Annotated in this window: 53 protein-coding genes, 2 tRNA genes and 1 pseudogene (1 of these 56 running past the window's edge); 35 read left to right on the top strand and 21 right to left on the bottom strand. The window is 61.5% G+C overall.

Annotation, left to right across the window (positions count from 1 at the left end; genetic code table 11):
* Positions 1-2,197 carry the 3' portion of an ATP-binding protein gene (locus tag BMW66_RS02165; protein WP_093115003.1) on the top strand. The gene continues 494 nt to the left of window position 1, outside the view, so only the last 2,197 of its 2,691 coding nucleotides appear in the window; its start codon lies off the left edge, out of view; it ends in the stop codon at positions 2,195-2,197.
* Positions 2,198-2,472: 275 nt separating this feature from the next.
* Positions 2,473-3,627, top strand: coding sequence for a flagellar motor switch protein FliM (locus BMW66_RS02160; RefSeq protein ID WP_139196106.1), 1,155 nt, complete (start codon positions 2,473-2,475; stop codon positions 3,625-3,627).
* Here the strand turns inward: BMW66_RS02160 and BMW66_RS02155 are convergent, their stop codons facing one another.
* The 4 genes from BMW66_RS02155 to BMW66_RS02140 all read right to left on the bottom strand — a co-directional run bounded on the left by BMW66_RS02155 (position 3,628) and on the right by BMW66_RS02140 (position 5,860).
* Entirely contained in the window at positions 3,628-4,059 is a 432-nt protein-coding gene (locus BMW66_RS02155) for a protein tyrosine phosphatase family protein (protein ID WP_093115001.1), read from the bottom strand.
* A 10-nt stretch (positions 4,060-4,069) separates the two neighbouring features.
* Complete coding sequence (locus tag BMW66_RS02150; RefSeq protein ID WP_093115000.1) at positions 4,070-4,504, bottom strand: DUF6691 family protein; 435 nt, start codon at positions 4,502-4,504, stop codon at positions 4,070-4,072.
* A complete protein-coding gene (locus tag BMW66_RS02145; protein ID WP_093114999.1) occupies positions 4,504-4,932 on the bottom strand; it encodes a YeeE/YedE family protein in 429 nt (142 codons plus the stop codon). Before BMW66_RS02145 ends, BMW66_RS02150 begins: the two co-directional genes overlap by 1 nt.
* 64 nt (positions 4,933-4,996) lie before the next feature.
* Positions 4,997-5,860, bottom strand: a complete 864-nt coding sequence (locus tag BMW66_RS02140) for an MBL fold metallo-hydrolase (protein ID WP_093114998.1) — start codon at positions 5,858-5,860, stop codon at positions 4,997-4,999.
* Between the two features lie 139 nt (positions 5,861-5,999).
* Between BMW66_RS02140 and BMW66_RS02135 the strand changes: the two genes are divergently transcribed.
* The 3 genes from BMW66_RS02135 (at position 6,000) to BMW66_RS02125 (ending at position 8,800) form a co-directional block, all read left to right on the top strand.
* Complete coding sequence (locus BMW66_RS02135) at positions 6,000-6,326, top strand: TraR/DksA family transcriptional regulator (RefSeq protein WP_093114997.1); 327 nt, start codon at positions 6,000-6,002, stop codon at positions 6,324-6,326.
* Between the two features lie 27 nt (positions 6,327-6,353).
* Positions 6,354-6,575 carry a hypothetical protein gene (locus tag BMW66_RS02130; RefSeq protein WP_093114996.1) on the top strand — a complete coding sequence of 74 codons (222 nt, stop codon included), beginning with the start codon at positions 6,354-6,356 and terminating at the stop codon, positions 6,573-6,575.
* 131 nt (positions 6,576-6,706) lie between these two features.
* Entirely contained in the window at positions 6,707-8,800 is a 2,094-nt protein-coding gene (locus BMW66_RS02125; protein ID WP_093114995.1) for a 3-hydroxyacyl-CoA dehydrogenase NAD-binding domain-containing protein, read from the top strand.
* Positions 8,801-8,841: 41 nt separating this feature from the next.
* Here the strand turns inward: BMW66_RS02125 and BMW66_RS02120 are convergent, their stop codons facing one another.
* A complete protein-coding gene (locus BMW66_RS02120; protein WP_093114994.1) occupies positions 8,842-9,057 on the bottom strand; it encodes a hypothetical protein in 216 nt (71 codons plus the stop codon).
* Between the two features lie 143 nt (positions 9,058-9,200).
* Between BMW66_RS02120 and BMW66_RS02115 the strand changes: the two genes are divergently transcribed.
* A complete protein-coding gene (locus BMW66_RS02115; RefSeq protein WP_093114993.1) occupies positions 9,201-9,461 on the top strand; it encodes a DUF2312 domain-containing protein in 261 nt (86 codons plus the stop codon).
* Between the two features lie 285 nt (positions 9,462-9,746).
* Here the strand turns inward: BMW66_RS02115 and BMW66_RS02110 are convergent, their stop codons facing one another.
* The gene (locus BMW66_RS02110; RefSeq protein ID WP_093114992.1) at positions 9,747-11,405 is read right to left on the bottom strand and encodes an ABC transporter permease; all 1,659 of its coding nucleotides are present in this window, start codon (positions 11,403-11,405) and stop codon (positions 9,747-9,749) included.
* 86 nt (positions 11,406-11,491) lie between these two features.
* On the opposite strand from BMW66_RS02110, the gene BMW66_RS02105 reads away from it, so the two are divergent.
* The 10 genes from BMW66_RS02105 (at position 11,492) to BMW66_RS02060 (ending at position 23,168) form a co-directional block, all read left to right on the top strand.
* Complete coding sequence (locus BMW66_RS02105; protein ID WP_093114991.1) at positions 11,492-12,367, top strand: hypothetical protein; 876 nt, start codon at positions 11,492-11,494, stop codon at positions 12,365-12,367.
* A 135-nt stretch (positions 12,368-12,502) separates the two neighbouring features.
* On the top strand, positions 12,503-13,474 hold the full coding sequence (locus BMW66_RS02100) for an efflux RND transporter periplasmic adaptor subunit (protein ID WP_093115385.1): 972 nt from the start codon (positions 12,503-12,505) through the stop codon (positions 13,472-13,474).
* Positions 13,467-16,682, top strand: a complete 3,216-nt coding sequence (locus tag BMW66_RS02095; RefSeq protein ID WP_093114990.1) for an efflux RND transporter permease subunit — start codon at positions 13,467-13,469, stop codon at positions 16,680-16,682. Before BMW66_RS02100 ends, BMW66_RS02095 begins: the two co-directional genes overlap by 8 nt.
* Before the next feature lie 88 nt (positions 16,683-16,770).
* Positions 16,771-16,846: transfer RNA gene (locus tag BMW66_RS02090), tRNA-Thr, on the top strand.
* A 479-nt stretch (positions 16,847-17,325) separates the two neighbouring features.
* Positions 17,326-18,585, top strand: a complete 1,260-nt coding sequence (locus tag BMW66_RS02085) for an imelysin family protein (protein WP_093114989.1) — start codon at positions 17,326-17,328, stop codon at positions 18,583-18,585.
* 123 nt (positions 18,586-18,708) lie between these two features.
* Positions 18,709-19,002 (top strand): (2Fe-2S)-binding protein, encoded by a 294-nt coding sequence (locus tag BMW66_RS02080; RefSeq protein WP_093114988.1) that lies wholly within the window; start codon positions 18,709-18,711, stop codon positions 19,000-19,002.
* Positions 18,950-19,438, top strand: a complete 489-nt coding sequence (bfr, locus tag BMW66_RS02075; RefSeq protein ID WP_093114987.1) for a bacterioferritin — start codon at positions 18,950-18,952, stop codon at positions 19,436-19,438. Before BMW66_RS02080 ends, bfr begins: the two co-directional genes overlap by 53 nt.
* A gap of 82 nt (positions 19,439-19,520) precedes the next feature.
* Entirely contained in the window at positions 19,521-21,113 is a 1,593-nt protein-coding gene (locus BMW66_RS02070; protein WP_093115383.1) for a di-heme oxidoreductase family protein, read from the top strand.
* Positions 21,113-22,099: an imelysin family protein gene (locus BMW66_RS02065; protein WP_093114986.1), complete on the top strand. Its 987-nt coding sequence runs from the start codon at positions 21,113-21,115 to the stop codon at positions 22,097-22,099. Before BMW66_RS02070 ends, BMW66_RS02065 begins: the two co-directional genes overlap by 1 nt.
* Before the next feature lies 1 nt (position 22,100).
* Entirely contained in the window at positions 22,101-23,168 is a 1,068-nt protein-coding gene (locus BMW66_RS02060; RefSeq protein ID WP_093114985.1) for a DUF1513 domain-containing protein, read from the top strand.
* Positions 23,169-23,373: 205 nt separating this feature from the next.
* Here BMW66_RS02060 and uvrB read toward each other — a convergent pair whose 3' ends face one another.
* A complete protein-coding gene (gene uvrB, locus BMW66_RS02055) occupies positions 23,374-25,572 on the bottom strand; it encodes an excinuclease ABC subunit UvrB (RefSeq protein WP_093114984.1) in 2,199 nt (732 codons plus the stop codon).
* 218 nt (positions 25,573-25,790) lie between these two features.
* Between uvrB and BMW66_RS02050 the strand changes: the two genes are divergently transcribed.
* Entirely contained in the window at positions 25,791-26,102 is a 312-nt protein-coding gene (locus tag BMW66_RS02050) for an ETC complex I subunit (protein WP_093114983.1), read from the top strand.
* Positions 26,103-26,179: 77 nt separating this feature from the next.
* Here the strand turns inward: BMW66_RS02050 and hemC are convergent, their stop codons facing one another.
* Positions 26,180-27,127, bottom strand: a complete 948-nt coding sequence (gene hemC, locus BMW66_RS02045) for a hydroxymethylbilane synthase (RefSeq protein WP_093114982.1) — start codon at positions 27,125-27,127, stop codon at positions 26,180-26,182.
* A 101-nt stretch (positions 27,128-27,228) separates the two neighbouring features.
* Between hemC and hemE the strand changes: the two genes are divergently transcribed.
* A complete protein-coding gene (hemE, locus tag BMW66_RS02040; protein WP_093114981.1) occupies positions 27,229-28,272 on the top strand; it encodes a uroporphyrinogen decarboxylase in 1,044 nt (347 codons plus the stop codon).
* 44 nt (positions 28,273-28,316) lie between these two features.
* Here the strand turns inward: hemE and BMW66_RS02035 are convergent, their stop codons facing one another.
* From BMW66_RS02035 to BMW66_RS02020, 4 genes are read right to left on the bottom strand one after another with little or no spacing between them, the layout of a single operon-like run.
* On the bottom strand, positions 28,317-29,411 hold the full coding sequence (locus BMW66_RS02035; RefSeq protein ID WP_093115381.1) for a CaiB/BaiF CoA transferase family protein: 1,095 nt from the start codon (positions 29,409-29,411) through the stop codon (positions 28,317-28,319).
* Positions 29,412-29,445: 34 nt separating this feature from the next.
* Positions 29,446-30,594 carry an acyl-CoA dehydrogenase family protein gene (locus tag BMW66_RS02030; protein ID WP_093114980.1) on the bottom strand — a complete coding sequence of 383 codons (1,149 nt, stop codon included), beginning with the start codon at positions 30,592-30,594 and terminating at the stop codon, positions 29,446-29,448.
* Between the two features lie 21 nt (positions 30,595-30,615).
* Positions 30,616-31,026: a MaoC/PaaZ C-terminal domain-containing protein gene (locus tag BMW66_RS02025; RefSeq protein ID WP_093114979.1), complete on the bottom strand. Its 411-nt coding sequence runs from the start codon at positions 31,024-31,026 to the stop codon at positions 30,616-30,618.
* Positions 31,023-31,502, bottom strand: a complete 480-nt coding sequence (locus tag BMW66_RS02020) for an FAS1-like dehydratase domain-containing protein (protein ID WP_093114978.1) — start codon at positions 31,500-31,502, stop codon at positions 31,023-31,025. The genes BMW66_RS02025 and BMW66_RS02020 overlap by 4 nt, the downstream gene beginning before the upstream one ends.
* 219 nt (positions 31,503-31,721) lie before the next feature.
* On the opposite strand from BMW66_RS02020, the gene BMW66_RS02015 reads away from it, so the two are divergent.
* Positions 31,722-31,798 (top strand) — tRNA-Met (locus tag BMW66_RS02015).
* Between the two features lie 266 nt (positions 31,799-32,064).
* Here BMW66_RS02015 and BMW66_RS02010 read toward each other — a convergent pair.
* On the bottom strand, positions 32,065-33,060 hold the full coding sequence (locus tag BMW66_RS02010) for an ABC transporter substrate-binding protein (RefSeq protein WP_093114977.1): 996 nt from the start codon (positions 33,058-33,060) through the stop codon (positions 32,065-32,067).
* A gap of 237 nt (positions 33,061-33,297) precedes the next feature.
* On the opposite strand from BMW66_RS02010, the gene BMW66_RS02005 reads away from it, so the two are divergent.
* From BMW66_RS02005 to BMW66_RS01980, 6 genes are read left to right on the top strand one after another with little or no spacing between them, the layout of a single operon-like run.
* Positions 33,298-34,119: an ABC transporter permease gene (locus BMW66_RS02005; RefSeq protein ID WP_093114976.1), complete on the top strand. Its 822-nt coding sequence runs from the start codon at positions 33,298-33,300 to the stop codon at positions 34,117-34,119.
* On the top strand, positions 34,119-35,528 hold the full coding sequence (locus tag BMW66_RS02000; protein ID WP_093114975.1) for an amidase: 1,410 nt from the start codon (positions 34,119-34,121) through the stop codon (positions 35,526-35,528). The genes BMW66_RS02005 and BMW66_RS02000 overlap by 1 nt, the downstream gene beginning before the upstream one ends.
* A 29-nt stretch (positions 35,529-35,557) precedes the next feature.
* Complete coding sequence (locus BMW66_RS01995; RefSeq protein ID WP_217639281.1) at positions 35,558-36,610, top strand: NAD-dependent epimerase/dehydratase family protein; 1,053 nt, start codon at positions 35,558-35,560, stop codon at positions 36,608-36,610.
* Positions 36,597-37,433 carry a GNAT family N-acetyltransferase gene (locus tag BMW66_RS01990; RefSeq protein ID WP_093114974.1) on the top strand — a complete coding sequence of 279 codons (837 nt, stop codon included), beginning with the start codon at positions 36,597-36,599 and terminating at the stop codon, positions 37,431-37,433. Before BMW66_RS01995 ends, BMW66_RS01990 begins: the two co-directional genes overlap by 14 nt.
* A 5-nt stretch (positions 37,434-37,438) precedes the next feature.
* Positions 37,439-38,500 carry a dihydrodipicolinate synthase family protein gene (locus BMW66_RS01985; RefSeq protein ID WP_093114973.1) on the top strand — a complete coding sequence of 354 codons (1,062 nt, stop codon included), beginning with the start codon at positions 37,439-37,441 and terminating at the stop codon, positions 38,498-38,500.
* Complete coding sequence (locus BMW66_RS01980; protein ID WP_093114972.1) at positions 38,497-39,291, top strand: ABC transporter ATP-binding protein; 795 nt, start codon at positions 38,497-38,499, stop codon at positions 39,289-39,291. The genes BMW66_RS01985 and BMW66_RS01980 overlap by 4 nt, the downstream gene beginning before the upstream one ends.
* A 21-nt stretch (positions 39,292-39,312) precedes the next feature.
* Here BMW66_RS01980 and BMW66_RS01975 read toward each other — a convergent pair whose 3' ends face one another.
* Both BMW66_RS01975 and BMW66_RS01970 read right to left on the bottom strand, forming a co-directional pair.
* Positions 39,313-40,020 carry a TetR/AcrR family transcriptional regulator gene (locus BMW66_RS01975; RefSeq protein WP_217639280.1) on the bottom strand — a complete coding sequence of 236 codons (708 nt, stop codon included), beginning with the start codon at positions 40,018-40,020 and terminating at the stop codon, positions 39,313-39,315.
* A gap of 64 nt (positions 40,021-40,084) precedes the next feature.
* On the bottom strand, positions 40,085-40,903 hold the full coding sequence (locus BMW66_RS01970) for a TetR/AcrR family transcriptional regulator (protein WP_093114971.1): 819 nt from the start codon (positions 40,901-40,903) through the stop codon (positions 40,085-40,087).
* Between the two features lie 199 nt (positions 40,904-41,102).
* Here BMW66_RS01970 and BMW66_RS01965 point away from each other — a divergent pair, with 199 nt between their 5' ends.
* From BMW66_RS01965 to BMW66_RS01955, 3 genes are all read left to right on the top strand, one after another.
* Complete coding sequence (locus BMW66_RS01965) at positions 41,103-42,224, top strand: efflux RND transporter periplasmic adaptor subunit (RefSeq protein WP_245729300.1); 1,122 nt, start codon at positions 41,103-41,105, stop codon at positions 42,222-42,224.
* Positions 42,221-45,340 carry an efflux RND transporter permease subunit gene (locus tag BMW66_RS01960; RefSeq protein ID WP_093114969.1) on the top strand — a complete coding sequence of 1,040 codons (3,120 nt, stop codon included), beginning with the start codon at positions 42,221-42,223 and terminating at the stop codon, positions 45,338-45,340. The genes BMW66_RS01965 and BMW66_RS01960 overlap by 4 nt, the downstream gene beginning before the upstream one ends.
* A gap of 593 nt (positions 45,341-45,933) precedes the next feature.
* Positions 45,934-47,376, top strand: a complete 1,443-nt coding sequence (locus tag BMW66_RS01955) for an OmpA family protein (RefSeq protein WP_139196105.1) — start codon at positions 45,934-45,936, stop codon at positions 47,374-47,376.
* A 200-nt stretch (positions 47,377-47,576) separates the two neighbouring features.
* Here BMW66_RS01955 and BMW66_RS01950 read toward each other — a convergent pair whose 3' ends face one another.
* Entirely contained in the window at positions 47,577-47,789 is a 213-nt protein-coding gene (locus BMW66_RS01950) for a DUF3185 family protein (protein ID WP_093114967.1), read from the bottom strand.
* A gap of 210 nt (positions 47,790-47,999) precedes the next feature.
* Positions 48,000-48,677 (bottom strand): DUF1236 domain-containing protein, encoded by a 678-nt coding sequence (locus BMW66_RS01945; protein ID WP_093114966.1) that lies wholly within the window; start codon positions 48,675-48,677, stop codon positions 48,000-48,002.
* 558 nt (positions 48,678-49,235) lie between these two features.
* Between BMW66_RS01945 and BMW66_RS01940 the strand changes: the two genes are divergently transcribed.
* Together BMW66_RS01940 and BMW66_RS01935 are read left to right on the top strand one after the other, a co-directional pair.
* Positions 49,236-49,511: an ElaB/YgaM/YqjD family protein gene (locus BMW66_RS01940; RefSeq protein ID WP_093114965.1), complete on the top strand. Its 276-nt coding sequence runs from the start codon at positions 49,236-49,238 to the stop codon at positions 49,509-49,511.
* A 6-nt stretch (positions 49,512-49,517) separates the two neighbouring features.
* The gene (locus BMW66_RS01935) at positions 49,518-49,904 is read left to right on the top strand and encodes a hypothetical protein (protein WP_093114964.1); all 387 of its coding nucleotides are present in this window, start codon (positions 49,518-49,520) and stop codon (positions 49,902-49,904) included.
* On the opposite strand, the gene BMW66_RS01930 is transcribed toward BMW66_RS01935, so the two are convergent.
* On the bottom strand, positions 49,851-50,981 hold the full coding sequence (locus tag BMW66_RS01930) for an AI-2E family transporter (protein WP_175483139.1): 1,131 nt from the start codon (positions 50,979-50,981) through the stop codon (positions 49,851-49,853). The two genes, BMW66_RS01935 and BMW66_RS01930, sit on opposite strands and share 54 nt — an antisense overlap.
* A 494-nt stretch (positions 50,982-51,475) precedes the next feature.
* On the opposite strand from BMW66_RS01930, the gene BMW66_RS20255 reads away from it, so the two are divergent.
* The gene (locus BMW66_RS20255) at positions 51,476-51,637 is read left to right on the top strand and encodes a hypothetical protein (RefSeq protein WP_175483138.1); all 162 of its coding nucleotides are present in this window, start codon (positions 51,476-51,478) and stop codon (positions 51,635-51,637) included.
* A gap of 24 nt (positions 51,638-51,661) precedes the next feature.
* Entirely contained in the window at positions 51,662-51,862 is a 201-nt protein-coding gene (locus BMW66_RS20830) for a DUF3309 family protein (RefSeq protein ID WP_245729298.1), read from the top strand.
* A gap of 73 nt (positions 51,863-51,935) precedes the next feature.
* Here BMW66_RS20830 and BMW66_RS01920 read toward each other — a convergent pair whose 3' ends face one another.
* The gene (locus BMW66_RS01920; RefSeq protein ID WP_093114962.1) at positions 51,936-52,169 is read right to left on the bottom strand and encodes a hypothetical protein; all 234 of its coding nucleotides are present in this window, start codon (positions 52,167-52,169) and stop codon (positions 51,936-51,938) included.
* Positions 52,170-52,386: 217 nt separating this feature from the next.
* Here BMW66_RS01920 and BMW66_RS01915 point away from each other — a divergent pair, with 217 nt between their 5' ends.
* Complete coding sequence (locus tag BMW66_RS01915; RefSeq protein ID WP_245729296.1) at positions 52,387-53,094, top strand: Crp/Fnr family transcriptional regulator; 708 nt, start codon at positions 52,387-52,389, stop codon at positions 53,092-53,094.
* A gap of 199 nt (positions 53,095-53,293) precedes the next feature.
* On the opposite strand, the gene BMW66_RS01910 is transcribed toward BMW66_RS01915, so the two are convergent.
* Complete coding sequence (locus BMW66_RS01910) at positions 53,294-53,938, bottom strand: YiaD family glycine zipper/OmpA-like lipoprotein (protein WP_093114961.1); 645 nt, start codon at positions 53,936-53,938, stop codon at positions 53,294-53,296.
* 179 nt (positions 53,939-54,117) lie between these two features.
* Between BMW66_RS01910 and BMW66_RS01905 the strand changes: the two are divergent.
* A pseudogene (locus tag BMW66_RS01905) lies at positions 54,118-54,846 on the top strand (ABC transporter permease); the annotation flags it as partial.
* Positions 54,847-54,947: 101 nt separating this feature from the next.
* Positions 54,948-55,967, top strand: coding sequence for an IS110 family RNA-guided transposase (locus BMW66_RS01900; protein WP_093114960.1), 1,020 nt, complete (start codon positions 54,948-54,950; stop codon positions 55,965-55,967).
* On the opposite strand, the gene BMW66_RS20480 is transcribed toward BMW66_RS01900, so the two are convergent.
* On the bottom strand, positions 55,930-56,216 hold a 287-nt coding region (locus BMW66_RS20480), incomplete at its 5' end, for a hypothetical protein (RefSeq protein WP_217639279.1). The genes BMW66_RS01900 and BMW66_RS20480 overlap by 38 nt on opposite strands.

Genomic DNA, 56,216 nt, shown 5'->3' with positions numbered 1-56,216 from the left:
CTGGGTCGCGGTGGGGCTGTCGTTCTTCACCATTCTGTTCGGCACCCGGAACCTCGACGTGAACGAACGTCACCATGGCGTGGTCATGGCCATCGCGGTGGAGGCGGTGGTCAAGCTCTTCGCCCTGCTGGCGGTTGGCGTCTTCGTGGTCTGGGGCGTGGCCGGCGGGATGAGCGAGACCCTGGCCCGGATCGACGCCTCCGAAATCGGCACATGGCAGATGGCGGGCGGTCGCTGGGCGGGTCTGATCTTCCTGTCGGCGGCCGCCTTCCTGTGCCTGCCGCGCATGTTTCAGGTGCTGGTGGTCGAAAACGACAACGAAAGCCACCTGCGCACCGCCTCGTGGGCCTTTCCGGCCTATGTGATGGTCATGAGCCTTTTCGTGGTGCCGATCGCGGTCATGGGGCTGGAGATCCTGCCCGAGGGCGCCAACCCGGACCTTTTCGTGCTCACCCTGCCGCTTGCCACCGGGCAGGAGGCGCTGGCGATGCTGTCCTTTCTCGGCGGTTTTTCCTCGGCCACCTCGATGGTCATCGTCGCGGCCATCGCGCTTTCGACCATGGTGTCGAACCATATCGTCATGCCGATCTGGCTGCGGGCCACGGGCGGCGGTGCGATGGTCTCGGGCGATGTGCGCCACGTGGTGATCCTGTCGCGGCGGGTGTCGATCGCGGGGGTCGTGGGGCTGGGCTATCTCTATTTCCGCTTCTCCGGCGGGGGCACGGCGCTGGCCTCCATCGGGCTGATCGCCTTTGCCGGGGTGTCGCAGTTCCTGCCGGTGCTCATCGGCGGGCTGTTCTGGCGCGGCGCCACGCGGGTGGGCGCCTTCTGCGGGCTGTCTGTGGGCTTTGTGATCTGGGTCTACGCGCTGCTGCTGCCCAGCTTCGGGGCCGGTGTGATCCTTCCCGCCGATCTGATGGCGGAGGGGCCCTTCGGGCTGGGCTGGCTGCGCCCGGAGGCGTTCTTCGGCATCGCGGGGATGGACCCGCTCATCCATGCGATCCTGTGGTCGATCTCGCTCAACACGCTGGCGTTCTTCGTCGGCTCTCTGGTCAGCTTTCCCTCGCCGCTGGAGCGGCTTCAGGGCGCGCAGTTCGTCAACATCTTCGAACACAGCTCCCGCCCGCAAAGCTGGGCCGGGGGCAAGGCGCAGGCCGAGGACCTGATGGTCATGGCGCAGCGCATCATCGGTGCGCGCGAGGCGCAGGCCCTGTTCGAGAGCGAGGCGCGCAAACAGGGCATGAGCGGCGTTCTGCCCGAGCCGAACGCGCGCTTTCTCGATGTGCTGGAGCGGGAACTGGCCGGCTCCGTCGGCACCGCCACGGCGCACGCGATGATCGGGCAGATCACCGGCGGCGCGTCGGTGTCGGTCGAGGATCTGATGGCCGTGGCCAATGAGACCGCGCAGATCATGGAACATTCCAGTCAGCTCGAGGCGAAATCCGAGGAACTCGCCCGCACCGCGCGGCAGTTGCGGCAGGCCAACGAGAAACTGACCCAAATCTCGGTGCAGAAGGACGCCTTTCTCAGCCAGATCAGCCACGAATTGCGCACGCCCATGACCTCCATCCGCGCCTTCTCAGAGATCCTGCGCGAGGACGGGCTGGGCGCGGGCGCGCGCGACAAATACGCCACCATCATCCATGACGAGGCGATCCGTCTGACCCGGCTTCTCGACGATCTGCTGGATCTGAGCGTGCTGGAAAACGGGCAGGTCAGTTTGCGTGAGCAGAGCGCCGATCTGGGAACGGTGCTCGATCACGCGATCGCCACCGCCCTGACCGGGGTCAGCGGGCCGGTCATTCGTATCCGGCGCGACCGGGCGGCGGAGGCGATCAGGCTGCATACCGATCCGGGGCGGCTGGCACAGGTGTTCATCAACCTGATCGGCAACGCACAGAAATACTGCGATGCCGAGGCGCCGGTGCTGACCATAGAGGTGCGGCGCGCCGGGGGCCGCGTGGTGGTGGATTTCATCGACAACGGCAAGGGGATCGCCACCGACGCGCAGGGGATGGTCTTCGAGAAGTTCGCCCGCGTGAGCAGCGCCCACCGCGCCGGCGGCGCCGGGCTGGGCCTTGCGATCTGCCGTGAGATCATGCTGCGGCTGGGCGGTTCGGTCAGCTATCTGCCGGGGCAGGGCGGTGCGGCCTTTCGGGTGGAATTGCCGGCGTCCGGGTCGATGGCGGCGCAATAGGGCCGCGCGCGCATTCGCCCCGCGACGCAACGCGCGCCCTGTTAAAGGGCCCCGATTTCGCAAAATCGGCAAAACGGCACCGACGCGATACCGACAGAATACCGACGTTATACCGAAAGTGGTTTTTTCGGAATTTCAAGCGGTTAACCTGATTCGCCCGCAAGGGGCGGAAACCGGGGAAAACAGCCCTTCCGTCGCGATACGGTAAAGGCAATGGTAACCTTCTTTGTCCTAGTGTGGCCTCAAACCACCCGCAAAAGGCGGTGACAGAGGACATGGGTCAACCACACTCCAATTCAGTGCTCCGGCGCAAGGCCAGCGAAGGGCGACAGGATCATCTCGCGCGCGCCATGACGCCGCGCAAGGCGCTGCGCCTGGCTCTGGCCCGCGCGGCTGACAGCCTTATGGGCCTGGCGATCACGGCGCGTGACGTGGCGCAGGAACGCATGCGGCAGGAGGATCTGATCGGCCTTCTGGACGATGCCGCGCTTCTGATGCTGCTCGACGGGCCGGACGGGCATGGCGGCATGGTGCAGATCGACCGCCCCTTCATGGCCGCGCTGGTGGAGCATCAGACCATTGGCCGGGTGCTGCCCATGCCGGGCGCGGATCGTCGCCCCACCAGGGTGGATGCCGCTCTGGCCGCGCCCCTGATCGACAACATGCTGGAAAGGCTTGGAAAAACCCTTTCCGACGAACGAGAGGCGTTGTGGATCACGGGCTACCGCTTCGGCGCCATGATGGAGGAACGGCGCCTGATCGGCCTTGCGCTGGCGGAGCCTGAATTTCATGTCTTCAGCCTTCACCTGGAGATAGGCGGCGGCGTGAAACAGGGCACGATGCGCATCGCCTTTCCGCACCGCAAGCCCCAACCGCCGGTACAGGACGACACGGCCACACCCGACGCCCCCGGACTGCAAAGCGCCGTCCTGCATGCCCCCGCGACGCTGGAGGCGGTGTTGACGCGGGTGACGCTGCCCCTGTCAGCCTTGCAGGCGCTCAAGCCCGGAGAGACGCTTCCGATCGCTGCCGATGCCCCGCGCAACTGCGCGCTGGAATCGTTGGGCACCCCGCTGGAGACTCCGGCTGTTCTGGGCCAGATGAACGGAATGCGCGCGCTGCGCCTTCAGGGCGGCGGGGGGGCGGCAGCGTCCTTGCCGCCGGAGGCGGCCAGTGCCGAGCCCTCGATACCGGAGTTGCCGGAACTGTCCGATCTTCCCTCCCAGCAGACCGGCGAGACGTCATCTGTCACCGCTCCGGTACCGGGCGCGGAGGGTCTCGAAGATCTGGACGACCTTCCGGATCTATCTGATTTTGATGGGTTTTCCGATCTTCCCGATCTCTCCGGGGCTAGGGCTGCGGGCAATGAAGAAGAGGCCGGACTCGACGATCTGTCGCTTCCGGCCCCGCTTGACGATCTGGAGGTTTGATCAGCCGCGATTGGCGGCTATCTCACTAATTTTAGGTCGTAATTGCCCAAGCTGATACCCAGCTCGCGCCGCCGCGGACAAAAGCTCATCGGCATCCACATCCCCGGCGTTGCCCAAAATCCAGGCCACTGTGCTGCGTGTGCCGCTGGCGCAATAGGCCAGCGCCGGCCCGGAGGAGTCGTCGATCGCCGCACGCTGGCGGGCGACGTTGTCCGGCGTCATCGTCTCGTGGGTCAGCGGAAGCACCTTGAAATCGAGGCCGGCCGCCCTGGCCGCCTGCGCGATCGCCTCGGCCTGAAGGGGAGGCGGGTTTTCCGCATCCGGCCGGTTGCAGATGATCGTGGTGAAGCCCGCCGCCTTGATGGCGGGCACATCCTCGACCGTGATCTGCGGCGAGACCGAAAAGCGGGGCGTGATCTGACGAATATCCATGTCTGGCTCCTTACTCGGCAGGGACAGCCCTGTCCAGTTGCGCGCGCACATGCGGGGCGGCGAACATCCCCACAAGCATGGCCCCGAAGAATACCCAATGCGGCCAGCCGCCATAGGACAGCGAGGCGACAGACGGCCCCGGACACAGCCCGGCAAGCCCCCAGCCGGCGCCAAACAGTGCGGAACCGACGATCAGGTTACGGCCAAGGCGCGGTTCGGGCGGGGGCGGGAAGTCACCGCCCACAACCGGCCTGCGCCCCTTTGTGAACAGCCACGCGATGGCCATCGGGATCATCGCGCCGCCCATCACGAAGGCCAGCGTCGGATCCCAGTTGCCAAAGACATCGAGCCAGCCCTGAACCTTGGCGGTGTCGGTCATCCCCGAAACGAACAGGCCCGCGCCGAAGAACCCCCCGGCGATAAAGGCAAAAATCAACCGTTGCATCAGATCACCCCCAGCATGTGACGGAACAGAACGACGGTCAGGCCACCGGCCAGGATATAGAACACCGTGGCCACAATGCCCCGAAGCGACAGCCGCGACATGCCGCAGACGCCGTGCCCGGAGGTGCAGCCATTTGCGATGCGTGTCCCAATGCCCACCAGAAGACCCGCCGCGACCAGCACAGCGATATTGGTGGAGGCATGGGTTTCAAACGGCCGGTAAATGGGCTTCAGCACAATGGGAAGCAGAAATACCCCCGCCAGAAAGGCGAGCCGTTCATAAGCCGCCGCGCCGCGCGCCGTGCCGTCCACGAGACCGCCAACAATGCCGCTGGCGCCCATGATCCGGCCGTTGGCCAGCAGGTATACCGCCCCCCCGGTGCCGATCAGCAGTCCGCCGACCAGGCCCCAGATCCAGTCCAATTCCATGATGCGTTTCCTTTTCGTCCTTGGCGTCCGCGCACACCTGTTCCCGTGCCCGGATCGTTGTTATTCAGAGCTTGTTGACGGGAACCTTGAGGAACACATCGCCCTTGTCGTCCGCGGGCGGCATCTGACCGGCGCGCATGTTCACCTGAAGCGAGGGGATGATGAGCTTGGGCATGTCAAGTGTCGCGTCACGCTCATTGCGCATCTTCACGAACTCGTCCTTGGACTTGCCCGCGCCGACATGAACGTTCCGGGCCTTCTGTTCGCCCACCGTGGTCTCCCACGCATAATCATCCCGGCCCGGCGCCTTGTAGTCATGACCGACGAAGATCCGGGTTTCATCCGGAAGCGACAAGATCTTCTGCACGGAATCATACATGGTCTCCGAAGAGCCGCCGGGGAAATCACAGCGTGCGGTGCCGAAATCGGGCATGAAGAGCGTGTCACCGACAAAGGCTGCATCGCCGATCACATAGGTCAGGCAGGCCGGGGTATGGCCGGGCGTGTGCAGCACATCTCCGCGCAACTGCCCGATATGAAAGCTGTCGCCCTCGACAAAGAGCTTGTCGAACTGGCTGCCATCGCGCTGAAATTCCGTGCCTTCGTTGAAAACCTTGCCAAAGGTATCCTGCACGATCTTGATCCGATCACCGATGCCGATCTTGCCGCCAATGCGTTCCTGAAGGTAGGGTGCCGCCGAAAGGTGATCTGCGTGGACATGGGTTTCCAGCAGCCATTCCACCGTCAGATCGTTCCCTTGTACATAGGCCACGATGGCATCTGCCGACCGTGTGTCGGTGCGACCCGAGGAATAGTCAAAGTCGAGAACACTGTCGATAATCGCACAGGCGCTGCCCTCGGGATCCTTGACCACGTATGAGATGGTGTTGGTTGCGTCGTCGAAAAAGGCTTTGATCTCCGGTTTCATAGGGAATCCTCCATTTGCTGGCCAACATATATTGTTTTACGCATATGTCGCAAGGGGGAAGTCGGAATTGACCTGAATCATTGTCCCGATCTGCACCGTCATGCCAATGTCACTGAACGATGTCACAGGAGGAACAGACATGAATCTGGATGCGCGCAGGGAGGTATTGCTCAAGCGTTTGTCGGAACTCGACACAAGGCTGCACAGGATCGAGGCAGAACTTGATGAGCCCCATTCGAAGGATTGGGAAGAGCAGGCCGTTGAACGCGAGGATGAAGAAGTGCTCGAACAGCTTGGACAGAGCGGGCAGGCCGAGATCGCGCGCATTCGCGCGGCACTTCAGCGCATTCGTGATGGAAAATATGGCATCTGTACGCGATGCGGCAGCGAAATTTCGCAGGCTCGTTTGGATGTGCTGCCTGCCACGCCAATATGCAAGACATGTGCTGCCGAGCTCTCGGGATAGGCACCTGCGACTGGAGGAGGAAATTCGATGTCCCTGACCGTGCAACAACTCGTTGAAGATGCGACCGCGATTGAAGGCCAACTTGCCGAAGCGACAGGGTCGCAGAAATGGGAGTTGCATCAGCAGCTTCATCGCACCCTTGAGGCCATTAAACTGCGTGGGGGCAAAGTGCCCGCGCGTTTGCACGAGCTTGATCTCGATCTGCTGGAAGAAGCCGTCGAGGACGGTTTCGACAACGTTCCAATCTGAGCGCAAGCGCCAAATTCCCGACCTGTTCTGCCCGCGCCGGGCTTGCGTCCGGTGCGCTTTGTCCTGTTAATACAAGACAATCCGCAAGGGGCCCGCCCAAGGGCGGCCGGCAATGCAAGGAGGCGGGACTGATGGCAGACGTGGTGGCCTACGAGGTGGTGGACGGAGTGGCGGTTCTGACGGTGCAGAACCCGCCGGTGAATGCGCTGTCCACAGCGGTGCGGCGTGGGATCGTCGAAGGACTCGCCCGGGCGGAAGGGGACGAGGAGATCGGCGCGCTGGTGATTATCGGCGACGGGCGGACCTTTCCGGCCGGCGCGGATATTTCCGAGTTCGGAAAACCACCCGCCGATCCATGGCTTCCAGAGGTGTGCAACCGGATTGAGCTGTGTCCCAAGCCTGTCGTGGCAGCACTTCACGGCACGGCCTTGGGCGGCGGTTTTGAAGTAGCTTTGGCAGCGCATTACCGACTGGCAGCGACAAGCGCGCGCATCGGGCTGCCGGAAGTGACGCTCGGTATTCTGCCGGGGGCAGGGGGAACACAGCGCACGCCGCGTATCGTGGGGGCGGAAGTCGCGCTAGATCTGATGCTGAGCGGCAAGCCCATGCCGGTCACGGCCAAGGCGGCGCAGCCGTTCTTTGACAAGTTGATCGACGGCGATCTAAGAACAGAGGCGATTGCCTTTGCCCGCGATCTGATCGAAAGCGGCGCGCCGACCCGGCCCACACGCGAGATGACCGAAGGGTTTTCCGACGGCGCGGCGTATCAGGACGCGATCGCTGCCCGGCGCAAGGCGATTGCCGGTCGTCCAGAAATCGCGCCGGCCGAGATCGTCCGCTGTGTCGAGGCCGCGGCGCTTCTGCCATTCGAGACGGGTCTGGATTTCGAGCGCGCGGCATTTGAGACCTGTGTGACCTCTGACCAGTCCGCCGCGCTGCGCCATGCCTTTTTTGCCGAGCGCCGTGCCGCGAAATTTCCTGAACTGGCCGACGGTCGCCCGCGGGAGATCGAGCACGTGGGTGTCATCGGAGGGGGCACGATGGGCGCGGGAATCGTCGCAGCCTGTCTTGATGCCGGGCTACGGGTTTCGCTGGTGGAGCGTGACAACTCCGCGCTCAAGGCCGGGCTGGAGCGGATCACGGCGATCGAGGATCGCGCATTGGAACGCGGCCGGGTTGACGCGGACACCCATGCCGCGCGTCTGGGACGTCTGAACGGTGCGGCGGACATGGTGTCGCTGGCGGAATGTGATGTTGTGATCGAGGCCGTGATCGAGGATATGGACGTCAAGAAGCAGATCTTTTCACAGCTTGACGCCGTGGTGAAGGAGGGTGCTGTCATGGCGACCAACACCTCCTACCTGGATGTGAACGAGATCGCGACGGCCACGGATGCGCCCGAGGATGTGCTCGGCCTGCATTTCTTTTCCCCGGCCAATATCATGCGTTTGCTGGAAGTTGTTGTGGCGGACAAGACCAGCCCTGACACAGTGGCGACCGGCGTGGCGTTGGCCAAGCGATTGGGGAAGATTCCGGTGCGGTCTGCTGTTTCCGACGGCTTTATCGGCAACCGGGTGTTGTCGGCCTATCGCAATGCGGCGGAACTGATGCTGATGGACGGCGCCACGCCTTATGAGCTCGATGACGCGATGCGCGCGTTCGGCATGGCGCTGGGGCCGTATCAGGTGATGGATCTGGCGGGGCTCGATATTGGCTGGGCACGTCGCAAGCGGTTGGCACCCTCGCGCGATCCGTCGCAGCGCTATCTTGAGTTGGGTGACCGGCTTTGTGAGGCGGGGCACTTCGGGCAGAAAACCGGGCGCGGCTACTATCGTTATAAGGAAGGGTCTCGCAAGGGTACGCCAGATCCGGAGGTACTGGCCCTGCTGGAGAGTGAGCGTAGAGAGAAAGGTGTTGCGCCGCGCAGCTTCACCGTGGCGGAAATTCAGCGCCGCTGCCTTTGCGCGATGGTCAACGAGGGCGCGAAAATCCTGCGAGAAGGGGTGGCTTCGCGGCCTTCCGACATCGACACGGTGATGCTGCACGGCTATGGATTTCCGCGCTGGCGCGGAGGGCCGATGAAGGCTGCCGATCTTGTCGGTCTGCTTCAGATTCGAAGCGATCTGCGGCGTTTCGCCGAGAAGGATACATGGCTATGGGAACCCGATCCGCTCTTTGATGAGTTGATTCGGAAAGGTGAGGATTTCGAGTCGCTCAACGGGTAGTTTCGTATCCGCCATGGCGGGCAGGCCCGCGGGCCTGGCCCCTACCCGATGAAGATGCCGAGAATGACGATCATCAGCCCGATCACTGACAGAAACAGCGCCCCCATATTAAGCGGCATCACCTTCTGCACGGCGGCCCGAAGCTCATCGTCTGATAGTTTGGCGCGGCGTGCCTTCTGCACCTTCAGGATCGACACGATCAGCCCCGCCAACCCGCAAATCGAGATACCCGCGCCCAGCCAGATCATCCATTCCATGTCCGGTTCTCCTGCTCTCTCGAGTAAGAACCGGACCTAGAGGAGGACGCCTGCGGGCGCAAGTCTCATGTGCCACGAAACCCACCTTGCGGGGGCGCAGGGCGCGGGATAGGGTGCGGCCTCGAGCAGAGCCAGAGGATCCCATGAGCGACCAAACCACCGATGCCAACTATCGTGTGACCGCCGATGAACTGCGTCAGTTCATTGAGCGTTTCGAACGACTTGAACAGGAAAAGAAAGACATCGCCGAACAGCAGAAAGAGGTGATGGCCGAGGCCAAGGGACGCGGCTACGACACCAAGGTGATGCGCAAGGTGATCGCGCTGCGCAAACGCGACAAGGATGATATCGCCGAGGAGGAGGCGGTGTTGGAGATGTACAAGGAAGCTCTCGGAATGGCGTAGCTTTCCCATTGATCTCTGCAGGACGAGAGAACTGGCGCTGGCTTGCCCAACGGTTCCTTTTCCAGGCAACGTGCTCAGGCAATGGTGAGTGTCACATCATCAGTGCCAGAAAAGTGTCAGAATGAACGCGCTTTTCTTGGCAGAGGTATCTCTTGGCGCTTCGAGACAATCGAGCCAAGACGCACCATCCGCACATCCGTCGGCCAATGATGATCACTCATCTCCCTGCTCGGATTTTGGAAGTATCGAACACGAGGGGCAGAACGAGATCCCTGGATCCTGATCCTAGCGATTGGCCCGCGCCAAGAGACCCACCGCCACAAGCCCCACAGCCACAATCAAAAGGGCACCGGGGCTCGCATCGCCGAGATTTTCGAGGCTTGCCTGATCATGCACCCGTGTGGCCAGCGTGTCGTAATTGAAGGGCCGAAGAAGCATTGTCGCGGGTAGCTCCTTCACGCAATCAACGAACACCAAAAGCAGTGCGGATCCGATCGAGCCGCGCACCAGCGGGAAATAGACAGATGACAGAACCTGTCCCTTGGTCCGCCCCAGCGACTGCGCGGCCATGCCAAGGCTCGGTGGTACACGACCAAACGCCCCATCCGCCGCCCCCTGTGCGATGGCAAAAAAGCGCACGCAGTAGGCGAGTACCAGCGCAAATGCCGATCCGGTCAGAATAAGCCCGGGGTCCCATCCCGTCAGCAAAAGCACAGTGTCGGCCAGGCTGTGGTCGATCGCCGCAAGCGGAATGAGGATGCCAACCGCCAATACCGCCCCCGGTGCGGCATAGCCGATGGTGGTAAGCGGCATCAGAATGCCCGGTAGAACCCGACCCGACATCCGCACGCCATAGACCAGAAAGACCCCTGCCAGCACCGTGAGCAGTGCCGCGATGCCACCGACGGTAAGTGTATTGGTGAGCGCCCGAATAAGGCCGGGATCACTCCAGCGATTGGCATTCTCCAGCGCGTGCGATGAGATGACCGACACCGGCAGGACAAATCCCAAAAGGATCGGCAGGAGGCAAAGACCCGTCGCCAGCCAGCCCCAGCCCCCGCTTAAGTACACCCGCTCTGGTGGACGTTGGCGGTTCGACATGGAAAAGAACCGTATGCTGCGGCGGCTCGATTTCTCCAACGTCAGAAGAACCACGACAAGCACCAGCACGACCGTAGAAATCTGTGCTGCGCCACCGGCGTTGTTGCTTTCCAGCCAGACCGAGAAGATGCCGGTGGTCAGGGTCTGCACGGCAAAGTAGTCTACTGTCCCGAAATCATTGACCGTCTCCATCATCACAATAGCCGATCCGGCCGCGATCGCCGGGCGCGCCAGTGGGAGGCCAATGCGGAAAAACCGCGCCAACGCGCCCGCACCAAGTGAACGGGCCACATCTTCGCCTTCTGCCGACTGTTCGCGAAAGGCCGCGCGCGTCAACAGATAGACATAAGGATAGAGCGCCGCCGCCAGCACCAGAATCGCCGCCCCCATTGAGCGGATCTCGGGGAACCAGTAGTCCCGTGCGTTCTGCCAGCCGAACATCTGGCGCAGTCCTGTCTGCACCGGGCCGGCATACTCGAGAAAGTCCACCAACGCGTAGGCACCGACATAGGCCGGGATCGCCAGTGGCAGAAGCAGCACCCATTCCAGCCAGCCAGCCCCCGGAAAACGATAGCGCGCCACCAGCCATCCCGCCCCGGTGCCGACACAGGCCGCCAGCGCGCCCACGCTCAGCATCAGCACCAGCGTATTGGACAGATAGCGCGGCAGGGTCGTGGCCAGCAGGTGCGGCCAGATGTTTTCGGTTGGAAACAGGGCGATTGCAAACACCGCGATGATCGGGGCCAGAACGACGACCGCAATTGCCAGGGCACCAATCGACCACGGGCTGATCGCCAAACGCCGTATTGGGCGGGCCGGTTTGATGTTACTGATTGTTTCCATCGGCTCCCTGTTGCCCGAAAGCGGTTTATCTGTCCAGAAAGGAAGATATACTGCCTCGGCAATGCAACGGAAAGTCCCGGAGAACCATGCAGGTCATCCTCCATACTGGCGCCCATTTCACCGATGAAAACCGGCTTCTTCAGAGTCTCGCCCGTGATCGTGAGCGTCTGGGTGAACGTGGTGTTTCAGTGCCGCGCCCATCGAGCTATCGCAGGCAGATCCGCGATCTTCTGAATGAACTTCGAAAGGCGCCTCTGCCCCCTGATACCCGCGAAACGCTTCTGGCTGAGATTAACGAGGTGGAAAACCCCGATCGCTTGGTGCTCTCGAGCGCGGATTTCTTCGGTGTTTCAGGGCTGGCACTGGGCGCCGATCGCTTTTATCCAAAAGCGGCGGGGCGACTTGGCGATCTCTGCACCCTGTTTCACGGCGACGAGGTGGAGCTTTTCATGGCGATCCGTAACCCCGCCACCTTCCTGCCGGCGCTTTATAGCACGAGCAAAAAGATCGACTTTGACGATTTCCTCGGAACCACAGCGCCGATGGCGCTGCAATGGTCGGAGATGATCTCGCGCATTCGCGAAGAGGTGCCCCTGGTGCCGATCACCGTGTGGTGCAATGAGGATACACCGTTGATCTGGGAGCAGATTCTACGTGAGATGGCCGGCGCCGACCCGACGGAGGCGTTCGAGGGCCGCCATGACCTTGTCACCGAAATCATGACCGAAGAGGGGCAGCATCGCTTTGAAGAGTATCTTGCCAGCCACTTCGGTCTGAATGAGGTGCAGAAACGCCGCGTGATCGCCGCGTTCCTCGACAAGTTTGCAAAATCCGATGAGGTGGAAGAGGAACTCGACCTGCCCGGCTGGAGCGAGGAATTCATCGCCGCTCTGACCGAAGCCTATGACGAGGATGTGTTCGAGATCCAGCGTATGCCCGGCGTCACATTGATCACTCCCTGACCCATACGCGCGAGATTTTACAGCAAGCAGGAAAAGCAGGATGTGTCGACAGATTGCGGCAGATCAAAGAGTAAATTTCCGACACAGGCTAGATTTCGGATCGCAATGGTCGAAATCGGATACGGTGGGCTTTTTATGAAATCTTATCTTTGGGTTGTTTTGCTCATCGGGCTGAGTCCCTCACTATCGGCCGAGACAGTACAGGTCGCGCCGATTTCGGTGACGGAATGGAAATCGGTCTACGGAAATGTGGAAACCCGGAATCGGGTTCCAGCACGCGCCCGCATTGGCGGCACCGTCACCAAACTGGACGTGGCAGAGGGTGACACCGTAAGCGCTGGGGCCCGGATCGCGGTGATCGAGGATGTGAAGCTGACCTTCCAGATTGATGCTCTTGATGCGCGTCTGGAATCGCTGGCCGCGCGTCTGGCCACCGCTCGCTCTGATCTGACGCGCGGCGAGCAGCTAATCGAGCGCGGGGTAATCACCAATCGCCGGTTCGAAGAGTTGCAGACCGCTGTCGATGTGCTTGAGGGCGAGATCTCCAGCCTTGAATCCGAACGCTCCGTTGTAGAGCAGCAAATCAAGGAAGGCGATGTACTGGCTCCGGGGGACGGGATCGTTCTGTCGGTGCCGGCATCGCTTGGTTCGGTTTCTGCGCCAGGGGAGGTTATCGCGGAAATCGGCGGAGGCGGCACCTTTCTTCGGCTCGCCTTACCGGAACGCCACGCAAGGAACCTGTCGGAAGGGGACCGGATTGAAATCGAAGGTGCCGAGGGGGCGCGCAATGGCACTCTTGCCAAGGTTTACCCGTTGATCGAAGGGGGGCGTGTGCAGGCGGATGTGGAGGTGGACGGCCTTGATGCACGTTTCATCGGTCGACGCGTGCTTGTTCGGCTGCCGGTCGGCGAACGAAAGGCAATACTGGTGCCCGAGTCGACTCTCTCTCGGAACGGGGGCCTCGACTTCGTGACGGTTCAGTCCGAAGATGATCTTATCCGGCGCGTGGTTGTTCCTGGGGAAACCCTGACGCGGGATGGCGCGAAGTGGCGCGAGATACTGACCGGCCTTGAGCCCGGCGACGTTGTGGTGACGCCAGATGAGTGAGGGACATTCCGCTCCGACCGGCGCACTGGGTGTCGCAGGCCGACTGACGCGCGCCTTCATCGCCTCTCCTCTGACGCCTCTTCTGCTTCTGGCGGCGATTGCTGTCGGGCTGATCGCGCTGTTTCTGCTGCCGCGCGAGGAGGAGCCGCAGATTTCTGTCCCGTTGGTGGACATTCACGTTCAAGCGGATGGATTGAAAGCACGCGATGCGGTCAAACTTGTGACCGAGCCGCTTGAAACCATCGTCAAGGGGATCGATCAGGTCGAACACGTCTATTCCGACACCCGCGACGATCAGGTGATGGTCACCGCGCGCTTCACAGTCGGGGTTGCTTCTGAAACCGCGATCCTTCGGGTGCGTGACAAGATCCTTGCCAATATATACCGGATCCCCGTCGGCATTCCCGAACCGCTGGTTGTGGGGCGTGGAATCAACGATGTTGCCATTGTCGGGCTGACCTTCAGTCCCGCCAGCGAACAGGATGTCGTGACCGCCGCGGATCTCACCCGTATTGCCCGCGAGGTCGAGGTGCGGCTGGCGCGGATTGACAATGTCGGGCTGACCTATGTGATCGGGGCGAAGGATGAGGCGCTTCGCGTGGCGCCTGATCCCGAAAGGCTCGCACTTTATGGGATCACGCTGCAACAACTTGCAGGCAAGGTTCAGGCCGCAAACAGCGCCGCGCCGGCGGGCAAACTGCGTTCCGACGGGGAGCAGATTGGACTTGTGATCGGCCAGACGCTGTCCACTCCCGAGGAGATCGGTAATCTGGAGTTGACGGCGCGTGACGGGCGCACGGTCTATGTGCGCGACGTCGCCGACGTGGCTTTCGTCTCCGGCATGGATGAAAGGCACGTTGCAACGCTGCACCGTGCCGAGGATGGCACGATCGAGCGGCGGCCCGCCGTCACTCTTGCGCTTGCCAAACGGGCGGGCGCCAATGCGGTTCTCGTGGCCGAAGAGATCCTGCATCAGGTGCACCAGATGCAGGGCGGGCTGATCCCGGACAGCGTGGAGGTGGAAATCACCCGCGATTATGGCGAAACGGCCAATGAAAAGGCGAATGAGCTTCTGTTTCACCTTGGTCTCGCCACCGTCTCGATTGTCATTCTCGTGCTTGTCGCGATCGGCTGGCGCGAGGCACTGGTGGTCGCAATCGTCATTCCCGTAACCATTCTGCTTACGCTTTTTGCCGCTTGGGTCATGGGGTATACGCTTAACCGGGTCTCGCTTTTCGCGTTGATCTTTTCCATCGGAATCCTTGTTGATGATGCGATTGTGGTGATCGAAAATATCTCCCGGCATTGGAGTATGAAACGCGAGGATCAAAGTCGCTTCAGCGCCGCGATTACGGCGGTCGCTGAGGTGGGGAACCCGACCATTGTTGCGACGCTGACAGTGGTGGTGGCGTTGCTTCCGATGTTGTTCGTTTCGGGATTGATGGGCCCCTATATGAGTCCGATCCCGGCCAACGCTTCGGCGGCAATGATCTTTTCCTTCTTCGTGGCGGTAATGATCACGCCTTGGCTCATGCTCAAGATCGCTGGTCGCGCGCCGTTGCATCACAGTGAAGGGGATTTTCCCGGTGGCCGGCTCGGGAAGCTCTATGCGCGGGTAGCGCGACCGCTTCTGCAAACCAAGGCGCGCAGCGGGGTATTCCTGTTGGTTGTCGTGGTTCTGTCTTTTGGCTCTCTAGGGCTGCTATACACCAAGCACGTTACGGTAAAGCTCTTGCCTTTCGACAACAAATCGGAGCTTTCCATCGTGATCGATCTGCCCGAAGGGGCAAGCGTCGAGTCGACAGATGCAGTGGCACAGCAAGCCGCGAGGATCGCGATGCAACTGCCGGAGGTGGTCACGGCTCAGACCCATTCGGGCACCGCGTCAGCCTTCAACTTCAACGGGCTTGTACGCCACTACTTCCTTCGCCAGACACCGGAACTGGGCGATGTGCAGCTCAATCTCGAAGCAAAGCACCATCGCGATCGCACGAGTCACGAGATTGCACTGGATCTGCGCGAAAGACTCCAGCAACTTGACCTGCCGGAGCACACGGTGCTCAAGGTTGTAGAGCCGCCGCCAGGACCGCCCGTAATTGCGACCTTGCTGGCCGAGATTTATGGCCCCGATCCGGAAACACGGCGCGCAGTGGCCGCACATGTCCGACGCGCATTCGATGAGGTTCCGTTTATCGTCGATGTGGACGACAGCTACGGGGTGCAGCCGCGCCGGCTCCGGGCCGAACTGCAACCGGCCAATCTCAACTTCTATCACGTTCTGGAAAGCGATGCGCTCGACACGCTGCGACTGCTCAACGGGTCCATGACAGTAGGCTATTCACACCGCGGCGAAGGTCGTCGCCCGATTCCGATCGTCGTGTCCCGTGCCAAGGCCGACCGGGTGATCAACGAGGCTGCGCTTTCAACGCCAGTGCCGGCGGATGCACTGCCCGGCGGGCGCGGTGTCGTGGAACTCGGCGACGTGATCGAGATTTCCGAAGAGCGTGCCTCTTTCCCAATCTTTCGGCACAACGGCCATGATGTCATCATGGTGACAGGGGAGCTTGCCGGCGATTTCGAAGCGCCGCTTTACGGCATGATGGCTGTTGCTGACGGGCTCAAGGCGATGGGTCTGCCAGAGCATCTGTCGCCGGAGATCCGCATGAACGGACAGCCGGACAGCACAGAGCATCCGGTGCTGCTGTGGGACGGAGAATGGGAGGTGACATGGGTCACCTTCCGCGATATGGGAGCAGCCTTCGCGGTTGCACTTCTTGGCATCTACATCCTGGTAGTTGCGCAGTTTGGCAGTTTCCGCTTGCCACTTGTTGTCCTGACGCCGGTCCCGCTCACGTTTCTGGGGATCATGGCCGGGCACTGGATTTTCAACGCGCCGTTCTCCGCCACCTCAATGATCGGGTTCATTGCGCTTGCGGGAATTATCGTGCGCAATTCCATCCTGCTGGTCGATTTCATCCGTCATGCCAATCCCGAGAGGAACGTGACGGTCGAGATCCTCGTCGAGGCAGGGGCGACACGGTTCAAGCCAATTCTTCTGACCGCGATTGCCGCGATGATCGGGGCAGCGGTGATCCTGGTTGATCCGATCTTTCAGGGGCTCGCGATTTCCTTGCTTTTCGGCCTGCTATCGTCAACAGCATTGACGGTGCTGGTCATTCCCGCGATTTACCGGATTGCCAAGACCTGAGATCTTCGGCTGATCCGAGCTCTACCTTGGGGGTGGTTTGTTGAAGGGGGTTGCGGGCTGTCTCGCCTGTTGGTAAATCCCACCTCGCGCCGGTATAGCTCAGCTGGCAGAGCACCTGATTTGTAATCAGGGGGTCCGGGGTTCGATCCCTCGTGCCGGCACCAGTTTCATGATGGGAGGCCCCGATCGGGACCTCCCATTTCTGTTGCCTGGGTCTCGGATTCGATTTGCGTGTCGGCTCTCTGTTTCGCGGATTGAGATCACGGCTGTCGCAGCGCGCGGGCCTGAATCCGGTTCGCCTTCTAGTGGGACCGCTCATCGTCGCTGACTGCGGTCGCACCATGCGCATGTCCCCGTCAAAGTTGTTTATCCATTCAAATGCGGGCAGGATCTGAATTCCATTCGCCACGCATTCTACCCCAAAAGCTCCAAACCGTGAGGCTGATCCAGTCAGTCGCTCGAAGCATAGTTCGCAAAGGTGCTTTGCGGGCGAACAGGCATGAGTCCCATGTTGTGTCAGTGGCGTAGAACAATCCGGGAGCATTGAGTTCGAGAAGCCGACTGAAGAAGTCTGAATTGACTTACCTTACTTATTTAGTCAGAAAAGGGGGGAGTGCTTGAGTCGGAAAGGAGACACACACCCATGATACGTGCATCGACTGCCGCAGTAGCCCTGCTGATTGCGGGTGCGGCGCCTGCCATGGCGGGCAAGACCGAGATCCTGACCAACTATGCCAATATCGCCCGTGCGGGCTATGAGGACAGTCTGATCAAGGCACGTGAACTAAAGGGCGCCGTGGAGGCGCTACTCGCTGACCCCTCGGCAGAGACGCTGGCCACTGCGCGCAGCGTTTGGATCGAGTCGCGGGTGCCTTATCAGCAGACCGAGGTCTACCGCTTCGGAAACCCGATTGTGGATGATTGGGAAGGCAAGGTGAATGCCTGGCCTCTGGACGAAGGTTTAATCGATTACGTGCAGGGGGGCTATGGTGGTGCGACAGATCAGAACCCCTATGCGGCGCTCAATGTGATCGCGACTCCCAGCTTCACGCTCTCGGGAGAAACGATCGACGCGACTGATATCACACCGAGCCTTCTTGAGAATCAGCTGCATGAGGCCGACGCCGTCGAAGCCAACGTCGCCACCGGGTATCATGCCATAGAGTTTTTGCTCTGGGGACAGGACTTGAACGGCACCGATGCTGGTGCCGGCAACCGGCCCTGGACCGATTTTTCCAGCGGCGATGATTGCACAAACGGAAATTGTGATCGGCGGGGGGACTATCTGACGGCTGCGACAAACCTGTTGGTGAGCGACCTTGAGTGGATGACCGCGCAATGGGGTGACGGTGGTGCCGCGCGCAAGGCAGTCCATGCCGACGAGGAAGCCGGAATCGTGGCGATGCTGACCGGCATGGGCTCATTGTCCTATGGCGAGCAGGCAGGAGAGCGCATGAAACTGGGCGTCATGTTGAATGACCCCGAGGAAGAACATGACTGCTTTTCGGACAATACTCACAACAGCCACTTTTATGATGGCCTTGGCATTCGCAATGTTTATGTAGGCGAGTATGTCCGTATCGACGGTCGCGTCGTCAGCGGCGAAAGCCTGTCTTCCCTGGTCGCCGAGGCCAATCCCGAGGTGGATGCGGCGCTACGCAACGATCTCAACCAGACCATGGTCGAGCTTGGACAAATCAAAGCTGCTGCCGAAGCCGGTTTCAGCTACGACATGATGCTGGCTCGTGGCAACAAGGCGGGTGAGACGCTCATTATGGATGCTGTGAATGCGCTGGTCGAACAGACCCGTTCCATAGAGCGGGCGGTCGCAACGCTCGGCGTCGAAAAGGTCGGATTCGAGGGCTCTGACAGCCTCGACAACCCCGATTCGGTCTTTCAGTAGGATCCCGCGCCACTGTTGCACGCCCAAATACCTCTACGCGTGTGCCAAAATCACCGTCCGAAGGCCTCGGTTGCGCGGCCTTCGCCCACCATGACCGCTTGCGGGCGGAACTCGGAGTAAGGGATGCTTGTCTGCCACTGCATGTCTATCAGCGACCGCGATATCCGTGCCGCAATTGACTGGATGCGCGCTGCCGATCCGGACACGATCATAACACCCGGCAAAGTCTACCGTGCCCTCGGCAAGAAGGCCGATTGCGGCGGTTGCCTGCCACTCTTCATGGACACAATGCAGAATTGCGATAGTCTGGAGGTTCCAGTAAATTTGCGCGGCCTGCGTCGCGGGTCCAATAGGGAGGCCAACCATGAAGGGAGACACGAATGTCATCGAGTATCTCAACAAGGCTCTCAGAAGTGAGCTGACTGCCGTTAGCCAGTACTGGTTGCACTACCGGCTGCAAGAGGATTGGGGTTACGGAAGGATCGCTGCCAAGTCGCGCGAGGAAAGCATCGAAGAGATGCACCACGCGGACAAGCTGATTCAGCGAATCATTTTTCTTGAAGGACACCCGAATCTCCAAAAGCTCGACAGCCTGCGTATCGGTGAAACGCTCAAAGAGACACTGGATGCTGATCTCGCCGCCGAGCAGGAGGCCCGCGCCCTCTACAAAGAGGCTCGGGATCACTGCGAAAACGTGGGCGATTACGTTTCGAAGAACCTCTTTGAGGAACTCATAGCCGACGAAGAAGGCCATATCGACTTTCTTGAAACCCAGATCGACCTGCACGAGACGCTGGGCGCCGAGAAGTATGGCCTGCTCAACGCCTCTCCGGCGAACGAGGCCGATGGGTGACACGGTGGCGCAGAGGGCAGGCTGATTTCTGATTGAAAGAGTCGGGCATTCATGGCTACACGCTTCCGTATTGGAGAATGCCATGCGCCAGATATCTGCTATCCCCTTGCGTGTCCTGACCCTCTGCCTGATCGCCCTTCCGGCACTCACAGCGGGGGCAGCCGACACCGGGTCCGGCACCGCGAGGGGCCTTCCCGCCGATCTGACTGCCCCATTCCTTGTCGTTGTTCCCCGCACCTCGGCAGAGGCCGAACGGATCGCCCACGCTACGCGACCTGCCGAGCAGTTCGACGCGCCAGAGCAATTCGAGTCGAATCCGGCCGGCGCTGCGACAGTGCGTGTACGCGACGACGCAGACGCCTTTTCACTCTCTTCGGCCAACATGCCGTTCGAGCGTGAGCTGAACTTCAAGGTTGGCAACGGTCTCTTTCGTAAGCTCTGGGTCTCCTCACCATCCTCGACAAAGGCCTCTGACGGGCTCGGTCCACTCTACAACGCACGTTCCTGCCAGCGCTGTCATCTGAAGGATGGACGAGGACATCCGCCCGAAGGTCCCGAAGACAGCCGCGTGTCAATGTTCCTGCGCCTGTCGGTGCCGGCGGCAGGGACGGAGATGTCCAAAATCGAGGCCATTCTTCTCTCCATCGGGGCCGAAATTCCGCGTACGCGCCCCGATCCCGTCTATGGTGGACAATTGCAGGACTTCGCCGTTTCCGGTCATGCCGCCGAAGGCCGGATGGAAATCTCCTATGAGAATATTGATGTCACGCTGACGGATGGAGAGATCGTCAGACTGCGCAATCCGAGCTATCGCGTTGGGGATCTGGCCTATGGACCGCTGCACGAGGATGTGATGCTAAGCCCGCGGGTTGCGCCGCCAATGATCGGACTTGGCCTGATTGAGGCGATACCGGCTGCCGCTATTCTTGCCAATGCCGACCCTGAAGATGCCGATGGCAATGGCATATCTGGCAAGCCGCAAATCGTCTGGTCATTCGAACATGCTCGCCCGATGCTGGGCCGTTTTGGCTGGAAGGCCGGAGCGCCCTCGATTAGAGAACAATCCGCCAGCGCTTTTGCCGGTGATATCGGGATATCGAATCCGATTTTCGAAGCCCCCGCCGGAGACTGCACCTCCCGGCAGGAGAGGTGCGTATCTGGTCCTCATGGCGATGACGATGCGCGTGGACAAGAGATCGATATCGAAGGCCTCGACCTCGTCACATTCTATAGCCGTAATCTGGGTGTGCCGGCACGGCGTGACATTTCCGATCCAGAGGTGCTACGCGGGAAAGAAACCTTCTACGAGACCGGCTGCACTGCCTGCCACTGGCCGAAATTTGTCACCAACCGACTGGAAGGCCAGCCTGAGCAGAGCTTTCAGTTGATTTGGCCATATACCGATCTCCTCCTTCACGACATGGGACCGGGGCTTGCCGACGACCGGCCCGAAGGTCGCGCGAACGGACGGGAATGGCGGACACCGCCGCTTTGGGGGGTTGGACTGACAGAGCGAGTAAACGGCCACAGTAATTTCCTTCACGACGGGCGGGCGCGATCACTGCTAGAGGCGATCCTGTGGCATGGTGGCGAGGCTGAAGCGGCACGGGATCGCGTGATTTCGATGCCGAAGCCCGAGCGGGACGCGTTGCTCCGCTTTCTGGAGAGTCTGTGATGCGCCAAGCCCTTGCCGTCCTTTCTCTCTGTCTCGCAAGCCCTGCCATAGCCGGAGTCGATGCAGCGCTTGAAGAACACGTCCTGCCCGAGATGGATCGCTTTGCCACTGCCACCGAAGACCTGGCGGGCGTGGCCGAAACCGATTGCCGGGCAGAAGTTTTGCGCCCCGCCTATCACGACGCCTTTGATGCCTGGTTGGGGGTCAGCCATCTGCGCTTCGGCCCAATGGAAGAGGGCGGCCGAGCGCTTGCGATCGCGTTCTGGCCTGATAACCGCGGTATGGTGGGCCGCACTGTGGCCCGGCTGATCACCGACGAAGATCCGGTGGTGCAAAGCGTCCGGGATTTTGCCGAGGTCTCCGTCGCCGGTCGCGGGCTGTATGCGATGGAACGTTTACTCTACGATCCCACTCTCGCGGCATATGGCCACGGCGACTATTCCTGTGCGCTGGCGGTGGCCATGGCGCGGGATCTCGCGCGACTGGGGCGCGGTCTGGCCCGCGATTGGCAGGCGCATGCCCGCTCGATGGAGACCGCTGGCGATCAGGGGAATGTCACCTATATCGGCCCGCGCGAGGCGGCACAGGCGCTATATACCGCACTGGTCTCGGGGCTGAAATTCACCGCCGACCAGCGTCTTGGCCTGCCCCTGGGCACATTTGATCGACCGCGTCCCAACTTGGCGGAGGCGCGACGTTCAGGGCGATCACTGCGCAACGTGATACTGTCGCTTCAGGCACTGGAAGGTCTTGCCACTGCTTTGGCCGATCGGCCGATCCCCGAAACCACCGCGGCCTTCGCCCGGGCGCTGGAGGTTGCGCGCGCACTTGAGGACCCGGTCTTTGCGGGTGTCACGGACCCAACCGGTCGTCTTGAGGTCGAGATACTGCAACAGCGCATCGAAGCATTGGTTGCGCCCGTTACCAACGAGATTGGCGTCCCACTCGGCGTCTCAACCGGGTTCAACGCCACGGACGGAGATTGACATGTCCACGCGGCGAGAGTTTATGACCGCGCTTGCCGCTGCGAGCGCGCTGCCATCGTTGAGCTGGGCCGATGCCGGAAGTCCGGCCTTTCTCGCAGCAGCGCGCGAGCCGGATGGAACCTACGCACTCTTTGGTCTTGATCGGACCGGGGCAGATGTGCTTCGCATCCCGTTGCCTGACCGAGGCCATGCCGCCGCGGCGCATCCACGCATGCCCGAAGCCGTCGCCATTGCCCGTCGCCCCGGCACCTTCGCTATGGTAATCGACTGCGCGACGGGCCGCCTGCTACACCGACTCAACGCACCTGCCGGGCGGCACTTGTATGGGCATGGAGCCTTCATCGAGGAGGGTGCGGTGCTTTGTACAACTGAAAACGATATCGAGACCGGCGAAGGGCGCATCGGGCTCTGGGCGCGAGACGCGGGCTATAGGCGAATAGGCGAAATACCCTCGGGCGGGATCGGGCCGCATGAAATCATCGCGCTGCCCGGTGACGTTCTCGCCGTTGCCAATGGCGGCATCCGGACCCATCCGGACAATGGCCGTGAGAAGCAAAATCTCGATACGATGCACCCCAATCTCAGCTACGTGACGCTTGCGGGAGGGGTGAAGGAGAGCGTCGCGCTTGGTCCCGAACTGCACAAGGCGTCGATCCGGCATCTTGCTGCGGGCGACGGTGTAGTTGCCTTTGCAATGCAGTGGCAGGGTCCGATGCCGGATCCGGCCCCGTTGCTCGGATTTCATCGCTTGGGTGGCGCGCCTGTCCTTTGCGCGGCCGATTTGACCGAACAGATTGCCATGGACGGGTATGCGGGTAGCGTCGCCATTGCCGGCGGGCGGGCCGCGATCACGTCGCCGCGCGGCGGGCGGGTGCATATCTATAGCCTCGAGGGCGATTTTCTTGCCACCCTGCGCCGTCGCGATGTCTGCGGCATTGCCCCCGACGGCGCCAACTTCGTTCTGACGGATGGGATGGGCGGAATCTTCAGCACCATTCGGACGACACTTCGGCTCGAGCGGCGCGCAGAGCGTGCCTGGGATAATCATCTCGTTCGCATTGGCGGGTGACAGCGGAGCCCCTATTCAGCAAGAGGTTGGACGACCGATTTCTTCCCTCCAATCCAAGAGGAAACCAGTGGCGGCATGACCCGGTAACCTAGAGACAGGCGCCATTTTGCGATGAAGCAGGAAGAAGGCGACATGCGGCGCGTGTTGAGTTGGACTGTCCTGAAACGGAGGCGATGCGCTGCATCCGCCTAGCGCAGTTGCTCGTCTACCGTCCCTTCCGCTTCACATTACCGCCCCGCTGTCCCGGCCGGCCCCCGGTGGACCGTCCGCGGCCCTTCACCGCCTCTTCGCTGACCTTTTCCACTGCCTGCTGGCGGGCGAGTGGGTCGTCGGCGATAGCCAGATCGACGGCTTCGAGCCGCTTCACCTCATCGCGCAAGCGGGCGGCCTCCTCGAACTCAAGGTTTTCGGCGGCCTTTCGCATATCGGTTCGCAGCCCGTCCAGAACCGCTTCCAGATTGGCTCCGTGCAGTGGTTTATCCACTTTCGCCGTGACGCGGGACATATCCACATCGCCGCGATAGAGGCCGGCAAGCACATCCTCGACATTCTTCTGAATCGTGGCTGGCGTGACGCCGTGTTTCACATTGTAGGCGATCTGCTTCTCGCGGCGGCGGTCGGTTTCATCGATCGCGCGCTGCATGGAGCCAGTGATGCGATCACCATACATGATGACGCGGCCTTCGGAGTTGCGCGCCGCCCGGCCGATGGTTTGAATAAGGGAGGTTTCCGACCGCAGGAAGCCTTCCTTGTCCGCGTCCAGAATCGCCACCAATCCGCATTCTGGAATGTCGAGCCCCTCACGCAGAAGGTTGATGCCCACCAGAACGTCAAAAGCACCAAGGCGAAGGTCACGAAGGATCTCGATCCGCTCGATGGTGTCGATGTCGGAATGCATATAGCGCACGCGAATACCCTGTTCGTGCAGGTACTCCGTCAGATCCTCGGCCATCCGTTTGGTCAGCGTCGTCACCAATGTGCGGTAGCCCTTTTCCGACACGCGCCGCACTTCGTCGAGAAGGTCATCAACCTGCATTTCGACAGGACGGATTTCCACCTCGGGATCGAGAAGACCCGTAGGGCGAATCACTTGTTCGGTGAAGACGCCGCCGGTCTGTTCCATCTCCCATTTGGCGGGGGTGGCGGAGACGAAAACGGATTGAGGGCGCATGGCATCCCATTCCTCGAACTTCAGCGGGCGGTTGTCCATGCAGGACGGTAGGCGAAAGCCGTGTTCGGCCAGCGTGAACTTGCGCCGGTAGTCGCCTTTGTACATGGCGCCGATTTGCGGCACGGAAACGTGGGATTCATCGGCAAAGACGATGGCATTGTCGGGGATGAACTCAAACAGGGTGGGGGGCGGCTCACCGGGCGCGCGCCCGGTGAGGTAGCGCGAATAATTCTCGATCCCATTGCACACGCCGGTCGCCTCCAACATTTCGATGTCGAAGTTGGTGCGCTGCTCCAACCGTTGCGCCTCCAGCAGCTTGCCTTTTCCCACCAATTGGTCAAGCCGCTGGCGCAGCTCTTTCTTGATGTTGATGATCGCCTGCTGGATTGTCGGTTTGGGCGTAACGTAGTGGCTATTGGCGTATACGCGGATCTGTTCGAAACCACCCGTTTTCTCGCCGGTCAGCGGATCGAATTCGGTAATCGCCTCAAGCTCTTCGCCAAAGAAGCTCAGCCGCCAGGCGCGATCCTCAAGGTGGGCGGGGAAGATTTCAAGGCTGTCACCGCGCACCCGGAATGACCCGCGCTGAAACGCCTGATCGTTGCGGCGGTATTGCTGCGCGACAAGATCGGCCATCACCTGCCGCTGATCATACTCCTGCCCGACCCTCAGATCCTGCGTCATCGCACCGTATGTTTCGACAGAGCCGATGCCGTAGATGCAGGATACCGAGGCGACGATGATCACGTCATCGCGCTCCAGTAGCGCGCGCGTGGCAGAGTGGCGCATCCGGTCGATCTGCTCGTTTATCTGGCTTTCTTTTTCGATATAGGTGTCGGAACGCGGGACATAGGCTTCGGGCTGATAGTAGTCGTAGTAGGAGACGAAGTATTCCACCGCGTTCTCAGGAAAGAAATTCTTGAATTCACCATAAAGTTGTGCGGCGAGTGTCTTGTTGGGGGCAAGGATGATCGCGGGCTTTTGCGTTTTCTCGATCACACTCGCCATGGTGAAGGTCTTGCCGGTACCGGTGGCCCCAAGAAGCACCTGATCACGTTCGCCCTCAAGGATGCCGGTTGACAGTTCCGCGATGGCCGTGGGCTGGTCGCCCGCAGCTTCGAACGTGGTGGCCATCACGAACTTCTTTCCGCCCTCAAGCTTGGGGCGGGATTTCACGTCCGGTGCTGATGCATGCAGTATTGGCGCGCTCCTGTCGGAATCGGCGTAGGGCATCGGAACTCTCCTTGTTCGAAGCTCTTAGTTTGGGACGATATGACTGCGGTGCAACCCCGATTGAGCCACGCAGAGAGAAATTCCTCACGGGTACTGGGTCGGCACGCGTGTTTGGGGGGGGCATGGTTTCGCGGAACAACCGTGCGGTCGTGCGAAATCGGCACTTGCCCGACTGACCCAAATCCCTGATAAGATCCCAGCACCGCAAGGAGATTGTGATGAAGGCGCGTATCTATAGACCGGCCCGCAACGCGATGCAGTCTGGCACCGCAAATACGAAAAACTGGGTGCTTGAGTTCACCCAGTCACGGGGTCGCGATGTTGATCCGCTCATGGGATGGACGAGTTCCGCCGATACTCAGACACAGGTGAGAATGAGTTTCCCTACGAAGGAGGCCGCGTTGGAGTATGCCGAGGAACACGGGATCGAGGCGACGGTGATGATCCCCAAGCCGCGCAAGCCCAATATCCGGCCGCGTGGATATGGAGAGAACTTCGTGCCCGACCGGCGTGTGCCTTGGACGCATTGAGTCGGATACTCTCGTTAGAGGAAATTCCGAATGAGCCACGGTTGTGCGCCGGGGCGTTGTTCGCGGATGAAGCCGTGTTAGTTGTGCCAGTAGAAGAAGTCTGGACCCGCGCGGGCGAGTAGCACGGCTGCCATGGCGCGACCAAGCTCTGCGCCGTCTTCTATCGGGGCGCTCTTGTCTTCGAAATGACGTTCTGATCCATCAGGGCGCAGCACTTCGCCGCGCAGACGCAGCGTGCCACCGTCAAGTTCCGCAAGCCCGGCAATCGGCGTTTCACAAGAGCCGTCCAGCCCGGCGAGAAAGGCGCGCTCGGCCGCGAGGCGTTGCGCGGTGGTGTGGTCGTGTATCGCCTCCAGCAGGGCTGCGGTTGTGCTGTCGCCGGTGCGCCGCTCAATCCCGATGGCGCCCTGTCCGATGGCGGGCAGCATCTCTTCGGGTTCTAGCGCACAGGCGGCGATATGCGCCATCCCGAGGCGGTTGAGACCTGCCATCGCAAGAAAGGTGCAGGCCGCGACATCGTCAGCGAGTTTCTTTAATCGGGTCTGAACATTTCCCCGAAATTCAACCACTTGCAGGTCAGGTCGGGCATTGAGAAGTTGCGAGCGACGACGCAGTGACGAGGTGCCAGCTACCGCACCCTGCGGCATCTCGGTGAGCCGCGCGACGACGGGCGAGACAAAAGCGTCGCGCACATCCTCGCGCGGAAGATAGGTGTCGAGGACGAGGCCGGGGGGCTGCTCAACCGGCATGTCCTTCATCGAGTGAACGGCGATGTCGATTTCACCGGACAGAAGCGCCTCTTCAATTTCCTTGGTGAACAGACCCTTGCCCCCGATTTCCTTGAGCGCACGATCCAGAACGCGATCGCCGGTGGTCTTGATCGCGACAACCTCGAACGCCTCCTGCGGCAGATCGAAGGCGGCGGCGATGCGATCGCGTGTCTCATGCGCCTGCGCAAGGGCCAATGGCGAGCCTCGGGTGCCGATTTTCAAGGGCGAGTCGGGGGTGGGCATGGTGCGTGTCATGGAGGTGGGTGTAGACGTGGCCGGAGGCCGTGACAAGGCACGTCAGGCTTGACATCCTGTCGCGGGCGCTAGACCAAGCCGTGAGGAAATAGGGGGCTTGAATGGCAGAAACGAAAACCATCCTGAAGGCGCTGGCCGGCGAGGTGCAGGAGGTTCCGCCGATCTGGATGATGCGGCAGGCGGGACGGTATCTGCCCGAGTATCGCGCAACCCGCGAGAAGGCAGGCGATTTCCTGTCGCTCTGTTACAATCCGGAACTGGCTGCCGAGGTCACTTTGCAGCCCATCCGACGCTATGGCTTTGACGGCGCGATCCTTTTTGCCGATATCCTGTTGCTGCCGCAGGCGTTGGGCGCCGATCTATGGTTTGTCACGGGCGAGGGGCCGCGCCTTTCGACGATTGAAACACAAGAAGATTTCGAAAAGCTTAAACCCGCGTCTGAGGTTCACGAGATGCTCAACCCTGTGTATCAGACGTTGCGCACTGTGAGCGGTGAATTGCCCGACGAGACAACGCTCATTGGGTTTGCGGGGGCGCCCTGGACGGTGGCGACCTACATGATCGCGGGGCGGGGCACGCCCGATCAGGGGCCAGCGCATGCGCTCAAAGATGAAAACCCGGCGCTGTTTGAAGCCGTGATGGCGCGTCTGACCGAAGGAACGATTGAATACCTGTCAGCGCAGATCGAGGCGGGGGCAGAGGTTGTGAAGCTGTTCGACAGTTGGGCCGGGTCTTTGAGGGGCGACGATTTTGATCGCTATGCCCTTGAACCGGCGAAGAAAATCATTGCAGCCCTCAAGGCGCGGCATCCCAGGGTGCCGGTCATCGCCTTTCCGAGGGGCGCCGGCGCGCGGTTCGAGGGGTTTGCCCGTGCCACCGGCGCCGATTGTGTCGCCGTCGATGACGGGGTAAGCTCGGAATGGGCCGCAGCCCATGTGCAGAAGGAGGGCTGCGTTCAGGGAAATCTCAAGTCTTCCCATATGGTTACGGGCGGTCAGCCCTTGATCGACGAGACGCGGCGCATTGTCGATGCCTTCGCCAAGGGGCCGCATATCTTCAATCTGGGGCATGGAATCACCCCTGATGCGGACCCGGAAAATGTGCAACTGATGATCGACACGGTGCGCGAAAAGCGCGTGCGGTAGAACGTCGGTATTTTGTCGGTATTACGTCGGTGCCGGTATCGACATCAGCGGCCCCGGCCGGGCCGCTGCAATTCTGCCCGAACTTCGTCGGTATGCTCGCCGCGCCGGGGCGCGGGATTGAGAGCGGGGGCCTGCCCATCGAACCGCGGGGCGGGGGAGGGTTGCAGAACACCCTCCGGGCTCTGCCACACACCGCGGAAGGCCATATGGGGCTCCTGTGCGGCCTCTTGCGGTGACCGGACGGCCGCGACGCAGGCGTCGGATCCCTCGAAGAGGTCTGCCCAATGCTCGCGGGGCTGGCCGGCGAAGATATCCGCCAGCCTGCCGGTCAGCGCGGGCCAGAGCCGGGCGTCATGCTGGCGTTGAAAGTCGGGATCGTCGGTCAGGTCCATCTTTTCGAGAAACGCGGCGTAGAATTTGCCCTCCAGCGCCTGCACCGTGATGAAGCCGCCGTCGGCGCATCTGTAGCTGCGCGACCAATGCGGCCCGTCCAGAAGGCTTTGCCCGCGGTCCATCGAGAACTGCCCGGACTGCCGGATCGCCATGAGCAGCGCCATCATATGCGCCGATCCGTCCACGATGGCGGCATCGACCACCGTGCCGTGCCCGGTGGCGCGCGCGTTCAGCAGTCCTGAGAGCAGACCCACCACCAGATAGAGCGCCCCGCCGCCGATATCGCCCAGAAGCGTGGCAGGCGTGATCGGCGGTGTGCCCGGCTCTGACGCATACCAAAGCGCACCGGAGGTGGCGATGTAGTTGAGGTCATGGCCTGCCCGGTCGGCGCGCGGCCCGGTCTGGCCCCAGCCGGTCATGCGGCCGTAGACCAGCGCCGGGTTGCGGGCGTGGCAATCGGCGGGGCCCAGACCGAGCCGTTCCATTACGCCGGGGCGGAAGCCCTCGATCAGCACGTCGGCTCCGTCTATGAGCGCCTGCGCGGTGGCCAGATCGTCCGCATCCTTGAGATCGAGCGTAATGGAGCGTTTGCCGCGATCGAGCAGGCTGGCCTCTGGCGTGACGCGGTCGCCGCCTTGCTTGCGATGAAGGGTGATCACATCGGCCCCGAGATCGGCCAGCATCATGGCGGCGAAGGGGGCAGGGCCCAGCCCCTCCACCTCGATGACGCGCAGTCCCGAGAGCATCGCGGCGGGGGTGTCATTCTCTGCGCTCATGGCGTCAGTCCTTGTCCAGTCCGCGCGCGATCAATTCCTTCATGATCTCGTTGGTGCCGCCGTAGATCTTCTGCACGCGCGCGTCCGCGTAAAGCTCGCAGATCAGGTATTCGCTCATGTAGCCGTAACCGCCATGCAGTTGCAGGCATTCGTCGATGATCTCACATTGCGCCTGGCTGCCCCACCATTTGGCCATCGCGGCCTTCTCCGGGGTCAGGCTGCCTTGTTCAAGCTCTTCCAGGCACTGATCGAGGAAGGCGGCGAGAAGTTCGATCTTCGTGGCGCATTCGGCCAATTGAAAGCGGGTGTTCTGAAAATCCATGATGCGTTGCCCGAACGCCTTGCGCTCTCGCACATAATCGAGCGTCACGTCGAGCGCACATTGCGCCGCGCCGAGCGCGCCATAGCCAAGGATCAGCCGCTCCCATGGAAGCTGCTTCATCAACTGATAGAAGCCCTCGCCTTCCTCGCTGCCAAGAAGATGCGTGCGGGGAATGCGGACATCGTCGAAATTCAGCTCCGCGGTGTCGTTGCGCTTCATCCCGAGTTTGTCGAGGCGGCGGCCGACGCTGAAGCCATCCAGCCCCTCGGTCTCCACGATCAGAAGCGAGACGCCTTTGGAGCGGGATTTCGGATCGGTCTTGGCCACGAGCACCAGAAGATCGGCGCTGCCGCCATTGGTGATGAAGGTCTTGGAGCCGTTGATGAGATATTCGTTGCCATCGGCAATCGCGGTGGTGCGCACCGCTTGCAGATCCGAGCCGGTGCCCGGTTCGGTCATGGCGATGGCGCCGACCATCTCTCCGCTGGCGAGCTTGGGAAGCCAGCGCGATTTCTGTTCATCGGTGCCATAGGCGACAATGTAATGGGTGGCGATATTGTGAACCGAAAAGCCCCAGCCGCTGTCGCCGGCCCGGGCCTGTTCGATGAAGGTCACGGCGTCGAAATGGCGCGACAGGTCAAGCCCGCCGTGGTCTTCGGGGATGGTGGCACCGAGCAGGCCCAGATCCCCCGCCTTTTTCCAGAACGCCCGGGGAATGACCCCGGCGGTGGTCCAGTCCCGGCGGTTGGGTTCGAAATCCTCGGCAAAGAAGCGGGCGACGGTGTCGCGGTAGGCGCGGTGCTCGTCGGTCATCCAAAGATGGTTGGGCATGGGTGGTCCTCCTCCTCGGTGTCAGGCGGCGCAGACGGTGGCCTGCCCCCTGAGCGTGCGTGTTCCGTCTGCCAGTGTAGCGGCGAGCGTGAGGTGCAGCACCGGATTTCCATCAATCTCCAGCCGTTCCGTTACGTCGCCGGTGAGCGTCAGCGTGGCGCCGACCGGGGTGATGGCGGTGAAGCGGGCGCTGAGCGCAAGAAGCCGGTCTTGCCCGGCCCAGCCCGTCACAAGGCGGCCAAGCTGTGCCATCGACAGCATGCCATGGGCAAAGACATCCTGCTGCCCCGCCTGTCTGGCAAAATCGATGTCGATATGGATCGGGTTGTGATCGCCGGAGGCCCCGGCATAGAGCGCGAGCATGGCGCGGGTGATCGGCCCGAATGTCAGGGGCGGAAGGCTGTCGCCCGGCCGGGCGGTTTGCGGGGTCATGGCCGGACCTTTGGCAGGCGGTGGATGAGATCGCGGGTGGCGATGACAAGGGGGCCACGCGCGGGGTGGGTGATCCGCATTTTCAGATGGGCGATTTCCAGCGCGCCGCCCTTCGCGTCGGAAAAGCCTGTCACCTCATGAGTGATCTCGAGCGTGTCCCCGGCATGGATGGTGCCGTGGTAGCAATAGCGTTCGGTTCCGTGCAGCAGGTAGCGCAGATCCGCACCGATCAGATCGAGCAGCCTGGGCAGTCCTCGGCGCGTGGCCTCCGTCGCGGCGGCCGTGTCGAGCACGACCGCATAGGTTGGCGGGGCGCGCAGATCCGGATACCCTGCGGCGCGGGCGGCGGCGGAGTCGAAGTGCACCGGGTCGGTCTCCCCGATGGTTTCGGCAAAGAACCGAAGCGCGCCACGTTCAACCGCAACGGACAGTGGCGCCGTGACATGGCCGGTCGTGGTACGGTCGAATATCCCCATGTCAAACTGCGTGGCGGGGGAGAATAGGGGAGGGACGGGGGCGTGTGATGTTGATATCCTTGCGCTTCGAAGACTGACGCGAAGTATCGGCAGATGGCAGCCGCAGGGCAAGACGGTTTGCGCTCGATTTCGGCCAGTTTGCGCTCTGTTGAAGAAACGGCGCGGACGTGAATTCCTGCTTGACCCCCCCCCGCGACTCCCCTAAGTCCACCTCACCGTGGCGGAGTAGCTCAGGTGGTTAGAGCAGCGGAATCATAATCCGCGTGTCGGGGGTTCAAGTCCCTCCTCCGCTACCACTGTTTTCCCCGATCTGAAAACCTGGGGTCGCGCTGAGGACGCTCAGGCGTTGCCGGAGCATAGCAGGCGCACCATCGGTTTCTGTAGCAGAGACGACGAGCTCCGAGACCAATGTCCTGACGGCATCGCGAACTTTTCGTTCGGGCTTCCGGTTCGGCGCAGCCTTCGATTCCGTGAGGTCCTGAAGCGCGGCTGGGGCTTGTCAGCGCGTCACGCGCTGACAAGAGGGGTAAGATTGCCGCTTCCAGAACTGAATTGCCTTCGATCAGGGTGCCGTCATTTTGATGTCCTGGCTCAGAAACTCGTTGGTGTAGGCCGAACTGGGATCGAAACTGCTTTCGAGGTCGAAATAGGTGTCGACCAATTCGTAGGTGCTCTCGATTCTGTCCTCGGCAAACCAGCCTAGCCCGCTGTTCATCGTGGCCTCGGTCCTCATCAGTTCCATCACGCGGCCCCATTGATCTTCCATCGCGCCACGCTGCAAGCCGCTCGCATTGGATAGAAGTGCGTCGATGCAGGGAGCGGGTTCATCGACGCAGGCACGGTAGGCACGCTGTGTGACCTCGACAAAGGCACCGACAAGTTCCTCGTTTTCCGCAAAGAAATCATTGTTGACGATGAACGAGTTGCCGTAAGGGTTGAGGCCGATCTCGCTCCACCGGAGAAAACCCAGATCGTCGCCGAATTCCTTCACCTTCAGATCGTGCCCATTGTAGAAGTCGCTGATAATATCGACCCGGCCGGCAGCCAGCGTTGGGACCTTGGCGGCGGGGGAGATGTTGACGAATTCCAGACCGTCCTCGGGGATGCCCGCAGCTTTCGCGAAGGCGGGCCACATGACGCGGGCCGCGTCCCCGGACGGATTGCCGAGCGTATGGCCCGCGAAATCCTCGGGGCCCTCAATGCCTGTGGACTTCTTCCAGTAGAATGTGAAGGGCGAGTTGGCATAGAGCGCCATCACTGCCGTCAGCTCGGCCCCCTTGGACTTGGCGAGGAATGCAGTACCAAGCTCCGCGATGCCAAGATCAACGGCGCCAACACCCACATTCTGCGCAGCGAGGCCGGAGCCTTTGCCCGACTGAACGTCCAGGTCGATCCCGGCCTCTTCGTACCAGCCTTGGTCGAGCGCATAGAAAATCGGTGAATGGTCCGCGCCCGGCGTCCAGTTCAGGATCAGGCTGACAGACTCCTGCGCCTGTGCGGCAAAAGGCACGAGCGACAACAGGCAGGCTGCGGTTGCGCGATTGAAAGTTCTTGTCATGATCTGTTCTCCCGTTGCTGCGCTCTATACCAGCCACGCGGGTATAGAGCGCTTATTCAATCAGGTTAGGAGGCGGCCACAGCCCAAGTCAACACTTGTCAACCATATGGTTGGTAATTTTGTTGACGACTGGAAGAGAATCCTGCTTGCTTGCGGAATATCGTGTTGACAGCGCATCTGGATGACCGACATAAATCAACCATATGTTTGATTCTTGATCGGAGGAGATCCGACACGATGAACGATGCAGCCGAGTATCCGCCCAGCCCACAGCGGCGTTTTGTCTTGCCAGAGCAATGGCCGTCCTACGCTTTGGCCTTGCTGGCGCATGTCACTGTGGTTGTGATCTGGTGGGCCGTGACCGCGCTTGAGTTGACACCAGCCTACATCATGCCCTCGCCCGGCGACACGCTCGCCACTCTGGCCGATCCGGGCTATCAATGGCTGAACAATATGGCCGTCACCGCGACCGAGATCTTCGTTGGCTACGGGCTTGCCATCGCTGGCGGCGTGCTGTTCGCGATGTTGTTCACTTGGTTTCGCCTGCTCCGGGCGACGCTCTTCCCGCTTTTCGTGACAATCTCGATGATTCCCAAGGTCGCGCTCGGACCGTTGCTCGTGGTCTGGTTCGGCTATGGCATGGGCACGAACACCTTCTTCGCCTTTATTATCGCCTTCTTTCCGATTCTCATCACCACGTCACGAGGCCTGCGCGAAGTGGAACCGGACCTGTTGGATCTTGTACGCGCGCTGAAGGGCACGCGCTGGCAGGTCTTTCGCAAGATCCAGCTTCCGGGCGCCCTGCCTTATATCTTTTCGGCGATGAAAGTGGGGGCGATCCTGTCTGTCGCCGGCGCCATCGTAGGTGAGTTCGTGGCCTCGAGCAAAGGACTTGGCTACCTGATGATCCAGGTCCAGTCGACCCTGGACACTGCCGCGATGTTCATGTCCGTCCTGCTGTTGAGCCTTCTGGGCGTTTCTCTCTTCGGCTTTGTGCTGTTGCTGGAACGGCTGTTGGTCGTCAAGGATGCGCGGCTTGACGCGGCGGGGCCGGCGTGATGCGCGATCAGCTGATCTACATGTCCGCGAGCGAGATGGTCGCAGCCTTCGCGACGAGGCAGCTCTCTCCTGTGGATGTGGCAAAGGCAGCGCTTGACCGGATCGCCGAGATCCAGCCGACGCTCAACGCCTTTTGCATCATCGACGGCGAGTCCGCGATGTCCGATGCCCGCGCCTCGGAAGAACGCTATGCAAACGGCGCCCCGCTCGGCCCCGTGGACGGGGTGCCGACGACGCTGAAAGACCTTGTCCTGACAAGGGGCTGGCCGACGCGCCGCGGATCGCGAACGATTCCCGAGGAAGGTCCGTGGAACGAAGACGGCCCTGCCACCGCGCGCCTGCGGGAGTCGGGAGCCGTCCTGTTGGGCAAGACCACGACGCCTGAATTCGCCTACAAACCCGTGACCGTCAGCCCGCTTACCGGCACCACGCGCAATCCGTGGAATCCCGCACTCACTCCCGGCGGCTCCAGTGGCGGTGCAGGCGCGGCAACGGCCATGGGCGCCGGGACGCTTGCGCTTGGTACCGATGCCGGAGGGTCGATCCGCATCCCGGCGAGCTTTTGTGGCGTCTTCGGCCTCAAACCATCGGGCGGTCGCGTGCCGATGTATCCACCAACACCGCTTGCCTCCCTCGTGGGGTTCGGGCCGATGACAAGGACGGTAGAGGACGCGGCGCGGATGCTGACGGTGCTCGCCCGTCCCGATATCCGTGATGTGGCGGCCCTGCCATTCGATGAGATCGCCTATCACGAGCGGCTGGATGCCGACCCGAAGTCATGGCGGATCGCCTTCAGCCCGACCATGGGCTATGCGCAGGTGGATGACGAAATCGCCACCCTGGTGGAGGAAGCCACCCGGGACTTCGCCCGGATGGGGGCCCGTGTCGAGACGGTGGACCGCGTCATGGACGATCCCGAGCCATTGATGACCAAACTGCGGCGCGGTTTCACAGCTTATGCTTTCCGCCATATGGGTGAGGATCAGTTCGCGTTGATGGATCCCGAACTCGTGGCCGATATCCGCGAGAGTCGCGGGGCAAGCCTGAACGCTCATCTGGATGCCGAGATGGAGCGGATCGCACTTCTGAAGCAGATGACCTCGTTTCACGAGGACTACGACTTCCTTGTCACGCCCACCCTGACCGTGCCGCCCTTCTCCGTCGATCTGGAGCGGCCCGAGGGCGAGACGCGCTATTCCTGGACCGGGCTTTGCATCCCGTTCAACCTGACCCGCCAGCCCGCGGCGTCCGTTCCCTGCGGTTTCACCCGCGCGGGATTGCCGGTGGGGTTGCAGATCGTCGGACCGCCCCGGGCGGATCTGGAGGTGCTTCAGGCCGCCCGCGCACTCGAACGTGCCCGCCCATGGGCGCAGGCCACGCCGGACCCGCAAAAATGGGTCGCGGCATGAACGACCCGATAATATCGAAGGAGATGACCATGACAGCCGCAATGCGGGAACACCTCCCGGACTCACTGCCCGACCGGATTGAGGATGTCGAAATGCTGGAGGAGTTGCTCTCGCGCCCCGATGCGGCGACGACAAGCGATCTCTCGGCACTTGACGGCGATGTCATGGTACTGGGCGTCTCCGGCAAGGTCGGCCCGACGCTTGCCCGGATGGCGGCGCGTGCCTTGCCGGAGCGCAGGGTGATCGGTGTGGCAAGGTTTTCAGACCCCGAGACGCGCCGCCAGCTCGATGCCTGGGGGGTGGAAACCATCCAGTGCGACCTTATGGACCGCGCGGAGCTCGGAAAACTGCCGCAGGCGAAAAACATCGTGTTCATGGCCGGACACAAGTTTGGCTCTTCCGGCAATCAGGGGCTTACTTGGGCGATGAACACCTATTTGCCCGGGCTGGTGGCCGAGACCTTCACCGCCGCGCGCATTTCCGTCTTTTCCACCGGTTGTGTTTACCCCTTCGTGCCGTTGGAGCAGATTGGCGCCGATGAACGGATGCTTCCCGACCCGCCAGGCGAGTATGCGCAATCCTGCATCGGGCGCGAGCGGATGTTTCAGTATTTCTCGGAACTCCATGGCGCGCCCGGTCGGTTGATCCGGCTCAACTATGCTATCGATATGCGCTACGGTGTGCTCTGCGACATTGCGGACGCGATCCATGCCGGGAAGCCTGTGGACCTGAGCACTGGCCATGTGAACGTAATCTGGCAGGGTGACGCCAATCGTTTCGCGCTGCGCGCGCTAGCGCATGCGACGGTGCCTACGAGTCCACTGAATGTGAGCGGGCCTGAAACGCTTCCGGTTCGCTGGCTGGCCGAAGAACTCGGCCGCCGTATCGGTCGCGAGGTCACCTTCGTGGGCGAGCCGGGGCCAACCGCGTGGCTTAACAATTCGGCCGAGGCGTTCCGACTCTTTGGCTACCCGGAAGTGCCACTGTCCCGCCTGCTCGATTGGGTTGCGGATTGGACGCTGCGCGAAATGCCAAGCCTTGGCAAACCCACCAAGTTCGAGTTCCGCGATGGCCGATATTGAGCCCGCGTCCCTTCTTGGGCCTGACGAGGCCGCTGCCTGCCTGCCGCTGTCGCACGAGCCGGGCTGGAATCAGACGGAGGCAGACTGGACCATGATGCTAAAGTCCGGCCATGCGCTTACGGTGCGCGACGGTGACCGCAGGCCACGCGCCTCTGCTGTCGCGCTCCCGATGGGCGACAAGATCGGATGGATCAGTATGGTTCTTGTCACGGCCGCCCTGCAGCGCCGGGGTATCGCGCAGCGACTGGTGGGAGATTGCATCGACTGGCATGAAGCGCGCTGTCTCGCTCCGCATCTGGACGCCACACCGGCGGGGCAACCGCTCTATCGCAGGATGGGGTTCCAGCCGCTTTGCGGGCTCATGCGCTTGACAGGGGTTGGTGGACTTAGGGCCGAAGAAATCGGTCTGCGCACGGCCAAGACGAGCGATCTCGACTGGATATTGCCTCTTGACCAAATGGTCTTCGGCGGTGATCGCTCTTACGTACTGAACGATCTGCTTGCTCGGCCGGGCGCCGTGGCGCTTGTGCGCGCCGATAGCTCCGGCTTCGTGCTGTCTCGCAAGGGTCTGACCGCCACGCAGATCGGCCCCCTGATCGCGCCGGACACCGACACCGCGCTGGAGCTACTGGTGGCTGCGCTCGGGCGTATCGAAGGCCCCGTGATGGTCGACGCCTTCGACGACCATCCCGCAATCGCAACTCTTCTAAAGGCGCGCGGATTTCGCGAGCAGCGTCCTTTCTTGCGCATGGCGCGCGGCTTGTCTGCGCCTCTGGGCGATCCGGCAAGGCTTTTCGCCGCGGCCGGCCCCGAACTGGGATAACCAAGATGATAAGACACTGGACCGACATTCCTGATTCCGTCCTGAAGCTGCTGCGGCAGGGCACCGTGATTCCGGCGCATCCGCTCGCTTTGGGCATCGATGCGGAACTGGACATGCAACGACAGCGGGCGCTGACGCGCTACTACCTCGATGCCGGTTCCGGTGGGCTTGCGGTTGGAGTGCACACCACACAGTTTGAAATCCGTGAACGTGGCCTCTATGCGCCTGTCCTGTCAGCCTGTGCGGAGGCCGCTGAAGCCTGGACCGATCGGCCGCTCGTACGCATCGCCGGTTTGATCGGGCAGACAGAGCAAGCTGTCCACGAGGCGCAGACAGCCCGGAGCTTGGGATACCACGCCGGACTGTTGAGCCTGGCCGCCTTCCGCGACGCTTCGCTGGACGAAATGATCGAGCATTGCCGCGCCGTGGCCGAGCAAATCCCGCTCTTCGGCTTCTACCTTCAACCCGCAGTCGGGGGCGTGCCGCTACCGTTCGACTTCTGGCGCCGTTTTGCCGAGATCGAAAACGTCATCGGCATCAAGATGGCGCCCTTTGATCGGTACGAGACGCTCAATGTCTTGCGCGGCGTGGCAGCGGCCCGGGCAGAGGACCGGATCACGCTCTATACCGGCAATGATGATCACATCGTGGCCGATCTGGTCACACCCTTCACGATTGTTCGCGATGATGCGGCTATAACGATGCCGATCCGCGGCGGTCTGCTGGGGCACTGGTCAGTCTGGACGAAAACAGCGGTCGATCTGCACGCCCGCTGTCGCGCGGCACAGGATTCGGGCACGATCCCAGGCGAACTTCTGGCGCTTGATGCTGAGGTTACGGATTGCAACGCTGCGCTCTTCGACGTGGCGAACGGGTTCAAGGGGGCAATCGCCGGTTGCCATGAAGTCCTGCGCCGACAAGGGCTTCTGACCCATACCCGCTGTCTGTCACCGCACGAGGCGCTGAGCCCCGGACAGGCGGACGAGATCACGCGGGTCGCGCGAGAACATTCTCATCTTACCGACGACAGTTTTGTCGCCGAGAATCTGGAGCACTGGCTCTCATGACACGAGAACCACTCATCCGCCTCGACGGAGTCCAGAAGATCTATCACACCCGCGAACGTGACATACTTGCTGTGTCGGATGTGACGATGGACGTGGAAGAAGGCGAATTCGTCTCTCTCGTCGGTCCTTCGGGCTGTGGTAAATCCACGATCCTCAAGATTCTGGCCGACCTGATCCCGTCCGACAGCGGCACTGTCCAGATCGGATCGGCCGATGCGCCATTCGATCCCAGCCGCGACATCGGAATGGTATTTCAGCAGGCACTTCTGCTGAAATGGCGGCGCATCATCGACAATGTGCTGCTGCCCGCCGAAATCATCGGCTTGCCGATGAAGGAATCGCGGGAAAGGGCATATGATCTGCTCTCGATGGTCGGGCTCAAAGGGTTCGAGGACCGCTATCCCTACGAGTTGTCAGGCGGGATGCAGCAGCGGGCAGCGATCGCCCGGGCACTGATCCACGATCCCAAGCTGATCCTGATGGACGAACCCTTCGGCGCCTTGGATGCTCTCACGCGGGAGAAGATGAATCTCGAGATCCTCCGCATCTGGGAAGCATCGAACAAGACGATCCTGTTCGTGACCCATTCGATCCAGGAGGCTGTCTTCCTTGGGTCCCACTGCGCCGTGCTGACGGCAGGCCCGGCGCGGATGGCGGACTATTTCAAGGTTGACGTTCCCTATCCCCGAAAGCTTTCCATGAAGGCACAGGACTCCTTCGGAGCCTATACGCAGCGAATCTACTCGTTGCTGGACCTCGAGGACAGCAGCGCGGCGACACCACAAGGTTGAGAGTTCAACCAATTGGTTGATTCAGGATAGGTTGGCCGGGATCGTCCGTAGGCGAATCGCATTCATGACAAAGTCCACGATATGCGCGCGGCGTTCTTCGCGTGCTTCTGGCGCGTCGAAATTCCGGCCAAAGATGCGACTGATCGTGTGGATATTGGCGAAGTAGAAGAACGACATCCCAGCGATTGAAAGATAAAGATGCAGCGGATCCAGACCAATGCGGAAGATGCCTTCCTGCACGCCGCGATCCAGCGTCTCGGCGATGAGTTCGATAATGGGTGTGTTGAGGTCGATCACAGTGTCCGAGGCGTTCAGATGTCGCCCGCCATGTGCATTTTCATCAGCCAGAAGGCGAACGAAATCAGGGTTGTCCGCCAAGTAGTCATAAGAGAACACAATCAGGCGGCGCATTGCCTCCTCGGCCGGGAACGCCTCCAGCCTCAGTTTTGTCTCGCTTTCGCGAATCTCGGTATAGACCTTTTCCAGCACGGCGGAATAGAGTCCGTCCTTGCTGCCGAAGTAATGGTAGACAAGCTGCTTGTTCACTCCTGCGCGTTGCGCGATGGCGTCAATCCGTGCGCCTTTGAGACCGGCTTCGGAAAAGGCGGTCTGTGCGGCTGACAATAACTGCATCCGCGTGGATTCTGTCGTCTCGATGCGGTTTTTTCTCGTTGGAGCCATCGCGCAGATCTCGTCAAACTTCCGGTTGAAAAAGTCGAATTTTTCCATTTAGACGAACGAGACGCATTGGGCAAGGTCGGAGCATACTGGATGGACGCAGTTCAAGGTGTCCTCATCGACGTCGAGGTGACTTGGTTGATCCGACAGTCCGAGTTCGGGGGGCATCCTCCGAGAGGCAGGCTTCCACTGACGCATTCCGTTTCGGGGAAGGATCGGCCTTCACATTGATCAATCCGGTGAGTAGCCGACGAATGTTGGCGGGGTGCGACAGAACCACACTTCCCGGAGATAAACCGAGTAAGCGGTCGCAGGCTGCGCCCTCAACGCGCAATCGCGCGCCAAGCCGCTCAACCGCGCCCTCGAAGTCCCCGCAGGAGGCGCGCGCAACCGCATCTGCCCACACCGGGCCACGTTCCTGGGTCAGTTTGAAGATGATTTCCGCGGTCACGCCCGCATCGACCACATCGAATGCACCATCCGCCACTCCATCCCCGATGAGCGCGAGCAGTTCCGGTACAACCGCGCCCCGGGTTGCGTGGGTCATACGCTGGACCAGCAGGTCGTTGCCGGGGTGTGCCAGGATGTCTATGAGAACACGGATCTCCTCGGCGTTCTCCGCTTGCCACCGCATCGATCCGGCAAGGAAGGCATTCAGACGGGCAACAGCGCCGCCCTCGGCATTGCGCCGCGCCTTGTCTCCCGCGGTCAGCGCCCTTTCGGCTACCCTTTGTGCGAGAGCTGACAGGAGGTCCTCCTTGGCAGAAAAGTGGTGGTAGAATCCTCCCTTGGACAGACCGGCCGCATCAAGAATGTCCGCGACGGAAACATTGTCCCATCCTTGCGCCCTGAACAGGGCTTGCGCCGTATCCAGGATCGCCTCCCGTCGCTTCTCTGGATCGAGTCTCAGCCGTTTGGGTCTTGCATTCTTCATCGGGAGCTGCACCCATCTTGATTTACAGACTAATGGTCTGTAGTTATAGCACTCAAGCGTTTGCGACAAGGCGCAAGACGTTTCTTCCCACTTGCCTAGCGACCATCAGACACAAATAATTTCTGGAAAGCCTCTTTTCCGTCAGAACGGACACCGCATGACACCTGACAGACCCGACCTTTCATCCCGTCCGACTGCGTTGACCTTTGAATCCGATCGCGGCGCATCGCGTTCGATCTGGATCGCGTCAGCGGTTCTCGTCGCGCTCATCGCATGGATGGGCAGCGGGTTCATTCTGCCGTCCGAGCCGGAAATGGCGCAACAGGAAAAGCCGGAGCCGCAGGCGCCCTCGGTCATGATTCGAGACTCGACCGCGCAATCCGTAACCCTGACCTTCAGTGCAGAAGGGCAGGCGCTGCCGGATCGCGACACCGGGCTGCGCGCGGAAGCCTCGGGCAATGTTGTCGCCTTGCTCGCCCGCAAGGGTGATACGGTCGAGGCGGGCGAGGTGATCGCTCGGCTGTCGTCACGCCGTGCCGAAGCGGACCTTGCGCGGGCAAAGGAAGATCTGGCGCGCGCCCGGCGGGATTTCAACAATGCGCAGGAGTTGCTGGAGCGTGGTGCCGGCACGGTCGATCGCGTGTCCCAGGCGCGCGCCGCCCTGGCCGGGGCCGAAGCCCAACTGACGGCCGCCGAACAGGAGCTTGACGATCTCGCCATCGTCGCGCCCTTTCCCGGACGGATCGAGACGCTGACGCTGGCCGAGGGTGAGTTCGTTTCCTCGGGAGAACAGGTGGGTCGAATCGTGGACAATCACCCCCTGACCGTTGCTATACAGGTTCCCCAGCAGGCGTTGAGTCGCATCGAAAACGGGCAGATCGCGACTGTTCGCTTCATCACCGGCCAGACCCGCGAGGGTATCGTGAACTTCGTCGGCACCGCCGCATCCTCTGCGACGCGCACCTTCCTGGCGGAGATCGAAGTCCAGAACGACGACGGCACGATTCCGGCGGGCGTGTCGGCGGAAATCGAGATCCCGACCGGGGAGGCGCTGGCCCACTTCATCGAGCCGTCGATCGTGTCGCTCGACCCAGAAGGCCGCCTTGGCGTGAAAACCGTCGAAGAGGGGATCGTGCAGTTTCACCCGATCGAGATCGTCAAGGCCGAGATTCAGGGCGTTTGGGCCAGAGGGTTACCTGATCCGGCGCGCATCATCACCATCGGCCAGGGGTTTGTTCGCCAGGGCGAAGAAGTGAGGGTCAGTCTCGCTGAGCCCGCCGAGGCAGCACCCGCCGGGACCGAGACGGAGCAGTCCGAATGAACGCGCTGATAGAGGCCGCTTTCTCTCGCAGCCGCGTCGTGATCGTCGCGATCGCGATGGTCCTGACCGTGGGTGGCATTGCCTATGTCTCGATCCCCAAGGAGGCCAATCCGGAGGTGCCGCTCCCGCTGGTCTATGTCTCTACAGGGATCGACGGGATCAGCCCCACGGATGCCGAGAGGTTGCTGCTCAAGCCAATGGAGGCTGAGTTCGGCGCCATCGAGGGGCTGGAAAAGATGTCGAGCGAGGCCGCAGAGGGCTTCGCCAGCGTGCAGTTGGAATTCGCAGCCGGCGGCGACACAGACGTGGCGCTCGACAAGGTCCGTGAGGCGACCGATCGTATCGAGGGTGATCTGCCCGAAAACGCCTATGACCTGACTGTAACCGAGATCAACACGGCGCTGTTTCCGATCATCACGGCAATTCTGTCCGGTCCGGTGCCCGAGCGAACGCTCAACGATCTGGCCGAGTCGGTGCAGGATGAGCTCGAGGCGCTGCCGGGCGTGCTCGAAGTCGATATCGGCGGCGCGCGCGAGGAGTTCCTCGAAGTGCTGATCGACCCCACGATCTTCCAGACCTACAACCTCAGCTTCGACGAGCTGATCAATCTTTTGCAGCGCAACAATCAGCTGATCGCCGCAGGAGCGATCGACACCGGCGGCGGGCGGATCGTCCTGAAGGTACCGGGCCTGATTGAAAACGTGGAAGATGTGATGGCCATGCCGGTGAAGGTCGATGGTGATACCGTCGTCACCTTCGGCGACGTGGCGACCGTGCGGCGCACCTTCGAAGACCCGACAAGCTTTGCGCGGATTGACGGACAACCCGCGCTCGCGCTTGAAGTCAAGAAGCGATCCGGTGCCAACATCATCGATACGGTGGCGGCCGCACAGGAAGTCATCGCCGAATTGCAGCAGGATTGGCCGGACAGCGTCAAGGTCACCTACCTTCAGGACCAGAGCGAGCAGGTGAAGACGCTTCTGTCGGATCTCGAATCCAACGTAATCGCCGCGATCATCCTGGTGATGATCGTCATCGTCTTCGCGCTCGGTGGCCGGTCTGCCATCCTCGTCGGGCTGGCCATTCCCGGCGCCTTTCTCGCCGGCGTTACGGCGCTCTGGGCCATGGGCTACACGATGAATATCGTGGTGCTGTTCTCGCTCATTCTCGTGGTAGGTATGCTGGTCGACGGGGCGATCGTCACGGTCGAACTGGCCGACCGGCGGTTGCAAGAGGGCGACACTCCGCGCCACGCCTACGCCTTTGCCGCCAAGCGCATGGCCTGGCCGATCATCGCGTCGACCGCCACGACCCTGAGCGTCTTCTTCCCACTGCTGTTCTGGACGGGACTCGTGGGGGAGTTCATGAAATACCTGCCGATCACAGTGATCCTGACGCTGTTTGCATCGCTCTTCATGGCCCTGATCTTCATTCCCGTGATGGGCGGCGTGATCGGCAAGCGCCAGCCACAATCGGCGCGGGCCAAGGCCACGCTGCACGGCGCCGAGCATGGTGACCCGCGCACCACCGGCGGGTTTACCGGCGCCTATGTCCGGCTGCTCGAAAAGGCGGTTCTGCGCCCCGCGACGACGCTTGTCCTGGCGATTTCGCTGCTTGTCGGGGGTTTTGCGCTCTATGGCGAGTTCGGGCGCGGCGTCGCCTTCTTTCCATCCGTCGAGCCCGAATTCATGCAGGTCCAGGTGCGGGCCCGCGACAACTTGTCAATCTATGAACGCGACACGCTGGTGCGGCTGGTCGAAGACCGTCTTTTCGAACAGGACGGGGTGGAAAGCGTCTATGCCCGCTCCACGCTCAGCGCCGGGCGCGGCGACGAGGAGGTGATCGGCACCATCCAGCTGGATCTCCTTGATTGGGATCAGCGCCGACCGGCCGCCGAGATCGGTGCCGAGATTCGAGCCGACATGGCCGATATCGCCGGCATCGACGTACAGGTCCAAACCGAAAGCGGGGGTCCGACCAGCGGCAAGCCCGTGAGCCTTCAGATCACGGCCGCAAGCCCGGCCGCGCAGGCGGAAGCGGTCGAGCAAGTGCTGGAGATCATGAAGCGTGTCTCCGGTTTCACAGATATCACCGACACACGGCCCTTGCCGGGCGTCGAAGTCGCCATTGATGTCAACCGCGCGGAAGCTGCCCGCTTCGGCGCCGACATCAGCCTGCTGGGGCAGGCGATCCGACTCCTGACACAGGGGATCAAGGTCACCGACTACCGTCCTGACGATGCCGACGGCGAACTCGATGTGCGTGTCCGCTTTCCTGCCGATGCGCGCTCGCTGTCGGAGCTTGGCAGCCTGCGCGTGCCGACCGCGGCGGGTCTTGTGCCGATCTCCAACTTCGTGTCGTTCAGCCCGACCGAGCGCGTCGGTGTGATCCGGCGGATCGACGAGGAGCGGGTCACGACGATCGAGGCCAATGTTGCAACCGGTCTTCTGGTCAATGACCAGATCGCCGCGCTCGGAGCCGCGCTGGCGGCGGCCGACTTGCCGCAAAGCACCGAGTATAGTTTCGGCGGGGAGGCGGAAGACCAGGAAGAGGCCATGACATTCCTGATCAGCGCCTTCGCAGCGGCGATCATGCTGATGTTCATGATCTTGCTCGTGCAATTCAACAGCTTCTATCAAGCCTTCGTGGTCATGAGTGCGATCGTTTTCTCCGTCGCCGGTGTTCTTCTCGGCCTCATCGTCACCGGCCGGCCCTTCGGCGTGGTCATGGGCGGGGTCGGCGTGATCGCGCTGGCGGGCATTGTCGTGAACAACAACATCGTGCTGATCGATACCTTCAACGATCTGCGCCGCAGCGGTATGGACCCGCGCGAAGCGGCTCTGCGGACGGGCGCACAACGCCTCAGGCCGGTTGTGCTGACATCGGTAACGACGGCGCTTGGCCTCATGCCGATGGTGATCGGGCTGAATATCGACTTCTTCAGCCGGGATATCGTCTACGGCGCGCCATCGACGCAATACTGGACAGAACTCTCCAGCGCGATCGCCGGTGGCCTCGTGATCGCGACCCTGCTGACACTCGTTGTGACGCCCGCGATGCTGATGCTGGGTGACGGTCGCCGCAGGTCCGCACGTTCCGGCGCAGCCGAGACCTGACCGTACCGACGAACCCTCAGGGAACGGGTCACGGTAGGTGGTGTTGGCCTGATCCGCCCACGTTCAGGCGTTCCGGGCGCCGTCGAAATCGGTTGATCCTGTTGAAAGAGTCCGACCGTGAGCGAGCACCGCACTAACTTGGATCAGTCCGGAAGTCCTGGTTTCGCGGTAGGAGATTACGATAAGCGCGAAACGTCACGAAGGCCCTCGGGCAGACCCGTGCCGCGCGATCTTCGCGCCGGATTTCCGGCCAGTGCCGGAGTCCGACCGTTTTTCGGCAATCGGCTAGGCCGTTCTCAGATTTTCCGCATTTCAGGTAGGACAACCAAATGAACACGACATCACTCAGATCAACCACGGCAATTATCGTTGCCTTGTCGATGCTGCAGCCCGTTTCGGCGATGGCACAATCCGGTTCCGGCACAATCGCAAACGAAGCGCGGGCGAAGCAGGACGGGCAGCGGTCGGATAGGTCGGCCAATTCGCTCACACTTGAGGAAATCTGCGCACAGGCGGGAATCCTGAAGGAACTTGAATGTGAGCTTCACATTCTGGAACTCAAAGCCGCTGCGGAGAACGGAGAGATCAACGCGATGTCCGATCTCGACAATGTCGAGGAGATCGAAGCGGATGCCCAGGCGGAGAAAGCCACGGAGGCTCTGGCAGACGCGGAAGTTCGCGACGCAGCCGAGGCCGACGCGGACACCCTGGAGGAAGAAGTAGCCGAAGAGGAAGCTCAGGCTGAGGCGGACGCGGCAGTTCAGGACGCAGCCGAGACTGAATCCGAGGCGCAGGTCGAAGCTGACGCACAAGCACGCGAGGACGCGGAGGACCTGACCGCCGAAGAGCAACAGAGCGATAGCGATGCGAAGCCATCCATCATGAACACAGCCGATTCGGTTACGTGTCTCGCCGAGATTGTCGCCGACGACGGGTCAATCACCTGTGTCGACACCCTGACCGGAGAGTCCATCGAAGCGCTTGCGGCAGAGACGGACGCTGAAACCGAAGAAGCGGCCGAAGTGACAACCGAGACCGTCACCGAGGATACCCGCCGCTCGAGCGACGAAGAATTTCTCGAATGGAGCCGTGAAGACGCTGACAAAGATGAGGCGAGCGACCAAACCGCCGCGACACCTGCCCGTTCCGACAGCGGGATGAGCGATCTGGAAAAGGCGGGTCTCTTTGCTCTCGGCGCGGTCGTGGTGGGTGCACTGCTGTCAAATGGCCAACGCGTTGAGGCGAATACGGGTGACCGGGTCGTCGTGGTCGATGATGACAACGACTACCGGATTCTGAAGGACGATGATGCGCTGCTCCGCCAGCCCGGGTCGCAAGTGCGCACCGAACGGTTCAACGACGGGTCCACCCGCACCGTCATCACGCGGACCGATGGCACCGAGATCGTCACCATCCGCGATTCAAGCGGGCGCGTTCTGCGCCGCATTCATGTCGATGCGGACGGGCGTCAATATCTGCTGTTCGACGACACCCGCGATTTTGAGCCTGTTGTGGTCCGCGACCTTCCCCGACCCGCATCCGACGATTTCGACTATCGGGCGGCGACCGACCGTGAAAGCCTGCGCCGGGCCTTGCTTGCCGCCGACCGGGGCGACATCGATCGCAGTTTCAGCCTGCGGCAGGTCCGGGAAATCCACGAGGTGCGCCAGCTTGCGCCCGAGATCAATCTTCGGAACATCACCTTCGCGACGAATTCTGCCGCGCTTCAGCCTTCGCAGGCCGAAGAGTTGCGGCAGATGGGGATACTGATGCGCGAGCTCATTGCCGATGACCCGACCGAACTGTTCCTGATCGAGGGCTACACCGATGCGGTCGGATCGCCCGGTCACAACCTTCTGCTGTCCGATCGGCGTGCCGAATCCGTGGCGCTGTCATTGAGCGAGTATTTCAATGTGCCGACCGAGAACATAGTCATCCAGGGCTACGGTGAGCGCTTCCTGAAGATCTCCACGCAGCAAGCCGAACGCTTGAACCGCCGTGTCGCTGTGCGCCGGATCACGACACTTGTGCGGTAGCGCCGAAGCTGACTGACATTCATCAACCGCTTCGATGAAAAAGTCGTTGTCACGATGGCCACACACCCCCGGTCCACGCTTGTGGCCGGGGGTGTTTTCGCTCTGTTGAAGGACGGGAAACGGGACTGATAATCCCGTGGTCGAAACCGGGTATTCCGGCTTGCGCCCGGCCATTTCAAAAGCGGCCATCGGACCTGGGCTCAGGATCCAGTTCTGCCGCGAAGCAGTAGCCCCAGACCGACGACAATTCCGACCAGCCCACCGACCAGATACCACATGGTGTTGTCGGTAAAGCGCCCGGTGAGCGCTTCGGAGAGCTGGTCGACCGGGGCACTGGAAGCACGCCAGGCGAAGAACAGCAGCAAGCTGCCTACGGCGAGCACGACAAGGCCGAGGATGTTAGACTGGGACATTTTCAACTCCTTTGAAAGGGGATTGGTCGCCAGATCCGTGCAATCGGAAAAGACGACTGCTCGTGAGCGAAAGCCGCCTGACGTATGTCAAACGGCTCTGGGAAACGAGTGTGAATGGGGAATGGGTTCAGGCACTTGAGGCACGTGGATGTCTTGTACAACGAATTGGCGGTCCGGTTTCCCGGGCCGCCAGGATTCAACGCCGCTTGGTTATTGCGACTCTTGCCCACGTGTCGAAGCTGACTCTTCGCGAACGATATGGACCACGCGGCGCTGCTCGCGCTCCACGAGAACCGGAACACCATTGACGTAGGCGTAATAGTACTCGCTTTCGGGCACTTCGGAGAGGGTCACGGTCTCGGGAATACCCGCACCGACAACAACCTCACCATCAAGATAGACCGGGTCGACGGGATTGCTGCGCACGTAGGTCGTCACGCGCTCATTGGGTGTGACCGCCGCTCCGGCGCTCATACCTATGGCTGCCCCGATGATCGCGCCCACAGGTCCACCGACAATGCCACCGGCAATTGCACCGGCTGCACCGCCGCCAAGCGCGGCATCAGGATCCTTTTCATAGGTAACGGTTTTGACGTCCAACCGTTCACGATGCTCATAGATCGACGCGTCGACCTTGGTGGTCAGATAGTTCCCGGACGCCCAGCCGTCGAATTCGCCATGCGTGACCCGGCACCAGTTGGACGCTTCCAAGCATCCATCGACCGACACGCTTTGCGCAGCGGGGATCACCGAGATGATCTGATAGTTTGTATTGGGACCGGCCCGAAGATTCAGATCGGTCCATGCGGTTGCTGTCGTTTCGGCGTAAGCCGATGAGGCGAGAACAAGACCGGCAACGGTCGCACCCAGAGTGAGCTTCATAGTCATGTTGCATTCCTTTTTTGCCTGTTCCAGAACGTCGGGGGAAAGAAACGTGCGACACGCCACAGTTCGGCGTGTCATGTGCTTATCCGAGATTTGGAACAAACATCTGCGCGACTGGATATTCAGCCGCCAGAGTCCACATTGACGTGAGCCGGCTGCTCCCAGACTGATGCAAATCAGCAATCGGGAATTATTGTGCAGCGTCGCGGATATTTGCCAGCGTGAAAGAGAGCGGCGCGCCCTGCGCAGTGATGGGCCGCGAGACTGATCCATGTTGTGATGCCTCGTCTGCAAGAGGGCTAATCTCGAACGGTAAATGGCCATTGTGGCCAGTCACAGAACAGGCGGGAGCCGATGAATCGAATTATATACCTTGTTGGCCTCATCGTGATCGTCCTGTTCGTGCTGGGCTACTTCGGTCTGATATGAAGGACGCAACACTGGCGATCGGTGGCCGTTCGAAAGTCTCGCACTGAACTGCGCGGGTAGATTATTTATTCCTATCAATGACGTGGGCCTCGGCACGATCCGGGGCGCCCCAACCATTCCTGGAGATATCAAATGAACAAGTCTGTCACCCCGGACATCAAGGCCGCCACTTCCCCGGACGACCTGAGCCATCAGATCGAGGTGCTGCGGGCGGATCTGGCGAAGCTTGCGGCCACGATCTCGGACGATGTGTCCGAAGGCATCGGAAAAGCCGGCCAGCAGATCGGTCAGTCCGGCCGCGATGCGCGCGCTTCGGCCACCAACGCGGTCATCGCTCACCCCCTGACCTCCGTCGGAATTGCCGCCGCAGTTGGCCTGCTGCTTGGCATGATCTCGCGGAAAGGCTGAATTCGCATGGCGCTGCCATTGTGGGATCCGCTTCGTGATCTTGCCCGCGCCGTGGTCAACGGCGCGGGCATTCGCGCCGCGACGGCAATCGCCACGGCGCTTCTTGCGATCGTGGCGATCGGTTTTCTCGTGTCGGCAGGTCTTGTCGCACTGATGGGGTGGATCGGGTTTCCCGCTGCGGCCCTGGTGTTTGCGGTGCTCTTCGCGCTGCTGGCGCTGGCCGTATATCTGCTCGGGCGCGCGGCCTCCGCGCGAACAGCGGCGCGCGTCAGAGCCGCGCGATCGCGTACCGAATCCGATATTGCCCTTGCAACCGCACTTGCCCGGTCGGCGCGCCCGCTACTGCCGCTTGCGGCCTTTCTCGCCGCGTTCGTGCTCGCGCGGCGGTCCTGACCATTGCACGGCGGCGTTGAATCGCCGCACAAAGGCCGCCGCGACGATTAGCGTCGGCGTGGCGACCAGCGCGCCCGCAGCCCCCCAAAGCCAGGCCCCGAAGGCGATTGCCACGAAGACGGCGATCGGGGCGATGCGGATGCGCGCGCCGACGACCATTGGCGTGACCATCTGCGCTTCGATCGCGTTCAGCACAACAACCACAGCGAAGGGTGCGAATGCGATGATCGGATCGTCGAACGAAACGATACCGATGCCAAGAGTGACCAGCGCCAGGATGGCGATCCCGATGAAGGGCATGAAGTTCAGCAGCGCGGCGGCAACGCCCCAGAGCGGTGCATTCTCCACGCCGAGCAAGTGGAACGCTGCCGCGATGCACACCCCGAGACCCAGATTGACCGCGGTGATGGTCAGAAGGTATCGCGCGACGTTGGTGCGCACATCGCGCATCGCCCGGCCAACCGCCCGGCGTGCCGAGGCCCCGGGAACCATCGACATACCCCATCGGGCCAGCATCACGCGGTCGCGAAGCAGAAAGAAAGTCAGCATGGCCCAGAATGCGGCTCCCGCGGCCAATCTCGGTGCGCCGATCGCCCAGTCTGCCACCAGTCTCTGGCCTCCCTCCATCAACTTGTCCACGGCATCGTCATCCGCGTCCTCATCCTCGTCCTCGTTCTCGTCCGTGGCCGGCTCGGACGAGTCGACGGGAGCGGCTGGGACGGCCGATTCGGGCTTATCGGAGGTGGTATCTTCTGGAGCGGGGGCAAGCGAATGCGATATCCCCAAAGCAATCTCACGAGTGCGCCGTTCCACCTCGCGCAGGACCTGCGGCGCCCGGTTGTTCCAGGCTTCGGCAGAGGGCGCGAGCGAATAGACGGTGGCCGCCGATCCCAGAAGCAGCCCGCCAACCACGAGCGCGGCGCAAAGCGATGCCGGGGCCCCCGATTTTTCCAGCCACCGGACCCAAGGCGCAAGCGCGATAGCGCAGAGCAGTGCAAGAACCGCAGGCACCGCGATCAGGCTTGCCGCGTCCAGCGCCGCGAGCGCCAACACACCCGCGATGATTCCCAGCAGCACGGTTTGAACTGCGACACGGTCGACCGACGAGAGAGTCCCCCCGGAGTAGCTCGGGTGAGGCGGTCTCGAGACCGATTTTTGCCCTTCGTCCGGCATTGAGACACTCCAGTTGTCGAGATCCGATGGGGGCGCGGCGGTCCATGCGCCGTGCGGAAACGCGAAGTCCGGTATCGCCGCAGTGAACCGCCTCGGTCTACCCGAAGGCTGACTATTCCGTTTAACGCGAGTTTACCGAAGCCGTTGCACTGTTCCTAGAATTTCTTTCCGGCTTCTGCTGGCGGGATACAAGCCGATGTCCGTATCGGCAAGGGCGTAGTCATAGCTGTCGCCGGCGTTACTGACCGAGGGTTCGATCTCGGCTTCGACCAACAAATGCCGATAGCACTGATGCAGGTTAGTGACACCTGTGTAGCGGCTCGTGACACTGCACCTCATGGTGCGAGGCACGACCGAACCGAGTCGATTCGGTATTACCCCGGCAAGGATTGCGAAGCATGGGAGAAGACAGAGAGAAAAATTCCGTCAAGCAGGCTGAGGATGCGACCACGAGGGGCGCGGAACGCCAATTGCTGGAAGCTGACGGAAGGACACTGAAGATCGAGGAGCAGTTTCAAGAAGTATTCGGCAACGTAAGGACAGCCCCGCACTCGGGCTGATGTCGTTGCCGGAACGGCCCCGTCGTGCTCTCCCTCCGCGGCGGGGCCACTCGTTTTCCGAATTCGCGACAGGGTCGTTTCCCTGCTTGGAACCATTCTCGTCGTGCTTCTTCCAATGCTGCTTGGCGCGCTTCCCCTCTGGGACACAGCCAGTCTTGGGGCTATTGGCCCAGCGGCACGCTCGGGGTCATCCTGCTGATCCTGATCGTGACGGGTCGTCTCTGACGTGCCACTGGTCCCGGCAGGGACGAGAGGGGGGCAGCCTGCGCATTCCGGCGTCTTTCAGGCAAGCACTTGCTCAGCGCCGGCGCACAGAGTTGCCGCCGGCCAGAATTCCGTTGATCAACGCGGCCACGGCGGCGTGCATCTCGGCCTGATCGCCACCGGGTGCGAACTCATGTGCGGCCGCCGCGTCCTGAAGGATTCCCACGATCTCTTTCTCCGGCAGGATTTTGCTGTCGTTCATCGCCAGCAGCAGCGATTCGCATATGGACAGGGCGGCGGTTCCGGCGATGTCAGTGGGTAGGGGCATGTTCGGCTTCGCTTTCTGTTCGGGTGGGAAGAACGGAATTCGCTCCGATGGGGTGGAAACGGGGCGGACCATCTGGCAATACTAGGCGCTGTCTGATACGTGTTGACTGATACAGAGCAGCGTGAGGTGCTTCTTTTTTTAGGTTTTCCGCAGTTGTAAACGGACACGCCGCCGATCCTTGCTGGAAGCCGACATGTCGATCCTTCAAAGCCCCCTGATGCGAAAACTCTCCGCTTTTGTCGCCCTCTCGGACGACGATCTGGAGATTCTTGCGCGCTTTCACCGGCGCCGCCGGACCTTTCCGTCCGGGCATGAGTTGGTCCATGAGGGGCACAGGAACCAGTCCGCCTTCATACTGGCCGAAGGCTGGGCTTTTTCCTACAAGATGTTGCCGAATGGTGATCGGCAGATCGTGGATTTCCAGATACCGGGGGATTTTCTGGGGTTGCGCAGCACCCTCTTTCGCACCTCGGATCACAGCGTCGAGGCCATAACGCCTATCAAGGCGTCCGAAGTTCTGACATCGGACATTCTGGACGGTTTCGCGCAGGCACCGCGGCTTGCGGTTGCCGTTCTCTGGGCGGCGTCGCGGGATGAGGCGATGGTGGTGGAACATCTCGTCAACCTTGGGCGTCGCTTGGCCGAAGAGCGCATGGCGCACCTGCTGCTCGAACTCGGCGCCCGGCTGACACTTGCGGATATGGGAGACAGGACAGGGTTTGACTGTCCGCTGACACAATACCACCTTGCCGATGCGCTGGGTCTGACCGCCGTGCATGTGAACCGGGTGCTTCGGCATTTGCGCGAAGAAGGACTTGTCACTTTTCGCAAGGGTCATGTTACCTTCGACGATTTCGAGGCGCTGACAGACCTTGCAGGCTTTGACACGGATTATCTGGATCAGGGCGGCCCGTTGCTGCGCTGAACCCCCGGCAGATCCTGCCGGGGAGGCGTCGTCATGCCGGGTGAAGAGATCAGGCCAACGCGTGCTTTGCCGCCAGTGATGACCTACATAGACACCAGTGGTGCGGGACTGATGCAGGTTGGTGCCGGTTCCGTCACAGGAATAGGGCGGGCGCGGGTTCAATCCCGGCCCGCCCCAAGTCATTCACCACGCTGCGCGCTCACCTGGTCGGCGTGATCACGATCTCGACACGGCGGTTCTCCGCGCGTCCCGCAGCTGTCGCGTTGGACATGACCGGCTCGTAGAAACCTCGGCCCACGACGGTGATCCGCGATGCGCTGGCGCCATTGGCAATGAGCACACGCGCAACTGCCAACGCGCGCTCCTGGCTGAGCTTGGCGTTGTAGATCGCCGAACCGACGTTGTCGGTATGGCCGACGACACGAACGGTCGAGTTGGGGTGCCGTTGCAGGCTTCTCGATACCGCCCGCAAAACCGGACGGAACTCGGGGTCCACAACCGACGATGCGGTGCGGAAGGTCACCGAGTCGGGCAATATAACCCGCAGATCGCTACCCGTGTTGGTGATATCGGCACCTGTGCCTGCGAGCGATCCGCGCAGTTCGCGTTCCTGCGCTGCCATCTGCGCGCCGATTGCCCCACCGACGGCAGCCCCTATGGCGCCGCCGATCACGGTCGCCTTGGTGTCCCCGCCGATGATCTGCCCGGCGGCTGCCCCCGTCAGACCGCCAACCACGGCGCCGGTTCCGGGTTGATAGCTGGTACCGTCAGGATTTGTACACCCCGCCAACGCCAGAGATGCAGCGGCAACGGTAATCGCAATAATCTTTCTGTTCTTAGGCATCTTGTATGTCCTTTCAGAGGTGTTGCCTGCGCGGCCTTCTGCCTGGCGGACACACCGAACGACCTGTAGAATGACATCTTCTGGCTGCGCTGATGCTGATCTGCATTAGGCTCATGCGATCTGAACGCACCCTATGAGCCAAAATCTTCGCGTGACGCGGTTATGCCCCCATCAGCCCGACCTTCGGGTGGCGGGCGGTGCTGAAGTTCCGGCACGTGCCAGAGCAGCTATTCGACCTGATCATGACGCCGCTCATGTTCACGCTTCTCTTCACCTTCGTCTTCGGCGGCGCGCTGGCGGGGTCGACCAGCGATTACCTGCAATTCTTCCTGCCCGGAATCCTCGTGCAGACAGTGGCGTTCAATGCGGTCTATTCCGGCATGGGCCTGTCCACCGACCTCGGCAAGGGGCTGTTCGACAGGTTCCGGAGCCTGCCGATCTGGCAGCTCTCTCCCTTCGCCGGGCTGAACGTCGGGGACATGCTGCGCCATCTGATCGCGGGTGCGATCATTCTCGGCATCGGTCTCGTCCTCGGCTACTGCCCCGAGGCGGGACTACCGGGCGTTGTCGTCGCCTTCGTGCTGCTGCTCGCCATCGGTTTCGGGATCGGCTGGGTGTTTATCGTCCTGGGCCTGCTGATCCGCACCCCCACCACGGTCATGACGCTGGGATTCACCGTGCTATTCCCGGTGGTATTCGCGTCCAACATCATGGTGCAGCCGGAAACCATGCCGGACTGGCTTCGCGCCTTCGTGGAGGTGAACCCGATCTCGCTGATGACCACTGCCATGCGCGGGCTGATGGCGGGAACCGCGACACCGGGGCAGATTGCTCTTGCCCTCCTCGCGCCCGCGCTGCTTACCGCGATACTGGCCCCTGTCACCCTGTGGCTCTACCGGCGCACATGACGCCTGCAGCGCAAAGCGGATGAGGTGGGTGGCTCCTGCTCCACCGGCATCGAATGTGCCAAAGTGCAGTTATCATTGACTGCTGGGAAAGGAGCCACCCAATGACAGTAAAGACCGTAGGCCTGGATTTGGCCAAGGACGTATTTCAAGTTCACGGGATTTCGGAGAACGGCCGCGTCATCTTCAACAAGGCCATCAAACGCGCGAAGCTGCTCGCCTTTTTTGAGGCGCTTCCACCCTGCACCGTTGGCATGGAGGCGTGCGGATCGTCCCATCATTGGGGCCGTGCGCTGCGCAAACTCGGGCACGACGTGAAGCTCATGCCCGCCGGCTACGTCAAGCCTTACGTCAAGCGTGGCAAGACCGACGCTGTGGATGCCGAGGCAATCTGTGAAGCGGTTCGACGCCCGACCATGCGCTTTGTCGAGATCAAGACAGAAGAACAGCAGGCCATTCTTTCACTGCATCGGACGCGCGATCTGGCTGTCCGGCAACGCACGCAGATGGCCAATATGATCCGCAGCCTGTTGCGCGAGTTTGGGCATATCCTGCCCATTGGGATCGAAGCGGTGACGGCTTTCGCGAAGCGCCACCTGGGCGGTGACCACCCGGACATGCCGGAGATCGCCAACGGCATGCTCGGTATCCAGTGCTATCAGTTCATCGGCTTGAACGAGCGCATCGAAGGTTATTCCAAGATGATCGAGCAACACGCCTTGGTCAATGCAGATGCGCGCAGGTTGATGCGCATGCCTGGCATCGGCCCAATCACGGCATCAGCGATTGTCGCAACGATCGGCGATGCAAAACAGTTCCGGACCGGGCGCGATCTGGCGGCTTGGCTCGGACTGACCCCGCTCAACAAATCCAGCGGCGGCAAGGAACGTCTGGGCAAGATCACGAAGCAGGGTGATCGCTACATCCGCAAGCTGCTGGTCGTGGGCATGACGTCTCGCGCTGTGATGGCGAAGCGTTCGCCTGAGAAGGTGGATCTGTGGACCGCGAAGATCATCGCAGACAAACCGTTCCGCTTGGCAACAACCGCGATGGCCAACAAAGCAGCAAGGAGCATCTGGGCGATGCTCACAAAGAAACAGGAATACCGGCAGCCTGCGTTCTGATCGCACCAGTTGCCCACGAGATGCAAGACGTTGAAGTGATGATGCGGAAATAAGTCAACCAAGAGCAAGGACACTCCGGGAAGGTCAGCGGCCCTCTGATGTCGATAAGCCGATTGGAACCTCGCTCGCGGAATTCATCAAGGCCAGCAGAACACCACTGCACAAACAGGCCGGACAGACGACAGTACTGACGAAAATGACCGCAGAAATCGCCAAAAAAACTCTTGCAATGCAGGAGCCACCCACAGA

Source organism: Salinihabitans flavidus (assembly GCF_900110425.1).
GTDB lineage: Bacteria > Pseudomonadota > Alphaproteobacteria > Rhodobacterales > Rhodobacteraceae > Salinihabitans > Salinihabitans flavidus.
The sequence above is the reverse complement of the archived record's forward strand: the minus strand, read 5'-3'. Positions and strand labels throughout refer to the sequence as shown.

Coding starts and splice junctions, on each gene's coding strand:
- BMW66_RS02160 (WP_139196106.1), top strand. CDS start 2,473: ATGGGTCAACCACACTCCAATTCAGTGCTCCGGCGCAAGGCCAGCGAA.
- BMW66_RS02155 (WP_093115001.1), bottom strand. CDS start 4,059: ATGGATATTCGTCAGATCACGCCCCGCTTTTCGGTCTCGCCGCAGATC.
- BMW66_RS02150 (WP_093115000.1), bottom strand. CDS start 4,504: ATGCAACGGTTGATTTTTGCCTTTATCGCCGGGGGGTTCTTCGGCGCG.
- BMW66_RS02145 (WP_093114999.1), bottom strand. CDS start 4,932: ATGGAATTGGACTGGATCTGGGGCCTGGTCGGCGGACTGCTGATCGGC.
- BMW66_RS02140 (WP_093114998.1), bottom strand. CDS start 5,860: ATGAAACCGGAGATCAAAGCCTTTTTCGACGACGCAACCAACACCATC.
- BMW66_RS02135 (WP_093114997.1), top strand. CDS start 6,000: ATGAATCTGGATGCGCGCAGGGAGGTATTGCTCAAGCGTTTGTCGGAA.
- BMW66_RS02130 (WP_093114996.1), top strand. CDS start 6,354: ATGTCCCTGACCGTGCAACAACTCGTTGAAGATGCGACCGCGATTGAA.
- BMW66_RS02125 (WP_093114995.1), top strand. CDS start 6,707: ATGGCAGACGTGGTGGCCTACGAGGTGGTGGACGGAGTGGCGGTTCTG.
- BMW66_RS02120 (WP_093114994.1), bottom strand. CDS start 9,057: ATGGAATGGATGATCTGGCTGGGCGCGGGTATCTCGATTTGCGGGTTG.
- BMW66_RS02115 (WP_093114993.1), top strand. CDS start 9,201: ATGAGCGACCAAACCACCGATGCCAACTATCGTGTGACCGCCGATGAA.
- BMW66_RS02110 (WP_093114992.1), bottom strand. CDS start 11,405: ATGGAAACAATCAGTAACATCAAACCGGCCCGCCCAATACGGCGTTTG.
- BMW66_RS02105 (WP_093114991.1), top strand. CDS start 11,492: ATGCAGGTCATCCTCCATACTGGCGCCCATTTCACCGATGAAAACCGG.
- BMW66_RS02100 (WP_093115385.1), top strand. CDS start 12,503: ATGAAATCTTATCTTTGGGTTGTTTTGCTCATCGGGCTGAGTCCCTCA.
- BMW66_RS02095 (WP_093114990.1), top strand. CDS start 13,467: ATGAGTGAGGGACATTCCGCTCCGACCGGCGCACTGGGTGTCGCAGGC.
- BMW66_RS02085 (WP_093114989.1), top strand. CDS start 17,326: ATGATACGTGCATCGACTGCCGCAGTAGCCCTGCTGATTGCGGGTGCG.
- BMW66_RS02080 (WP_093114988.1), top strand. CDS start 18,709: ATGCTTGTCTGCCACTGCATGTCTATCAGCGACCGCGATATCCGTGCC.
- bfr (WP_093114987.1), top strand. CDS start 18,950: ATGAAGGGAGACACGAATGTCATCGAGTATCTCAACAAGGCTCTCAGA.
- BMW66_RS02070 (WP_093115383.1), top strand. CDS start 19,521: ATGCGCCAGATATCTGCTATCCCCTTGCGTGTCCTGACCCTCTGCCTG.
- BMW66_RS02065 (WP_093114986.1), top strand. CDS start 21,113: ATGCGCCAAGCCCTTGCCGTCCTTTCTCTCTGTCTCGCAAGCCCTGCC.
- BMW66_RS02060 (WP_093114985.1), top strand. CDS start 22,101: ATGTCCACGCGGCGAGAGTTTATGACCGCGCTTGCCGCTGCGAGCGCG.
- uvrB (WP_093114984.1), bottom strand. CDS start 25,572: ATGCCCTACGCCGATTCCGACAGGAGCGCGCCAATACTGCATGCATCA.
- BMW66_RS02050 (WP_093114983.1), top strand. CDS start 25,791: ATGAAGGCGCGTATCTATAGACCGGCCCGCAACGCGATGCAGTCTGGC.
- hemC (WP_093114982.1), bottom strand. CDS start 27,127: ATGACACGCACCATGCCCACCCCCGACTCGCCCTTGAAAATCGGCACC.
- hemE (WP_093114981.1), top strand. CDS start 27,229: ATGGCAGAAACGAAAACCATCCTGAAGGCGCTGGCCGGCGAGGTGCAG.
- BMW66_RS02035 (WP_093115381.1), bottom strand. CDS start 29,411: ATGCTCTCGGGACTGCGCGTCATCGAGGTGGAGGGGCTGGGCCCTGCC.
- BMW66_RS02030 (WP_093114980.1), bottom strand. CDS start 30,594: ATGCCCAACCATCTTTGGATGACCGACGAGCACCGCGCCTACCGCGAC.
- BMW66_RS02025 (WP_093114979.1), bottom strand. CDS start 31,026: ATGACCCCGCAAACCGCCCGGCCGGGCGACAGCCTTCCGCCCCTGACA.
- BMW66_RS02020 (WP_093114978.1), bottom strand. CDS start 31,502: ATGGGGATATTCGACCGTACCACGACCGGCCATGTCACGGCGCCACTG.
- BMW66_RS02010 (WP_093114977.1), bottom strand. CDS start 33,060: ATGACAAGAACTTTCAATCGCGCAACCGCAGCCTGCCTGTTGTCGCTC.
- BMW66_RS02005 (WP_093114976.1), top strand. CDS start 33,298: ATGAACGATGCAGCCGAGTATCCGCCCAGCCCACAGCGGCGTTTTGTC.
- BMW66_RS02000 (WP_093114975.1), top strand. CDS start 34,119: ATGCGCGATCAGCTGATCTACATGTCCGCGAGCGAGATGGTCGCAGCC.
- BMW66_RS01995 (WP_217639281.1), top strand. CDS start 35,558: ATGACAGCCGCAATGCGGGAACACCTCCCGGACTCACTGCCCGACCGG.
- BMW66_RS01990 (WP_093114974.1), top strand. CDS start 36,597: ATGGCCGATATTGAGCCCGCGTCCCTTCTTGGGCCTGACGAGGCCGCT.
- BMW66_RS01985 (WP_093114973.1), top strand. CDS start 37,439: ATGATAAGACACTGGACCGACATTCCTGATTCCGTCCTGAAGCTGCTG.
- BMW66_RS01980 (WP_093114972.1), top strand. CDS start 38,497: ATGACACGAGAACCACTCATCCGCCTCGACGGAGTCCAGAAGATCTAT.
- BMW66_RS01975 (WP_217639280.1), bottom strand. CDS start 40,020: ATGGAAAAATTCGACTTTTTCAACCGGAAGTTTGACGAGATCTGCGCG.
- BMW66_RS01970 (WP_093114971.1), bottom strand. CDS start 40,903: ATGAAGAATGCAAGACCCAAACGGCTGAGACTCGATCCAGAGAAGCGA.
- BMW66_RS01960 (WP_093114969.1), top strand. CDS start 42,221: ATGAACGCGCTGATAGAGGCCGCTTTCTCTCGCAGCCGCGTCGTGATC.
- BMW66_RS01955 (WP_139196105.1), top strand. CDS start 45,934: ATGTCCGATCTCGACAATGTCGAGGAGATCGAAGCGGATGCCCAGGCG.
- BMW66_RS01950 (WP_093114967.1), bottom strand. CDS start 47,789: ATGTCCCAGTCTAACATCCTCGGCCTTGTCGTGCTCGCCGTAGGCAGC.
- BMW66_RS01945 (WP_093114966.1), bottom strand. CDS start 48,677: ATGACTATGAAGCTCACTCTGGGTGCGACCGTTGCCGGTCTTGTTCTC.
- BMW66_RS01940 (WP_093114965.1), top strand. CDS start 49,236: ATGAACAAGTCTGTCACCCCGGACATCAAGGCCGCCACTTCCCCGGAC.
- BMW66_RS01935 (WP_093114964.1), top strand. CDS start 49,518: ATGGCGCTGCCATTGTGGGATCCGCTTCGTGATCTTGCCCGCGCCGTG.
- BMW66_RS20255 (WP_175483138.1), top strand. CDS start 51,476: ATGGGAGAAGACAGAGAGAAAAATTCCGTCAAGCAGGCTGAGGATGCG.
- BMW66_RS01920 (WP_093114962.1), bottom strand. CDS start 52,169: ATGCCCCTACCCACTGACATCGCCGGAACCGCCGCCCTGTCCATATGC.
- BMW66_RS01915 (WP_245729296.1), top strand. CDS start 52,387: ATGCGAAAACTCTCCGCTTTTGTCGCCCTCTCGGACGACGATCTGGAG.
- BMW66_RS01910 (WP_093114961.1), bottom strand. CDS start 53,938: ATGCCTAAGAACAGAAAGATTATTGCGATTACCGTTGCCGCTGCATCT.
- BMW66_RS01900 (WP_093114960.1), top strand. CDS start 54,948: ATGACAGTAAAGACCGTAGGCCTGGATTTGGCCAAGGACGTATTTCAA.